The sequence below is a fragment of the Aliiroseovarius subalbicans genome, from assembly GCF_022678625.1.
GTDB lineage: Bacteria > Pseudomonadota > Alphaproteobacteria > Rhodobacterales > Rhodobacteraceae > Aliiroseovarius_A > Aliiroseovarius_A subalbicans.
The window spans coordinates 341,265-397,732 of record NZ_JALBYQ010000004.1; the positions used below are offsets into that span (position 1 = coordinate 341,265).

Genomic DNA, 56,468 nt, shown 5'->3' on the forward strand with positions numbered 1-56,468 from the left:
GGCGACTTCCATAAGCTCATCCAGGTCCTGACTGATCACGATCAGCGCGGCGCCGTGATGGGCCAGATCCAGAAGCGCCTGACGAATGTCGGCGGCGGCGCTGGCGTCAACACCCCAGGTCGGTTGGTTCACCACCAGAACATCGGGGCGCTGCAGCACCTCTCGGCCAATCACGAATTTTTGCAAATTGCCGCCGGACAACGACCGGGCCGCGTTGTCGGGGCCGGGGGTGCGCACGTCGAAATCCTTGATGATCTTGCGCGCGAAATCTTCGGTGGCGTGCCATTTCAGAAACCCGCGCTGGGTCAGATTTTCACGCACGGCACCTGTCAAAAGCGCGTTTTCCGTCAGGCTCATGTCCGGAGCGGCCGAGTGGCCCAGGCGTTCCTCGGGTGCGGTCAGAAGACCGCGTTCGCGCCGCGCGTTCGGGCCCAGATGGCCGACATCCTCGCCTTTCAGCGTAATCGCGCCGGGGGCCAGGGCTTCGCCCGACAGCGCGCCCAAAAGCTCGTCCTGCCCATTCCCGGCGACACCGCCAATGCCCAGAACCTCGCCCGCGCGCACCTCAAGGTGCACCTGTTTCAGATCGGTGCCAAATTCGGTGGCGGATTTCAGGTCCAGCTTGTCGACCACCAGCACGACTTCGCCCGGTTCGACCGTTTCGCGCGACGGCACGTGCAGGGTCGATCCCACCATCATCTCGGCCAGGTCGCGTGCGCTTTCTTCGCGCGGGTCGCAGGTGTCCACCACTTGGCCGTGGCGCAGGATCGTGGCGTGTTCACAAAGCGCGCGAATTTCCTCAAGCTTATGGGAAATATACAGAATTGCGGTGCCTTCCGCGGTCAGCTTGCGTAGGGTATGAAACAGGATCTCGACCTCCTGAGGGGTCAGAACACTGGTCGGTTCGTCCATGATCAACAGCTTGGGGTCTTGCAGCAGGCAGCGAATGATCTCGACCCGCTGGCGTTCGCCAGCCGACAGGTCGCCCACCACCCGGTCGGGGTCCAGCGGCAGTCCATAGGCCTGGCTGACTTCGCGGATGCGGGCGGCCAATTCGCGCGGGTGGGGTGGGTTGTCCATGCCCAGCGAGATGTTTTCGGCAACGTTCAGGGCGTCGAACAAGGAAAAGTGCTGAAACACCATTGCCACGCCCGAGGCGCGTGCGGCGGCGGGATTGGCAGGCGCAAAAGGTTCACCGTTCAGAACCATGCTGCCCTGATCGGGTTTCACCAGGCCATAGATCATCTTAACCAGCGTCGACTTCCCGGCACCATTTTCACCCAGAAGCGCATGCACTTCGCCCGGTTTGATCTCGAATGACACGTTGTCATTCGCGACCACCCCCGGATAGGCTTTTCTCAGCCCGTCAAGCGTCAGCAGAGCGTCGACTGTTGCGGTCTCTGTCATTTGGCGTTCCCCTGTTGGTTTTCTTGTGTTCCGCCACATCCGTGAGTAATGCGGCGGCAACGCCGATCGCAATGGCCTGCGGCGTTTTCCCAAGGCGCGGTGCGCCGATCGGGCAATCTATCTTGTCGATGCGGGCATCCGAGTGCCCCAAAGCACGCAACCGGCTGCGGAAGCGTGCCCATTTCGTTGCCGACCCGATCAGGCCGGCCCCGGCAAAGCCCCGGCCAAGAAGCGCGTGGCACAGCGCCAGGTCGGTGGCGTGGCTGTAGGTCAGCACAAGGTGGCGGGCATCGTCGGGCGCCAGCACCACCGCTCGTTCGGGTTGGGCGGCAGGCAACATCGTAACGCCGTCGGGCAGGTCATCCGGGAACCGTTCGGGCCCGGTGTCGACCCAAGTGATCGCGAACTGCTCCAGCGGGGCAATCACGTCGACCAGGGCCCGGCCAACATGGCCCGCGCCGTAAATCCAAAGCGGGTTCTTCGCCCGGGCAACGGGTTCGATGAACCAGCCCTGAAGCGTCTGCGGGTCAGGCTGGATACCACGATCGCGTGCTTGGGACAGCGCGCGTTTCACCGCCAGGGGCATGTCGCCACCGTCCAGACTGCGGGCAAATAAGCGTTCCCCGTCCAGCGCGGCAAGGCTGCCCTCATCGAAGACTTCGCACAGAAGCGTCACCGCCCCGCCGCAGCATTGGCCAAGCGTTGGGCCCAGCGCGATGCGCTCGACAAAGGCGCCGTCAAGCGCGCGCGCGGCGGCGCGAAATTCCAGCTCTCCGCCGCCGATCGTGCCCGATTGTCCGCCGGACCAAACCAACATCGACGCCCCCACTTCGCGCGGGGCCGAGCCGGCGACATCGGCCACCACGACACGGGCAACCCGTCCGTGGGCGACAATCGCGCGCAACAAGGGGTCGAGATCAAGGCTCATGTCTGGCGCAGCCGCGTCACCGCGGTCAGGATGCGTTCGGGCGTGGCGGGCGCGTCCAGGTCGGGATAGCCCGCGCCACAGGCCGCCACCGCGTCCGACAGCGCCAGGAAGGCCGAGATGCCCAGCATGAACGGCGGTTCCCCCACCGCTTTCGAGCGGAAGATCGTGTCTTCGGGGTTGGGCGCGTCCCAAAGCGCCACGTTGAAGATGTCGGGGCGGTCCGAGCAGGCCGGGATCTTGTAGGTCGACGGCGCATGGGTGCGCAGCCGCCCGGCGTCGTCCCAGATCAGTTCTTCCGTGGTCAGCCAGCCCGCGCCTTGCACATAGCCGCCTTCGACCTGGCCGATGTCCAGCGCCGGGTTCAGGCTGGAGCCCGCATCGTGCACGATGTCGGCGCGCAGGATACGGTTTTCACCGGTCAACGTGTCGATCACCACTTCGGTCATGGATACACCATAGGCGAAATAGAAGAACGGGCGGCCACGACCCTTGAGCCGGTCCCAGGCCACTTTCGGGGTCTTGTAGAACCCGGTGGCGGACAGGCTGATCCGGTTGGTGTATGCCGCCTGAGCGGCCTCGGCGAAGGACAGGGTGTCGTCGCCGACTTGCACGTTTCCGTCCTCGAACGTGATCTTGGCGGTGTCGACCCCACGGCTTTCTGCCAGGAATGCAACAATCCGGCCCTTGATCGTGTCGCAAGCCGCTTTCACCGCCATGCCGTTCAGGTCTGTGCCGGAGGAGGCGGCGGTGGCTGATGTATTGGGCACCTTCGCGGTGTCCGTCGCGGTGATTTTCACGGTTTCAAGCGGCACGCCAAACACTGACGCGGCAACCTGGGCGACCTTCTGGAACAGGCCCTGGCCCATTTCCGTGCCGCCGTGGTTCAGGTGAATTGACCCGTCCTGATAGACATGCACCAAAGCCCCCGCCTGGTTCAGGTGGGTCAGGGTAAAGGAAATGCCGAACTTGACCGGCGACAGCGCCAGACCTTTCTTCAGCACGTCGTTTTGCGCGTTCCAGTCGTCCACGGCCTTGCGGCGCGCGGCATAGGCGGCGCTGGCTTCCAGCGCGGCGACCATGTTGTCCAGGACGAAATCCTCGACCGGCTGGCCATAGTGGGTGACGCCGGGCGTGGCCGATCCCGCGGGGGCATAGAAATTGCGCCGTCGCACGCTGGTCGGGTCCAGGTTCAGCGCGTGCGCGACGTGGTCCATGAGCCGCTCGATCCCCAGCATGCCCTGCGGGCCGCCAAAACCGCGATAGGCCGTGGCGCTGGCGGTGTGGGTCTTCAACCGGTGGCTTTCGATCCGCATCGCCGGGATGTCATAGGCATTGTCGGCATGCAGCATCGCGCGGTCGGCGACCGGCAGCGACAGGTCCTGCGCCCAGCCACAGCGGGCGTATTGCGTGACATCGACGCCCAAAAGCCGACCATCAGGCGCGACGCCCGCGCGATAGGCGATGCGGAAATCGTGCCGTTTGCCGGTGATGACCATGTCGTCATCACGGTCATAGCGCATTTTGCAGGGGCGCCCGGTGTGGCGCGCAGCCACGGCGCAGGACACGGCCAGCGCGTTGCCCTGGCTTTCCTTGCCACCGAAACCGCCGCCCATGCGCCGGGTTTCGACCCGCACCGCGTGCATCGGCACGCCAAGCGCCTCGGCCACCTTGTGCTGGATTTCGGTCGGGTGCTGGGTGGACGAATGCACCAGCATGTCGTCGTTTTCCTGCGGCAAGGCCAGCGCGGCCTGACTTTCAAGATAGAAATGCTCCTGCCCACCCATCTCGAACTGCCCCTCGATGATCCGGGGGGCGGCGGCCAGGGCGGCATCGGTGTCGCCATCGGTCCAGATCACCGGGCCGGCTTCGAAGCGGCTGCCCGCCGCCAGGGCGTCGTCGATGGTCAGGATCGCCGGGCGCGGTTCAATGGTGATGTCGCCCAGCCGCGCGGCTTTGCGCGCCGCCAGGTGGCTGGTGGCGATGACCAGAAAGATCGGTTGGCCGTGGTAAAACACTTCGCCCTTGGCCAGCAGTGGTTCGTCATGGGCTGCGGGCGACACGTCGTTGTCGAACGGCAGATGTGCTGCGGTGATCACGTCGATGACCCCAGGGGCCGCGCGCACCTTGGACAGGTCGGCGCGGGTGATGACACCGCGCGCCTCGTGGCTGAGCCCGAAGGCCAGATGCAGGCAATCGCCCGGCACCGGAATGTCGTCGATATAGCGTGCCGCCCCTGTCACATGCAGGGGGGCCGCGTCATGGATACGGGGACCGCGCGCGCTCATGGGGTCACCTCCAGCACCGATACAGGGGTGCCCTGATCTTCGGCCAGGGCGCGGGTCAACATGTTGCGGGCGGCCTCAAGCCGGTATTCGGCGCTGGCGCGCATGTCGCTCATCGGGGTGAAATCCTGGGCAAAGGCCGGCCCGACAGCGTCGACGCTGGCCTGGGTCCAGGGCTGGCCGGTCAGGGCCTGTTCCACGTGGGTGGCGCGTTTCGGGATACCGGCCATGCCGCCAAAGGCGATGCGGGCGGATTGCACGATGCCGTCCTCGACCACGATGTTGAAGGCACCCAGTACGGCGGAAATGTCCTGATCGAACCGTTTCGACAGCTTGTAGACCTTCAGGTGATCGCTTTGGCGCGGAATGCTGATCGCCTCGACAAACTCACCCGCCACGCGGTCCTGTTTGCCATAGTCGATGAAGAAATCCTGCAACCGGATGTCGCGACGCACGTCGCCCCGGCGCAAATGCAGCGTGGCGCCGAGCGCGATCAGCGCGGGGGGGCTGTCGCCGATGGGCGAGCCGTTGGCAATGTTGCCGCCCAGGGTGGCCGCGCCGCGGACCTGCGTGCTGGCAAACCGGCGGAGCATTTCGGCAAAGCTGGGATGATGGTCGGCCATCACCGGCAGTAGCTGGGCGATGGTGACGCCCGCGCCGATACGAATGTCGCTGTCGGAGACCTCGATCTGTTGCAAATCAGTGGCGCCGCCCAGGAAGATCACGTCACGCAGATCGCGCAGCCCTTTCGTGACCCACAGCCCGACATCGGTTGCACCGGCCACCAGCGTGGCGTGCGGACGTTCCATCAGCGCATGTGCAAGCGCGTCGGAGGAATCCGGCAGGGCCGGGCCCACCTCTGCGCTTGCGGCGGGGCTTTCGCCCGCCCGGAGCGTGCTCAGCCAGTCCGGCACGGGGGCACCGGCGGCGGCATCGGCGGCGCGGATGATTGGCGCATAGCCCGTGCAGCGGCACAGGTTTCCCGCCAACACGTCGTCATGTGCCGTATCGCCGTTCAGCTGTCCCGCCGCCAGCGACACCGCGATGCCGGGGGTGCAAAAGCCGCATTGCGATCCGTGGTGGGTGACAAGCGCCTCTTGCACCGGGTGCAGCGCGCCGTCCGGGCCAGACAGGCCTTCGACCGTGGTCAGGGTTTTGCCGTGCAGCTGGGGCAGGAACAGGATGCAGGCGTTCAGCGCGCTTGTGCCACCCGCATCGGTGACCATCACCGTGCAGGCGCCGCAATCGCCTTCGTTGCATCCCTCTTTTGAGCCCCTCAGCCCGCGTTCTTCGCGCAGCCAATCCAGCGTTGTGCGTGTGGGGTCCACATCGCGCAACGTCACGTTCTCACCGTTCAATAGAAAGGTGATGTCCATGTGATATTACCTGCCGCCTTACCCTGTCATGGCCCCGATTTGCGCGTCTTCGATGCGGCGTAGAAGATGCGCGGGGTTATTTTCTGTGAACGTCAGAAGAACCGAGAATCTTTCATCTGGCAACAAAAAAATTCCGGGGCTGACTTCGGGCTGGGACGGAATGCCCGACAATCTGCGCCGCGCCTGCCCGGCAGTCCGGCCTGAGTGATGCGGGTGTTTTCGTTGCCGTTCTGGTCATTCTTGCATGGAGGGCTGGATTGGGCTGAGGCCCGGACTCTGGAGGATGGCGCCGTGGGAGTCCGTTACGATTACTGCCTTGAAAACGTTTTAAAATTTGCACCTCGCGACCGTAGTGGATCGAGCCATCCCCCCCCCACTGTCACGCGTGGACAAAGCGCCAGGATCCTGCTGTCAAAGGGCACGCCCTGGCAGTCGCGTTCGACCCGGCCAAGGCTCCGCACACCTTGGCCGCGGCGACTGTTCGGCCGAGGTCAGGTTCCCTTTCGCCTGAGAGAAGACCGGGGAAATGTACGGCAAGAAACCACCCCTTCCGTGATGCGGCGGGCACCCGAAGCGCCCGGATGGGCGCGCGCCTTGCCGGGATTCTGACGAGATCGCAGATGCCGGGTTCGGGTGGCTTCGGCGATCGTAAATCCGTTTCCCCCTCTGCCGGCGTGGCCGGATTGTCGGCTTTCGGACCGTCGGAGCCGCTTTCCAATCGCAACCCGGTCGGCTAGCTTTGTCCGATGAGCAGCCAAGTCCGATTCATCCACCTTCGCACCCACACAGAGTATTCGCTTTTGGAGGGCGCCGTGCCGGTGAAGAAGCTGCCAAGCTTGTGCGCCGAGAAGGGTATGCCGGCGGTTGCGGTGACCGACACGAACAACATGTTCGCGGCGCTGGAGTTTTCCGTCACCGCTGCGGACGCCGGAGTGCAGCCGATCATCGGCTGCCAGGTAGATGTCGATTTCGACCCGCCCGCGCCGGGGGAAAAGCCGCGCGATCCGGCGGCGGTTGTTCTGTTGGCCCAGAACGAGCGCGGCTATGAGCACCTGATGAAGCTCAATTCCTGCCTGTATGTGGACAAGCACGGGGCGCTGCCGTCGGTCACATTGGAGGAGCTTGAGGCGCATTGCGAGGGTGTGATCTGCCTGACAGGGGGCGCTGAGGGGCCGGTGGGGCAATTGCTGCAAATGGGCCAGATGCCCAAAGCGCAAGCGCTTATGGACCGGCTTTCGGCGGCCTTTGGCGACCGGCTTTATGTCGAACTGCAGCGCCATCCGGGCGAGGGCGGGCAATGCACCGAAGCAGAGCGCGCGACCGAGCGCGGCTTTGTCGAGATGGCCTATGCGATGAACATTCCGCTGGTCGCGACCAACGACGTCTATTTCCCGAAAACCGAGCTGTATGAGGCGCATGATGCGCTGATCTGCATCAAGGAAGGTGCCTATGTCGATCAGCAGGAGGGCCGCCGCCGCCTGACCGCGCAGCATTATTTCAAAAGCCCACAGGAAATGGTCACGCTGTTTGCGGATCTACCGGAAGCGATTGAAAACACAGTTGAAATCGCGCGTCGATGCGCGTTTCAAGCGTATCGGCGCGACCCGATCCTGCCGAAATTTGCCGATGACGAGGTTGTGGAACTGCGCCGCCAGGCCAATGCCGGGCTGCAGGATCGCCTGGCGGTGATCCCCCATGCGGTCAGTGTCGAGGAATACCAGAAACGGCTCGATTTTGAGCTGGATATCATCGAGGGCATGGGGTTCCCGGGCTACTTCCTGATCGTAGCCGACTTCATCAAATGGGGAAAGGATCAGGGTATTCCGGTAGGGCCGGGACGGGGCTCGGGCGCCGGGTCGTTGGTCGCCTATGCCCTGACCATCACCGACCTGGATCCGCTGCGATACCAGCTGCTGTTCGAACGCTTTTTGAATCCGGAACGTGTGTCGATGCCCGACTTCGACATCGATTTCTGCATGGACCGGCGCGAAGAGGTGATCCGTTATGTGCAGGAGAAGTATGGCCGTGACAAGGTCGGCCAGATCATCACTTTCGGTGCGCTTTTGTCCAAGGCGGCGGTGCGCGATGTGGGTCGGGTGTTGCAGATGCCCTATGGCCAGGTTGACCGCCTGTCCAAGATGATCCCGGTCGAAGGGGTAAAGCCCGTGTCGATCGCCAAGGCATTGATTGATGAGCCACGCCTGCGCGAGGAGGCCAAGAACGAAGAGGTCGTGGAGCGGCTTTTGACCTATGGCCAGCAGGTCGAAGGGTTGCTCAGAAACGCCTCGACCCACGCGGCAGGCGTGGTGATTGGCGACCGGCCGCTGGACGCTTTGGTGCCGCTGTACCAGGACCCGCGCTCGGACATGCCGGCGACCCAGTTCAACATGAAATGGGTGGAACAGGCCGGGCTGGTGAAGTTCGACTTCCTGGGCCTGAAAACCCTGACAGTAATCCAGAACGCGGTGGACCTGATCCGGGGTGAGGGACGCGATATCCATACGGCTCCAGATGGTCACCAATTATACAGCCCGCCGGAAGGCGCCGAGAATGAGATCAACCTGATCCCGCTGGATGACGAAGCGACTTATGAGCTCTATGCCAGCGCCAAGACGGTCGCGGTGTTCCAGGTGGAAAGCTCGGGCATGATGGACGCGCTCAGGCGCATGAAACCCACCTGTATCGAAGACATCGTGGCGCTTGTGGCGCTGTATCGCCCCGGTCCGATGGAGAACATTCCGACCTATTGCGAGGTCAAGAACGGGTTGCGCGAGATTGAATCGGTTCACCCGCTGATCGACCATATTCTTGAGGAAACTCAAGGAATTATCGTTTATCAGGAACAGGTCATGCAGATCGCCCAGGTGATGGCCGGCTATTCGCTGGGTGGCGCGGACCTCTTGCGCCGTGCGATGGGCAAGAAGATCAAAGAGGCGATGGACGCCGAACGCCCGAAGTTTGAGACCGGCGCGGGTGAAAACGGGGTGGATGCCAAGAAGGCGTCCGAGGTCTTCGACCTGCTTGAGAAATTCGCGAACTATGGTTTCAACAAATCGCACGCGGCAGCGTATGCGGTGGTCAGCTACCAAACCGCGTGGCTGAAGGCGAACCACCCGGTGGAGTTCATGGCCGGGGTGATGAATTGCGATATCCACCTGACCGACAAGCTGGCGGTCTATGCCGAGGAAGTGCGTCGGGGGCTGGATATCGAGATCGTGCCGCCCTGCGTGAACCGGTCGATGGAAACCTTCAGCGTCGACAACGGCCGGGTCGTTTATGCGCTGGGCGCGTTGAAGAACGTGGGCGTCGAGGCGATGAAACTGATCGTCGAGGGGCGTGACGACAAACCCTTCGCCACGCTTTACGACCTTGCCCGCCGGGTCGATCTGAAACGGGTCGGCAAACGCCCGATGGAAATGCTGGCGCGTGCAGGTGCGTTTGATGAGCTGGACCCGAACCGCCGCCGGGTGTTCGACAGCCTGGATGGGCTGGTGAATTACTCGGCAGCCATTCACGAACAGCGCGCGTCAAACCAGGTCAGCCTGTTTGGCGAGGCGGGTGATGACTTGCCGGAGCCGCGCCTGTCCCCGGTCGATGACTGGCTGCCCAACGAACGGCTGGCCGAGGAACACAAGGCGATCGGGTTCTACCTGTCCGGCCACCCGCTGGACGATTACCTGCCCGCGCTGAAGCGCAAGAAGGTGATGACCTTGGCCGAGGTCGCCGAGGCCGCCGAACGCGGGCCGCTGGTGGCAAAGCTGGCAGGCTCGGTGTCAGCCAAACAGGAACGCAAGTCCGCCCGCGGCAACCGCTTTGCCTTCGTGTCGCTGTCGGACCCCACCGGGCTTTATGAAGTCACGCTGTTCTCGGACGTGCTGGAGACCTCACGCGAGCATCTGGAAACCGGCGCCAACGTGGTGATCGGGGTCGAGGCGAACCTGGAGGCCGATCAGCTGAAGCTGTTGTGTCGGTCGGTGTCACCAATCGACGCGGTGGTGGCCGATGCGGGTGGCATGGCGTTGAAGGTCTTCGTGAACAAGCCCGACGTGATCGCCTCGGTCGCGGGGCTTCTGGAGCGCGCGGGCGAGCAGGCAAAGGGCGCACGACCGGGCGAGGTCAGCCTGTGCCTGCTGGACCCGACCCTACCGGGGGAGGTCGACATGACCCTTGGCCGGTCTTTTCCGCTGAACCCCCAGATCAAGGGCGCGATCAAGTCGCTGGGCGGTGTTGTGGATGTCGAGGAAGTCTAGGGCCGCGTCAATAATGCGGCGGGCGTTGGTCCGTCATCACGGCTGATCCGCCCGCGTCCAGTTCCCGCTCAGCTTCGCGCTCCATCAGCATTTTGACCCGATGGGCCATTTTCGACAACTCCTGATCCTGGCGGGCGACAACGTCCGACAGCTCCTCAACCATTTTGGTCAGGTGGGCGATCTCTTCTTCAAGCGTGGTGATGCGGGTCTCAGACATGCGCTTGTCATACCGTCATCCTGATCCATGTCATACCCCCGAAATGCGCTGCTTGTTACGATGCGCGCAATCAAGGAGGTCATGATGACACGACCGAGGCTTTTTACCGTGGCGGCTCTTGCTGTCACATTGCTTGCGGGCACCGCCTCTGCCTATGACGGTGAACAATACGTGGTGTGCAATTTGAACCCGAATGGCGACAACTTTCTGGCTCTGCGCACATGTGGCGCCACGAAATGCGATATGAAGATGAAGCTGGGTCCGGGCACGTTCGTGATCACGATGGAGCCCTATTCCGAGAACGGCTGGCGCCCGGTGATCGTGCAGAACGGCATCCAGGACTGGTCCTATGCTGGTCCCTCGGGCTGGGTTTACGACAAATATATCTGCGAAGTGCGCTACTAAGCGTTCCTTGCCCCTTGGCCCCCCATCCGTTAGACCGCCCGCGACAGTGACCTGAACCCGGACGGACTTATGGCCCAGCAGAAGAAAATGCCCCGGCCCAAGGCGGAAACGCCCAAGGGCTTTCGCGACTATTTCGGCGCGGAGGTGGACGAGCGCAAGGTGATGCTCGACCAGATCGCGGGCGTGTATCATCGCTATGGCTTCGACGCGCTGGAAAGCGCGGCGGTCGAAACGGTTGAGGCGCTGGGCAAGTTCCTGCCCGATGTGGACCGCCCGAACGACGGCGTGTTCGCCTGGCAGGACGCTGACGACGACAAGTGGATGGCGCTGCGCTATGACCTGACCGCGCCGCTGGCGCGCGTCTTTGCGCAGCACCGCAACGATCTGCCCACCCCCTATCGCCGCTATACGATGGGACCTGTGTGGCGCAACGAAAAGCCGGGACCGGGGCGGTTTCGTCAATTTTATCAATGTGATGCGGATACGGTTGGCTGCGCCTCGATGGCGGCGGACGCCGAGATTTGCGCCTTGTTGGCCGACACGCTGGAAACCGTGGGCATTCCGCGCGGCGATTACCTGGTCCGGGTCAACAACCGCAAGGTTTTGAACGGTGTGCTTGAGGTCATGGGCCTGGACGAAGGCGCGGCCCGCGATGCGGTTCTGCGGACCATCGACAAGTTCGACAAGGTCGGCGAACGCGGTGTGCGCGAGCTTCTGGGTAAGGGGCGTTTGGATGCGTCTGGTGCCTATATCGACGGCGTTGGACTGACGGACGCACAGGCCGAACCGGTGCTGGCCTTCCTGACCTCAAAGGGTGCCGATGCCACCGCAACTCTGGCCAATCTGCGTGCCGCTGTCGGCGACAGCGTGATTGGTGCCGACGGCGTGAGCGAACTGGAACAGATCGCAGACCTGCTGGCCGCACAGGGCTATGGCCCCGACCGGATCGAGATCGATCCGAGCGTCGTGCGCGGGCTTGGCTATTACACCGGCCCGGTGTTCGAGGCCGAGCTGACTTTCGAGATCACCGACGAAAAAGGCCGCTCGCGCCAGTTCGGGTCTGTGGCCGGGGGCGGGCGCTATGACGACCTGGTGAAGCGCTTTACCGGGCAAGCGGTGCCGGCGACCGGCGTGTCGATCGGGGTTGACCGGCTTTTGGCCGCGCTGCGTGCCAAGGGGCGGATCGGCGGCAAGGCGCAGGGCCCGGTCGTTGTGACCGTGATGGATCGCGCCCGCATGGCCGATTATCAGGCGATGGTGGGCGAACTGCGCGCGGCGGGAATCCGCGCCGAGGTCTATCTGGGAAATCCGAAGAACTTCGGCAACCAGTTGAAATACGCCGACAAACGCAACTCTCCCGTCGCGGTGATTGCGGGCTCGGACGAGTTTGACGCGGGCAAGATCCAGATCAAGGACCTGGTGCTGGGCGCCAAGATTGCCGAAAACGCCACGCTGGAAGAATGGAAGGAACGCCCGTCGCAGTTTGAATGCGCGCGGGGCGATCTGGTCGCCAAGGTGCGTGAGATTCTCGAGGCTGATGATGCCTGAGACCGGTGCTGCCAAGGCTGACGTGCGCGCCGAAGCCGCGCGGCTTTTGTCCGTTTTCGAAGGGCAGGGTGCGCAGGTGGTGGAAGCCGACATTCTGCAACCCGCGGGCGCGTTTCTGGACCTTTACGGTGAAGACATCCGCGCGCGTGCTTACGTGACCCATGATCCGGTTCTGGGCGAGGCGATGCTGCGGCCCGACTTCACGGTGCCGGTGGTAGAAATGCACATGCACGGGGGGGCGGAACCGGCGCGCTATGCCTATATGGGTGAGGTGTTTCGCGCCCAGGAAGAGGCCACACACCGCGCGCGGGAGTTTTTCCAAGTTGGGTACGAATTGTTCGACCGCGCAAACCCGGCGGCGGCAGATGCAGAAGTGTTTTCGCTTGTTTCCCAGGCGCTTGACGGGTTGAACCTGACGCCGGCCACCGGTGATCTGGGCCTGCTTTTGGCGGCTGTGAAGGGATTGAAGACGACCGAACGACGCCGCGCGGCGTTGCTGCGCCATGTCTGGCGCCCGCGTCGGTTCCGTGCACTTTTGGACCGGTTTTCGGGTCGTGCGCTGATGCCTGAGGGACGGTTCGAACTGGTGGCGCAAGCCGACCCGATGGAGTGCGATGCGCCTTTGATTGGCCTGCGGTCGCATGCCGAGATTGCCGCGCGGGTCGAGGCGCTGCGCGAGGATATGGCGAGTGCGCCGATTTCCGGGCAGGAGGTCGCGCTTTTGGAAGACCTGCTGGGCCTGCGCGAAACCGTGACCAATGTGTTGGAACACCTGCGGGACCTGGCCGTTGACATGCCCGCCATCGCGGTTGCCGTCGACCGGATGGAGGCGCGCTGCGACGCGCTGGCCGCACGCGGGGTCGATGTATCGAACCTGGGGTTTGAGGGCAGCTATGGGCGCACCTCGATGGAGTATTACGACGGCTTTGTGTTCGGGTTTTCGTCGCCCGACCGGCCAGACTTGCCGCCGGTGGCCACTGGCGGGCGCTATGATGCGCTGACGCGGGTGCTGGGCCAGGGTCGGGAAATTCCCGCCGTTGGCGGCGTGATCCGCCCGGCGCTGACACTGTATCTGGCCGGGGGGGCATCATGAGCATCAAGCTGGGCGTGCCGTCCAAGGGGCGGCTGATGGAAAAGACCTTCGACTGGTTTGGTGCGCGCGGCGTGACGCTGTCGCGCACCGGGTCCGAGCGTGAATACGCCGCCGCCGTCGAAGGGATCGAGGGGGTCGAGCTGGTGCTGCTGTCCGCCGGGGAAATCCCGCGCGAACTGGCGGCTGGGCGCATTCATCTGGGCGTGACCGGGTCGGACCTTGTGCGCGAAAAGCTGGGGCTTTGGGACGAAAAGGTGCAAGAGCTGGCGCTGATGGGCTTCGGCCATGCTGACCTGATCATCGCGGTACCGCGGGCCTGGGTCGATGTCACAACGCTGGACGATCTGGACGCGGTGGCCGCGGCGTTTCGCGCGCGCCACGGCTTTCGGCTTCGCATTGCCACCAAGTATCATCGCCTGATCCGCGACCATCTGCGCGATCATGGCGTGGCAGATTATCAGCTGGTCGACAGCCAGGGCGCCACCGAGGGCACGATCAAGAACGAAACCGCCGAGGCGATTGCCGATATCACTTCGACCGGGGAAACCCTGCGGGCGAACCATTTGAAGATCCTGGCAGGCGACCCGGTGCACAAAAGCCAAGCCACCCTGTTCAAGAGTCGCAAGGCGGATTGGGGTGGCGACAATCGCGCAGTGTTGACCACTTTGCAATCGCGGTTGGGACTGGACGGCTGATCGCCTTCACCGGCGCAGCGCCAGGAAAGGCTTAGCGTGTGCTCAGCGGATGCCGATATCCGCAAGAGCGGCCGACAATTCGTGGGGCAGGGCGTCTTCGTCCGGTTTGGCACGCGTGAGGTCACCGGGCACATCGCCGTCTTTCAGATAGCGCCAGCCCTGGAACGGGCGGCGTGGCACGCCTTGGGTACGAATCACCTCGGGCTCCATGACGATGCCGCAGCGGCGAATGCCGTCCTCTCCGATGACCTCATCCAGTCGCAGAATCCGTTGCCGGGCCAGGATCATACCCTTGATCACCCAATAGAGCGATCCGCCGTCCAGAAGGGCGGCGTCCTGTTTCGGCCACATGCGGGTGACGTGGCGCGACAGGGGCTCGGTTCCGGCGGCGCGGCGGGCTGCCTGCCAGGTTTCCAGGTCCTCAACCGAATCTGCGCCGACGCAGAGTTTTACAAGATGTATGGGATTTCCCACTTTTGACCCCAATATATTGTGGTATTTGCGACTCAGGCTACGCGGAATTGTCGCAAAGGGCAATTGACCGGTGCGGCCAAGGTGGCCTATTCAGGACGCCCCGTCCACGCCGTACAGGAATCGTATCATGAGCCGTTTCGCCGCCCCCATTGCCGAGCAAATCTGGGACATGAAATACCGTTTCAAGGACGCCGAGGGCGCGCCAATCGACCAGAGCGTTGAAGACAGCTGGCGGCGCATCGCCCGGTCGCTGAGCGCGGCGGAGCCGGAGCAGGAAGATGCGTTTTATGACGCGCTGGATGATTTCAAATTCCTGCCCGCAGGCCGGATCACCGCCGGGGCTGGGACCGAGCGCAACGTGACGCTGTTCAACTGCTTCGTGATGGGCACGATCCCCGACAGCATGGGCGGCATTTTCGACATGTTGAAAGAGGCCGCGCTCACGATGCAGCAGGGCGGTGGCATCGGGTATGATTTTTCGACCATCCGGCCCAAGGGTGCGGATGTGTTAGGGGTTGCCGCAGATGCCTCGGGGCCGCTGAGCTTCATGGATGTCTGGGACGCGATGTGCCGCACGATCATGAGCGCGGGCAGCCGTCGGGGCGCGATGATGGCGACGATGCGCTGCGACCACCCGGATATCGAGGATTTCATTACCGCCAAGCAGGACGCCGCGCGGCTGCGCATGTTCAACCTGTCGGTTCTGATCACCGACGATTTCATGCAGGCGGTGAAGGACGATGCATCGTGGGAGCTGAAGTTCAAGGACCGCGTCTATCACACCGTTGAGGCGCGCGATCTGTGGTACAAAATCATGCGCGCGACCTATGATTTCGCCGAACCCGGTGTGATTTTCATCGACCGTATCAACCAGATGAACAACCTGGCCTATTGCGAGCAGATTGCGGCGACCAACCCTTGTGGCGAGCAGCCGCTGCCGCCCTATGGCGCCTGTCTGCTGGGGTCGATCAACTTGGCGCGACTGGTTGCCGAACCGTTCGAGGCCGCCGCCCACCTGGACATCGACGCGCTGGACAAGCTGGTGCGCACGGCCGTGCGGATGATGGACAACGTGGTCGACGCCAGCCGCTTTCCGTTGGAAGCACAGCGGCAGGAAGCGCAGGCGAAACGGCGTATCGGGCTTGGGGTCACGGGGCTTGCGGACGCGCTGTTGATGTTGGGCCTGCGTTATGGCTCGGACGAGGCTGCGGCCCAGACCGAGGCCTGGATGAAAGCGATCGCGCGGGCGTCCTACCTGGCGTCGGTCGATCTGGCCAAAGAAAAGGGCCCGTTCCCGTTGTTTGACGCCGAGGCCTATCTTGCCTCCGGGTCGCTGACCCATATGGATGACGACGTGCGCGAGGCGATCCGCGAACATGGAATTCGCAACGCTCTGCTGACGTCGATTGCGCCGACCGGCACGATCAGCCTCTATGCAGGCAACGTCAGTTCCGGGATCGAACCGGTGTTTGCCTATGCCTACACCCGCAAGGTGTTGCAAAAGGACGGGTCGCGTACCGAGGAAGAGGTCGTGGATTATGCGGTTCAGATGTGGCGCGACAAGTTCGGCGACCGGGACCTGCCCGCGCATTTCGTGAACGCGCAGACGCTTGCCCCGACCGATCACGTAAAGATGCAGGCGGCGGCGCAGAAATGGATCGACAGCTCGATTTCCAAGACGATCAACTGCCCGGAAGATATCAGCTTTGAAGATTTCCAGGACGTGTACATTCAGGCGTGGGAGAGCGGCTGCAAGGGCTGCACGACCTATCGCCCGAATGATGTGACCGGCAGCGTGCTGGCGGTGTCTGAAAGCAGCGAAACGACCCCCGCCGAGACCCCGGCACAGGTCGATCAGGACGCCGAAGTCATCTACATGTCCGAGCCGCTGGACCGGCCGCAATCGCTTGAGGGGCATACCTATAAGCTGAAGTGGCCCGACAGCGAACATGCGATCTACATCACCGTGAATGACATCCTGCATGGCGGGCATCGGCGCCCGTTTGAGGTGTTCATCAACTCCAAGAACATGGAGCACTACGCCTGGACTCTGGCGTTGACGCGGATGATCTCGGCGGTGTTCCGGCGCGGCGGTGACGTGTCTTTCGTGGTCGAAGAGCTGAAAGCGGTGTTCGATCCGCGGGGCGGCGCCTGGGTGCAGGGGAAATACATCCCCTCCATTCTGGCCGCGATCGGTGGCGTGATCGAACGCCACATGATCGCAACCGGCTTCATCGAAGGCGAAGGCATGGGGTTGAAGTCCGACCCGCAGGCCGAGGTGGTGAACCTGGGCGCCCCACGCGGCCCGGCCTGCCCCAGCTGTGGTCAATACGACATGCGGATGGTCGAAGGCTGCATGACTTGTGCCAGCTGCGGTCATTCGAAATGTGGCTGACGCCATATCTTGGGGTAACACTTTCGTAACCCCATAGGCGCAAGGTGATCCGACCCGCTCCTGTTGCCGTGTTGCACTAGGCCAAGCTCTGGTTATTGCCTAGGGTGGTGCGGCTGGGGGGCATTCAGATTCGGATTATCCATGCGTCCTTTCCTCCTTGCGGTCGTCGCACTTCTCTCTCTCCTTGCTGCACCGGTTAATGCCGGTGACAAAGTCACGCTTGGCTTCGGCGGGATTTTCAACAACGACTTTTTCGGAGACAATCAGGACCGCTGGCGCACCGGCGCCTATGTCGTCAACTGGATGCGCGGCCCCGAGGGCACCACCGCCCGCGGTGGGATCGGTGACGTGTGGGAGATCCGTTTTGGCAGCGCGATCATCGCGCCCGCGAACCTGGTCAACCCGGCGCCAGGGGATCGTCGCTGGGTCGGCATGTTGTCGGTCGGGCTGCACAGCCACGCCGAAATCGGCGGCACGGAATTGAGTGCTGGGATTGACCTGGTCGCAACGGGGCCACAAACCGGGCTGGCTTCCTTCCAAGACACTGCCCACGATATATTGGGCATGACGCCACCATCGCCCGCCGTGATTGCCAACCAGATTCCGAACGCCTTTCACCCCACCGCGCTGATCGAGGCCGGGCGTCCCTTGACGTTGTCGGACAATGTCACCCTGCGACCGTTTCTTGAGGCGCAAGGCGGGGTCGAAACCTTCGTGCGGGCCGGGGGTGATCTGTTGGTCGGATCCGGGTTCACCTCGGGCATTCTGGTGCGGGATGTGACAACTGGGCAACTGTATCAAGGCGCTGGGCGCTCCTCTGACACTGGGCTTTCCCTGTTGCTGGGTGGCGATGTGGCCCATGTTTGGGACAGTGCCTATCTGCCTGCCGCAGATGGATACCAGTTGACCGACGCCCGGGCGCGGGCGCGGGCTGGCCTTTATTGGCAAGGCAAAAAGGCATCGATCTTCTATGGCGTGACCTGGCTTGGACGCGAGTTTCAGGCACAGCCCGAAGGACAAGTTCTTGGCTCGCTCAACCTGCAACTGGATTTCTGAGCGACATTTTGACTCTACGGAAAGGTTAACAAGACTCTTTTCCAGATGAAGGTCACGTGCTAACCTGCGGGTAATAAAAAAACAAAACGAGCAGGCATACAGGTATGAAGACGGGCTTAACAGGCACGTTTGTCATCTCTTGGTCGCAGACAGAAGTGGACGGTTTAACCGGGGCGCCGAGATCGGCGTTAGGCGTTGGCGCAAGCTGGCGCTGGAAGGGTAAGCCCGTGCGGGTGGACGGCCCACCCGAAGTGCTGCTTTTGGAACGGGCCAGCGGAGAGGCAGACCTTCGCAGACGCGCGGCGCGCACGGTGCACAAACTGGTGGGCGCGGCGATCAACCCGACGCGATCCCTTGATCAGGTCGAGGTGGACGAACCCCTTCTGAACGTTGGGTTCGAGGTCACCGACGGGCGGCGCAGCTACACAATTACAGTGATCGATATTTCACCAGATCAACCGCCGCTGTTGATGTTTTTGGGTGATGTTCCGCCCTCGGACACGGATCTTTGGGTGGTGCAGGCGATGATGGAGACCGGTCAGGTGAACCGGATGACCGATCAGCCGACCGGCGTGATCTGCTTCACCCCTGGCACACGTATCCGCACGCCAGATGGTGAGATGCTGGTGGAACACTTGTCCGAAGGGGACCGGATCCAGACCAAGGATGACGGCACGCAAGAGGTCCTTTGGATCGGCCAGCGCCGGATCTCTGGCGCGCGGCTTTACGCGATGCCGGAACTGCGCCCGGTGCGCTTGCGCGGCGGGGCCTTGGGCCATGACCGCCCGGATGGCGATCTGGTCGTATCGCCGCAACATCGCATGTTGGTACGCGGCGCCAAGGCGCGCGCGTTGTTCAACACCGACGAAGTCCTTGTGGCGGCCCAGGATCTGATCGACGACCGCCGCGTGCATCTGGATCATTCGCTTCGTGAGGTGACATACTATCACCTGCTGCTGGAACGGCATGAGGTCGTCTGGGCCAACGGGCTGGAAACCGAAAGCTTCCATCCGGCCAATACGGCGCTGGAGACGGTCGAGCCGGATCAGCGGGCGCGGCTTTTGTCGATGTTCCCCGATCTGGACTATGACCCGTCGGTCTATGGCGACTATGCACGCCGGATGCTGACGGCCCCAGAGGCCGCCATTTTGCAGTCCAAGGTCGCCTAGATCAACGGTTCAGGGTCACGCTGCGCCACGAGTTGAACTCGTGGCCGGATGCGGTGCCGTTCACGTGCATGATCCCGAACATGCTGTCCACACCTGGGATCAGCAGGCGGTAATTGAAAGTCATCTCGACACCATTGACCACGGCAGTCGAGGTGCCAAGAAGCCGTGCCATTTGGTCGTTCGGGCAGCCCATCAGCAGCTCGACATCCGTATCTGTTAGAACGGGATCAGGCACCGCTGCCATGCCCGGCATGTCTGGACGCCCTTCAAAAACCCAGCGCGGCTCATCCGCCCAGAAGGCCATGACGGGTTCCTGCGCTTCAGGGTGGTCGATCTCAAGCACCCCGTCAGGATGTGAGATGATGCTGACCCGTTCGACCGCCCCGTCACCCGGATAAGGGATCACCATCGCTCCCGACTTCACGAAGCCAGACAGGTGTTCGATCGTCCACGATCCCTCCATCTGTTCCGACATTTCGACCCATCGTTCCTCGACCCCCAGCGCGCAGGCCGGGTCCTGTTGCGCCAGGCCAGCGCCTGGCGCGACGCAAGCTGCAGTAGAAAGAAAGAAACGAAGCAGATTGAACATGAGGGGCCTCCTGTGGACCGCGGCTTTCTGAAAGCCCAATGTGGCAGCCAGATGCAGGTTGGTAAAGGGTGGGCATAAGAGCCTTGACTCCCCGTCCTTCACCGCTATAAGCGCGGCTTCATTGGTGTTGGTGGCTCCCGCAAGGGAACGCCTGTCACGTCGGCAAATACCGGCGAGAGGACAACGCCCTTCGAAACCTGAACGAAGGAGATCAGCCGTGACCAAACGCACGTCTGCCAAGTACAAAATTGACCGCCGGATGGGTGAAAACATCTGGGGTCGTCCGAAATCCCCCGTCAACCGTCGTGAATATGGCCCCGGCCAGCACGGTCAGCGCCGCAAGGGCAAGCTGTCGGACTTCGGTCTGCAGCTGCGCGCCAAGCAGAAGCTGAAGGGCTACTACGGCGACCTGACGGAAAAGCAATTCCGCCGCATCTATGGTGAAGCCGAGCGCGTCAAAGGCGACACCGGTGAAAACCTGATCGGTCTGCTGGAGCGTCGCCTGGACGCCGTTGTCTACCGCGCCAAGTTCGTGCCGACCGTGTTCGCTGCGCGTCAGTTCGTGAACCACGGCCACGTGAAAGTGAACGGCAAGCGGGTCAACATCCCCTCCTACCGCGTGAAGGAAGGCGACGTGATCGAAGTTCGTGATCGTTCCAAGCAGCTGGCTGTCGTGATCGAAGCCGTGGCGCTGGCCGAGCGTGATGTGCCGGACTACATCGACGTCGACCACTCGAAAATGACCGCCACCTTCACCCGCACGCCCACCCTGGGCGACGTGCCGTACCCGGTGATGATGGAACCGAACCTGGTCGTCGAATTCTACGCGAAGAACTAAGCGTCTTCGCCTGCGAGATTTGCGAAAGGGCTGCCTTCGGGCGGCCCTTTTTGCGTTTCCCTACCCGGTGCGACCGTAAAAAGTCATCCGGGCCTCTTCCGACAGCGCCACGCCGGGTTGGCCGTTATAGGCCAGAACCGCCAGCATCCGGGTGCGGTCGCCTTCGTTCGGGGCAACTCGGTGCATCGAATTTCGGCCGCGGAAAAAGACCAGGGTGCCCGCGTCCACGTTCAGCTCCTGAACCGGGGTTTGGCCGTCCAGAATGCCTTCGACGGCATCAAAGTTCATCTCGCCCGCGTCCGCGTCGCGCACTCCAGTGACATATTCAAACTGCCCGCCCTGTTCCGGCGGCTGCACCATCAGGGTGATCGAAAAGGACGAATTGTCGAAATGCCAACCCAGCTCTTGCCCCTTTTCGGCGAAATGCAGGTTGATCGACGACAAGGGGTCTGCGTATTCGAAAAGCTCTTCTTCCCCCAGCACCGCACACAGAAAATCGCGAAACTCCGGTGCGTCATACAGCGTTCTGAGCGCCGAGGTTTCTGGCACGCGGTCATCGGTCAGGCAGCCCTTTGAGCTGGTCACCAGCCTGTTGCGCGGGTGATCTTTGGCAAACGCCGGATCGGGGCGGCTGAGGTAGACCGTGTGTTGTTCGGTCTTCGCATAGACATCCGCGCGCCGGGCCAGCCCTTCGTCGCGCACTGAATTGATCGCGGCCTTGGTGGCAAAACCTGGCATGACCAGCACGCCCTCGACATCGAACGCCTTGCGGCAGCTTGTGCGAAAATCCGGGTCGGAAATGGGGAAGTTTGCAAGGTCGACGATCTGGTCAAGGCGCATGGCATCCTCCGGCGGCATTAAGCGTGTCGGGCGAACGAAACCGCATTCCGGGTCGGTCGGCAAGGGGCTAAAGGGGCAGGGGGCGGTTTTCGGCAATCGCTTCCATCGCGAAATAGCTGGTAACGCTGTCCAGTTCGACGCCCTCGATCAGCCGTTGATAGACCCGGTCATAGCTGCCCATGTCCTGCGTCACGACCTTCAACTGGTAGTCATAATCGCCCCCGATCCGGTGGAAATCGACAACCTCGGGAATGGTCAGAACGTGGCGGCGAAAGGTGGTCAGCCATTCGGCCGAATGGTGGCGGGTGCGCAGCATCACGAAGACCACCAGATCCAGCCCCAGTGCCTGACGGTTCACCTGCGCACGCGATCCCTGCAAGATCCCTTGGGCGGTCAGCGCCTGCAACCGGCGCCAGCAGGCGTTTTGCGACAGGCCGACACGGTCCGCCAGTTCGCGCTGTGACAGGCTTGCGTCCTTTTGCAGTTCGGCCAGAAGAGCGCGGTCGATATGATCTGGATTTTTACTCATGCATCGATCGTATGACACAAAAAGAGGCAAAAGTCAGGGTAAAAAGGTGGAATTTTCGCGGGCCGCTTGTGTCACTTTGCAAGAAAGGAGACACCACATGACCCTCGCCGCCTTTCGCACCGCGCTTGCGACCGAAACCGCCCTTGACGACCTAGCCGCCGGGCTGATCGGCGAAGGCGTGATGATCCCCGGCCCTCAAGGTGATGTGCCCTTGGTCTATGCCGACTATGTCGCCTCGGGCCGCGCCCTGCGACAGGTCGAGGGCTTCATCGCCACCGAAGTTCTGCCGTATTACGCCAATTCGCACACCGAGGCATCTTATTGCGGGGCGTTGATTACACAGATGCGGGCCGAGGCACGGGCCGAGATCGCCCGTCTGGTCGGTGCAACCGAGGCGCATGAGGTGATCTTTGCGGGCTCGGGCGCCACTGCAGGGCTGAACCGCCTGGTGCATCTTCTGGGCGTCGAGGGGGCGCGCAAGCCTGTGGTTTTCATCGGGCCGTATGAACATCACTCCAACATCCTACCCTGGCGCGAAAGCCGGGCCGAGGTGATCGAAATCCCCGAAGGCCCCGATGGAGGCCCGGATCTGGCGGTGCTTGAGGCCGCTCTAGTGGCGCATGCGGACGCCGACCTGAAGATCGGAAGCTTTTCGGCCGCGTCGAACGTGACCGGGGTGGTGACCGACCCGGCACCGGTTCTGGCCGTGCTCAAGGCGCATGACGCGGTGTCGGTATGGGATTATGCGGGCGGCGGGCCGTATCTGCCGATCAACATGGCTACCGGTATGGATGCCATCGTCGTGTCACCACACAAGTTTCCCGGCGGGCCGGGGGCGTCGGGCGTGTTCGTTGTGAACCGCGCGGTTGTGCGCCAGACCTGCCCCAGCTGGCCGGGTGGCGGCACGGTCAGCTTCGTGTCGCCGTGGCGGCATGACTATATCGACGACCTGGCGGCACGCGAAGAGGCCGGCACGCCGAACGTGATCGGCGACATCCGCGCCGCATTGGCCTTTTTGGTGAAAGACGCGGTTGGCGACGCCGAGATTGCCCGCCGCGAGGCACGGTTCAACGACATGGCGCTGGCCGCCTGGGGCGCCAACCCGCAGATGACAATTCTGGGCGCGGCGCAGGGGCATCGCCTGCCGATCTTTTCGTTGCTGGTGCGCGACCAGCGTGGTGCGCCGGTGTCGCCGCAACTGTTCACCCGGCTGCTGAGCGACATCTATGGCATCCAGGCGCGGGGCGGCTGTGCCTGCGCGGGCCCCTATGGTCACCGGCTTCTGGGCATCGGGCGTGAGGAGAGCGAGGCCATTCACACCGCTCTAGCCGCCGGTGAGATGGTCGAAAAACCGGGCTGGACCCGGCTCAATTTCAGTTATCTGATGGATGAGGAGCGGGTGCGCTATATCCTCGACAGTGTGACCGCGCTGATCCGCGATCTGGACCGCTGGACGCCACTTTACGACTTCGATCCGGCCACCGGGCAATATGCGCAGGGCAAAACCGCAGCTTGACCTGCGCCCGAAACCCCACAACCCGCATCTATCGCAGCACGAGGGAGTTTCACGCTTTTCCCACGCGGTTCCGGTCTGTATGACGGGCGCCATCAAGGAGCCCTGACGATGACGAAGATCCAGCCACAGCCCGGCATTCTGGACATCGCCCCCTATGTCGGGGGTCAATCCAAGATCGACGGCGTGACCGAGGTGGTCAAGCTCAGCTCGAACGAGAACCCGTTCGGCCCCAGTGACAAGGCGATCGAGGCTTTCCGCCGGGCGGGCCACGACCTGCATCGGTATCCCGGCACCGACCACCGCGCGCTGCGCGAGGCGATTGGTGACGTGCACGCCCTGGACCCGGCGCGCATCATTTGCGGTGTTGGGTCGGATGAGATCATCACCTTCCTGTGTCAAGCCTATGCCGGTCCGGGGGATGAGGTCATCCACACCGAACACGGCTTTTCGATGTATCGGATTTCCACCCTGGCTGCGGGCGCGACCCCGGTTCAGGTGCCGGAAACCGACCGCGTGGTCGATGTCGATGCGATCCTGGCGGGCTGCACGGATCGCACCCGGTTGGTGTTCATCGCCAACCCCGGCAACCCGACCGGCACGATGGTCAGCGAGCGTGAGCTGCGTCGCCTGGCGCGGTCCTTGCCCGAGCGGGCTCTTCTGGTACTGGATGGCGCCTATGCTGAGTTTGTCGACGGGTTCGACGGTGGCGCGGCCCTTGTCAAACCGCGCGGTAACGTGGTGATGACGCGCACCTTTTCCAAGCTATACGGGCTGGGCGGGCTGCGCGTGGGCTGGGGCTATGGCCCGACCGATGTGATCGACGCGCTGAACCGCATTCGCGGACCGTTCAACCTGTCCGAACCACAGCTGGCCACCGCCGAGGCGGCGCTGCGGGATCGCGCTTTCGCACAGAAATGCTTCTCGGAAAACGCCCGCCTGCGCGTTTGGCTGCGTGACGCGCTGATCGAACAGGGGCTGGAGGTGGACGAGAGCCATGCCAATTTCGTACTGGCGCGTTTTGCCGACGCGGCCGAGGCCGAAGCCTGCGACGAGTTTTTGAAAAGTCAGGGCCTTCTGGTGCGCCGGGTGGGCGGCTATGGCTTCCCCAACGCGTTGCGCATCACCGTGGGCGATGAAAGCGGATGCCGCCGGGTCGTGCATGCGATCGGCCAGTTCAAAGGGGTAGGGGGGTGAGCGTGGTCTACAATCGTGTGGCCCTGATCGGGCTGGGTCTGATCGCGGGCTCGATGTCACTGGCGATGCGTCGCACCGGGCTGGCGGGCGAAATCGTCGGCACCGCGCGGTCTGCCGACACCCGCGACGTGGCGCGCGAAATCGGCTTGGTGGACCGCGTGGTCGATACCGCCGCCGAGGCGGTTGTGGGCGCCGATCTGGTCGTGCTTGCCGTTCCTGTGGGCGCGATGGAGGCGGTCAGCAAGGAGATCGCCCCGCACCTTGCGCCGGGCGCCACCGTGACCGACGTGGGGTCGGTCAAACGCGCGGTGATCGACGCGGTTGGCCCGCAAATCCCCGACGGCGTGCATTTCATTCCCGGTCACCCGCTGGCAGGCACGGAGCATTCCGGCCCGCGTTCGGGCTTTGCCGAGCTGTTCGACAACCGCTGGTGCCTTCTGGTGCCGACCCCCGGCACCGATCCCGCCGCAACCGCCCGCCTGCGCGCGCTGTGGGAAGGCATGGGGTCCAATGTCGATGAGATGGACGCCGATCACCACGACCTGGTGCTGGCGGTGACCAGTCACACGCCACACCTGATCGCCTATACGATGGTGGGCGTTGCCGACGATCTGCGCCGGGTGACGGACAGCGAAGTCATCAAGTATTCCGCCGCCGGGTTTCGCGATTTCACCCGGATTGCGGCCAGTGATCCGACGATGTGGCGCGACGTGTTTCTGAACAACAAGGACGCGACCTTGGAAATTCTGGGCCGTTTCACCGAAGAGCTGTTTGCGCTGCAACGCGCGATTCGCACCGGGGATGGCGACGCGTTGCACGATTATTTCACCCACACCCGCGCGATCCGCCGCAGCATTATCGAAGCCGGGCAGGACACGGACGAACCCGATTTCGGCCGGGGGAGTAAGGCGGAGTGACCCGACTTTGGGTCATCGGTCTGGCGCTGGCGCTGGCGATGCCGGCCTTTGCGAACGCGCCGCGCACCTCGCTGCACCCGGTGCCGCGCCCCGGTGCGCAGGCAGCACCTTCGGTGACCACCGCTGCCGCAATCACCACGTCCCGCCGTCCGATCCGGCGCCCCAATGTGGCGCCTGTTGCCACGCCCGTTGCCACCCCCGTGGTCACGCTGGCCGCCGTGGCGAGGTCTCCGCGTCCGATGAAACGCCCGGCAAATATGGCCCGTGCACGCAGCAGTGCCGCGCAACCGGTGCGCGCCTCTGCGCGTGGCTCGATTTGTGGTGTGCGCCAGATCCAGGGGCAGGATATCGCCCGCGTGCCCGGCAAGATTTCGGGCTGCGGCATTGCCAACCCGGTGCGTGTCACCTCGGTCGCAGGCGTGCCCCTGTCACAGGCGGCGGTGATGGATTGCGGCACGGCGAAGGCTTTGAACAGCTGGGTTGAACGCGGGGTGAAACCTGCGGTCGGCCGGCTGGGGGGCGGCGTGGCGCGGGTGAACGTGATCGCGCATTACGCCTGCCGGACCCGCAACAACAAACCCGGTGGAAAGATCAGCGAACACGGCAAAGGCCGCGCGGTGGACATCTCAGGCGTGACGTTGAAGAACGGCGCGACGCTGGGGGTGCTGAAAGGCTGGCGCGACCCGGTGCAAGGCAAGGTTCTGAAGGCGATGCATGCGGCGGCCTGCGGGCCGTTCGGCACCGTGCTGGGGCCGAATGCGGACCGGTATCACCAGGACCATCTGCACCTGGACACCGCACGCTATCGCAGCGGATCCTATTGTCGATAAGGCCCTAGCGAATGACGATGCGGGGTGCTGCCCCCACCGGGAATGGACCCAGATAGACGCGCCCGTTCTTCAGGCTCAGCGGCGCATCCAGCGTTTCGGGGTCGCCCGACAGGCCGGACAGGAAGGTCAGCGCGGAAATCACAGTGCTTTCCATCGCTGCCGGCAACAGCCCCGAGACGCGCGCGATCGCCACCATCTCGCGCCAGTTCTTTGCTTTCACCGTGATCTCTCCGGTCGGCACGCCGTCCGCGTCCACGTCCATCGCGCCAGCCATCCACAGGTCCAGATCGCCCCAGTCGGCTTTCAACAATTGCAGATCCAGCCGGGTGACTTGGGGGCGCGCGCGTTCGATTGCGAACCGGTCCCAGGGCGCGTCGAAACTCACGGTTGCCTCGATGCTCATCCCGTCGATGACCGGTGGCAAAAGCGCGTCCTGCTCAAGGCTTTGCACGAAGGACGACGCGGGGGTGAACCCTGTGGCCGAGAAGTTCAGGTCATACGTATTCACCCCGCCCACAGCCTGCCGTGTCGCCAGCTGGGCCGCCTTGAGCGACGAGGTCCAGCCCTCGCTGGAGGCAAGCTCCATGCGCTCCATCACGATCGAGGAGCGGTTGAGCGGCAGGCTGGTGTCCACGTCCAGAACCACCGATCCGCGCATGTCGGCGGTGGTGATCTTGATCCGCTGGTTCGGCGTGGCCAGGGTTTGGGTATCGGGCCAAACGGCGATCACGTGATGCGGGCTGTAAGACAGTGACAGGATCTGAAACCAGGGTGCGGCCCAGGCCAGGCCGGTGTCCGGGTCGGCCAGTTCCAGCCCTTCGATCGTGGTGTCAAACCGGTTGGGAAACCCGTTGGTGTCCAGCGCGCTGTATTCCGCGACCCAGCCTTCGCCCTGCCGATCTGCGATCCAGGTCTTCAACGCCTTTTCCATCGCACTGGCCCCGATGAGCCAATAGGCACCCCAGATCACGGCCAGAACCGTCGCGATAACCAACAACTTGCGCATGGCGCCTCTTTCCTATCGTGCTTGATCGGTGTTTACAGGGGCGTGTTTAAAGCGGACGGGCAACAAGGACCAGACGGATGAGCCAGCAAGACCTTTGGGTGTTCGGATACGGATCACTGATGTGGCACCCGGGATTTGCCCATGTGGAAACGACGGTCGCGACCCTGCCGGGGTATTGGCGCAGCTTCTGCATGCGCTCGATCCATCATCGCGGTAGCGTCGCGGCACCTGGGTTGGTGCTGGCGCTGGACGAACACGCCGGGGCGCAATGCCAGGGGTTGGCCTTTCGCGTCTGCCCCGACAGTCATGACGAAACCCTCAGCGCGCTGCGCGAACGCGAATTGGTGTCCTCGGCCTATCTGGAAAAAGAGCTGGAGATCACTCTGGCCGATGGGCGCTATGTGCGCGCCGTGACTTACGTGATCGACCCGCATCACGAACAATACTGCACCCTGGAACTGGACGAACAGGCGCGGATCATTTCGACCGCCGTGGGTGGACGGGGGCCGAATGACGAATACCTCTACAACACCGCCGATCACCTGGCCGAACTGGGGATCGAGGATGGCGATCTGACCTGGTTGTCACGCGAAGTGCGCCGGCTGAACGCATAGGGCTTGGCAGGGCGCGCCTCTGCCCTTAACCTCACCCCAACAAGAATTGCGACAGGGGTGTCCGGGATGGACCAGCCGGATCGCAGCCCACAGGGGGCCGAGCCGTTTTTCACAAGACCCAGACGTCAGATCGTTCTGATGCTGTTCGTGCTTGGCCTTGTCGGGGTCGGGGGCTTCTTCGCGCTGCCCAGCGTGATGCCGGTGTTTCTGGCGAACCTCTACCTGAACGCCTTCATCCTGTTTGTCTTCGTTATCGGGCTTCTGGCTTGTTTCTGGCAGGTTTGGCAGATCTTCACCTCGGTCGGCTGGATCGAGGGGTTTGCCGAGGAACGCACCGGGCATGATCTGACCCAGGCGCCACGTCTGCTGGCGCCACTGGCAGCCCTGCTCAGATCGCGGGGCGCACGGATGCAGATCGGCGCGGCCTCATCGCGTTCCATTCTGGATTCGGTCGCCACCCGGATCGACGAAGCCCGCGACATCACGCGATATATCACCAACTTGTTGATATTCTTGGGCCTTCTTGGCACGTTCTTTGGCCTGGCCACGACTGTTCCTGCGGTGGTGGAAACCATCCGATCGCTCGCGCCGTCCGAGGGCGAAGGCGGCGTCGAGGTTTTCAACCGCCTGATGACCGGGCTTGAGGCGCAGCTGGGTGGCATGGGCACGGCGTTCTCGTCCTCGCTTCTGGGGCTCGCGGGTTCACTGGTCGTGGGACTGTTGGAATTGTTCGCTGGCCACGGGCAGAACCGGTTCTACCGCGAGCTTGAGGAATGGCTGTCTACCATCACCAAACTGGGCTTTGCCCCCGGTGATGGCGAAGCCGGAGATGCCGGTATGGCCGGTGCCTTGGCCGCGCATATGTCCGAGCAAATGGACGGGCTTCAAGCGCTACTGGCCCAATCTGAAACGGCGCGTGCCGAGGTCGACGATCGTCTGGGCCGTTTGGCCGCCGGGGTTGAGACTATGGCCAGCCGGATTGTAGATGAAAGCAGCGCCGCACCGATCCTAACCCGCATAGCCGACGGGCAGGAGCGGATGATCGCGCTGATGGAAACCCGCGAGGAAGACGGCGGCACCGGCACGGATGCCGAAAGCCGGATGCGCCTGCGTTCGATCGACGTGCAGCTTTTGCGTATTCTGGAAGAGATGTCGGCAGGGCGACAGGAAAGCCTGGCCGAACTGCGCATGGACATCGCGAAGCTGACCAAGGCGTTGCGCCAGTCCGGAAGGGGTTGAGCCATGGCGCTGACGCGGCGAAGCGTGAACCGCATGGCGGGCTCGATCTGGCCCGGTTTCGTTGATGCGATGACCGCGCTTTTGCTGGTGCTGATGTTCGTGTTGACCATTTTCATGGTGGTGCAATTCGTCCTGCGCGAAACCATTTCCGGCCAGGCGACTGAATTGGATGCACTGTCGGCGCAGGTCGCCGAACTGGCCGACGCGCTGGGCCTGGAACGCAATCGCGCGGCGGCACTGCAGGACGAGGTCGGGCAGCTGGACGCCACGCTGGCAGCCGCGCGCAATGCGGCCGAGGCTCAGGATGCGCTGATCGCGACCCTCTCGGCCACGCTGACAACTCAGGAGGGCGAACTGGCCGAGCGGGCGGCGCGGATTACGTCATTCGAGGCGCAGGTGGCCACACTTCTGGCCGAACGTGATACGGCACGCGACGAAGGCGCGGTTCTGTCGGTCACCTTGGCTGAGCTGGAGGCCGATCAAGCCCGTTTGATCACCGAACAAGAGGCGCTGAACCTGGCGCTGGCGCGGGCGCGTGATGAGATTGACGAAAGCGCCGAGGCCGCGCGTCTGGCCGCTGCCAAACGCGAGGCGTTGGAGGCTTTGGTTGCCGATCTGGAACGCAACGTGGCTGCGCGCGATACCTCGCTTGCCGCCGCCCTTGCACGGCTGGACAACAGCGCGGCCACCCTGGCTGACACCCAAGCGACGTTGGACGAGACAGAGGCGGCGCGGTTGGCGGAATTGGCTGCCGCTGAGGCACTGCGCATCCGGTTGGCCGAGGTCGAAACGACGTTGAGCGACGCGGAGGCCGAGCGGCTGGCGGAACTGGCCGCTGCCGAAGCCCTGCGCGAAAAGTTGAAATCGGCGGATGACGAATTGACGGCAATGACCCTGGCGCTGGAACAACAGCGCAAGCAGGCCGAAGACACGCTGACCCTGCTGGCCGCCGCCCAGGCTTCGCAAGGCGATGTGGACACGCAATTGCAGACGGCGCTGAGCGAGGCCGAGAAGAACGCCGCCCTTTTGGCCGTTGCCAATACGGCGTTGTCTCAGGAACAGGCGACCTCGGCCGAGGCGGCGCGCAAGGTGACCCTGTTGAACGAACAGGTCGCCAGTCTGCGCGCGCAGCTGGGCGCGTTGCAGGCCATTCTGGACGAGTCCGATGCGCGCGACGTGGCTTCTCAGGTGCAGATCGAAGCGCTGGGCGGGCGGTTGAACGCGGCCCTGGCACAGGTCGCCGCCGAGGAGCGCAAACGCGCCGAGCTTGAGGCTGCCGAACGCAAGCGGCTTGAGGCGGAGGCCAAGGAATTGGCCACGTATCGGTCCGAGTTCTTCGGCAAGATGCGGGCAGTTCTGGCGGACCGCGAGGGCGTGCGCATCGTCGGCGACCGCTTCGTGTTTTCCTCCGAAGTTCTATTTGAACCGGGGCAGGCCACGCTCGCCCCGGAAGGTCGCGCGCAAATCGCCAAGGTCGCCACGCTTTTGTCCGAGGTCGCCGATCAGATTCCGCCGGAGGTCGACTGGATCATCCGCGTGGATGGCCACACTGACAACCTGCCGCTGTCGGGCACTGGAGAATTTCGCAACAATTGGGAATTGTCGCAGGGACGGGCCCTGTCGGTGGTGGAATACATGACCAGCGCGTTGGGCTTTCCACCGACGCGCCTGGCCGCGACCGGGTTCGGGGAATACCAGCCGGTCAACGCGGCCGACACCCCCGCCGCGCGGGCGCAGAACCGGCGGATCGAGTTGAAACTGACCGAACGCTAAGGCGCGGCTATCAGCGTTGTGGTGACGGTGATCCGGTCAAGCAAAGCGCCCGCCCGGAAAAGTTCAACATGTCCGGTGTAGTCCCCGGCCATGCGGTTGTCGACATGCAGTTTGCGACCCGTTGCACGCATTGCCTGCGCCTGCGCCTTGTCCAGCGTGATCCTTTTGTCCGAAAAGGTGCCGGCGGGTCCCTCGATCGTCATGTGCAGGACGTCACCTGCGCGACCGCCAAAGAGGTGCCCCCACAGAACCAGGCCCGGGGCATCGGCGGGCAATCGGGGGGCATGCGCCTTGCCGAATTTCACCAGATCATAACCCGGAACGCCGAAGCTGAACCCGGCCTGGATCAACCCACCGGGCACATAGTTGGGCGGGGTTTGCCACAGCTGGTCATCACCCACTTCACCACAAGTGGTAATCGCATCGGTGTTGAACGGGTCGACAACCTGACCCTCGTGACGCACGGACAGGTGCAGGTGCGGAAACTGCGTATTGCCGGACATGCCGGTCAGGCCCAGCTCGGCCCCCATGCCGACGCGCTGGCCTTGCCGGACCGTGACGCTGCCGTTTTTCAGGTGGCAATATTGGGTTTCCCACCCGCCGCCATGGTCGATGACGACACCATTGCCGCAGTCTTGCCCGTCGGGGAAGTCGGCAGTTGTGGAAAACCAGCTGTCCGACACACCGTCGCGCGTGCCTTTCACGACACCGGGGGCGGCGGCCAGCACCGCCACGCCGTCCAACGCGTCCATGTGCGAGGGAAGGGCAAAATCCGTGCCTTTGTGACCGTCATAGGACATCAGGCCGCAGGTGAAATCCGCGGCCCCCGGCCCACCGTCGGCATCGACGAAGTTTTGGATGAAACAAGTGTCACCAAGGGTGCAATCGATCGGCAGCCCCAGCAAAGGGTCGCGCGCCGCCGCGGGGGACGCGGCGGCGGCAAGGATCACAACGGCCCAGAGGGCGCGCATCAATCGGCTGTCAGAAGCGGCGGTTTTTTCTTCGATGCGATCCGGGTCTTTTCGGGCTCTTCAATGCGCAGGTCCAGCTCGCCAGCCTTCACGCCGACCTTGACCACGCCGCCCTTGGCGAGTTTGCCAAACAGCAGCTCCTCGGCCAGCGGTTTCTTGATATGCTCCTGGATCACGCGGCCCAGCGGGCGGGCGCCCATCTTGCTGTCATACCCTCTGTCGGCGATCCATTCCGCCGCCGCGCGGGTCAGTTCGATATGCACGCCACGGTCCAACAACTGGGCCTCAAGCTGCAGCACGAATTTCTCGACGACCTGCAAGATCACCTCTTTGCCAAGCGGTGCAAAGCTGATCACCGCATCCAGACGGTTGCGGAATTCCGGCGTGAAGGTCCGTTCGATCGCGGCCGTGTCTTCGCCCTCGCGCCGATCGCGGCCAAAGCCGATCGCCTCTTTCGCCTGCTCGGCAGCACCTGCGTTCGAGGTCATGATCAGAACCACGTTGCGGAAGCTGACGGTGCGCCCGTTGTGGTCGGTCAACTCGCCGTGGTCCATCACCTGCAACAGGATGTTGAACACATCCGGGTGCGCCTTTTCGATCTCGTCCAGCAGCAGCACGCAATGCGGGTGCTGGTCGACGCCATCGGTCAGCAAACCGCCCTGGTCAAAGCCGACATAGCCGGGGGGCGCGCCGATCAGGCGCGAGACAGCGTGTTTCTCCATGTATTCCGACATGTCAAAGCGCAGAAGCTCGACGCCCAGATTGTCCGACAGCTGCTTGGCGACTTCGGTCTTGCCAACGCCGGTGGGGCCAGCAAACAGGTAGTTGCCGATCGGCTTTTCCGGTTCGCGCAGGCCCGCACGGGCCAGTTTGATGGCCGAGGACAGCGCCTCGATCGCCTTGTCCTGACCGAAGACGACGCGTTTGAGCGCCTTTTCAAGGTCACGCAAGGTTTCGGCATCATCCTTCGACACGGATTTCGGCGGGATGCGGGCGATCTTGGCCACGACAGCCTCGATTTCCTTCTGGCCGATGCTTTTGCGCCGTTTCGACGCGACCACCAGGTGCTGTGCGGCGCCCGCTTCGTCGATCACGTCGATCGCCTTATCGGGCAGCTTGCGGTCGTTGATGTACCGGTCCGACAGCTCCACCGCCGACTTGATCGCGTCGCCGGTGTATTTCACGCCGTGGTGTTCTTCGAAATAGGGTTTCAGCCCCTTCAGGATCTTCACCGCATCATCGACCGAAGGTTCGTTCACGTCGATCTTCTGGAATCGGCGCGACAGGGCGCGGTCCTTTTCGAAATGCTGGCGGAATTCCTTGTAGGTGGTGGAGCCCATGCAGCGCAGCTTGCCGCCCTGAAGCGCAGGCTTCAAAAGGTTGGAAGCATCCATTGCCCCGCCGGACGTGGCGCCGGCGCCGATCACGGTGTGGATTTCGTCGATGAACAGCACCGCGTCGGGGTGTTCTTCAAGCTCGGTCATCACCGCCTTCAGCCGCTCTTCGAAATCGCCGCGATATCGGGTTCCGGCCAGAAGCGCGCCCATGTCGAGCGAATAGATCGTGGTTTCCGACAGGATCTCGGGCGTTTCGCCGCGCACGATCCGGTCAGCCAGGCCTTCGGCAATCGCCGTCTTGCCGACACCGGGGTCGCCGACCAGAAGCGGGTTGTTCTTGCGGCGGCGGCACAGGACCTGGATGCAGCGCTCAACCTCACTGTCGCGACCGATCAGGGGGTCGATATCGCCCTCACGTGCTTTGACGTTCAGGTCAACGCAGTATTTCGCCAACGCGGTTTCTTTCGCCTCTTCCTCGACATCGTCGATGCCGTCGTCGAACTCGGGCGTGCCCGACACCGGGCGTGCATCGCCAAAGGACGGGTCCTTGGCCACGCCGTGGGCGATGTAGTTTACCGCGTCATAGCGGGTCATGTCCTGTTCTTGCAGGAAGAAGGCCGCGTTCGATTCGCGTTCTGCAAAAATGGCGACCAGCACGTTGGCGCCGGTCACTTCGGTGCGGCCTGAGCTTTGCACATGGATCGCAGCGCGTTGGATCACGCGCTGGAACGCGGCGGTCGGCACGCTTTCCGATCCGTCGATGTCGGTGATCAGCGTCGTCAATTCTTCGTCGACGAATTCGACCAAGGTGGCGCGCAAGGCGTCAAGGTCGACCGAGCACGCTTGCATCACGCGGGCGGCGTCGGGTTCGTCGATCAGGGCAAGCAGCAGGTGTTCCAGTGTCGCAAGTTCATGCTTGCGTTCATTGGCCAGCGCGAGCGCCTGGTGGATGGCTGTTTCCAGCGTTGTCGAAAAGGATGGCACTTTTCTCGCTCCTCGTTCATGGGTCGCGCAGGGTGGGTCTGCTGCAACCGTGGCCTCATATGTTTAAGGTTCGGTTTTCCGGGCGGTTCTTCAAGCCCTTTTTGGTCAATTTTCACTCACGTTGCCCGGAGCGGGACTAAAACCGGTCCTTTCTGGCGCGAATTTCGGCAAAGACGGCGGTGTCTGTCGCGTCTGACATGCCCAGGCTTGCCTTCATCTTTGGCAAATGGGCGCGCAGAAACGGGTTGGTGGCCTTTTCCAGCGACAAAAGCGACGGCACCGTGGCCTTGGAGGCGGCGCGGGCCACCTCGATATCGCGTGCGCGCTGTATCAGGGCTGGGTTGTCAGGGTCTACACTCAGGGCAAATCGCGCATTCGCCGCGGTGTATTCGTGTCCGGAACAGACTTGGGTATCGTCGGGCAGGGATGCAAGGGCTGACAGTGAATGCCGCATCTGCGTCGGGGTGCCTTCGAACAGGCGGCCACATCCCAGTGCCATCAGGCTGTCGCCGGTAAACACTGCACGGGCGTCGGGGATGTGAAAGGCGATGTGGCCCACGGTGTGCCCCGACACGTCCAGCACATCCACCTGGTGTCCGGCGAAGTCGAAGCTGTCGCCATCGCCCAGTTCCAGGTCCAGCGGTGGCAGGCGATGCGCGTCCGCGGCGGCCCCGATCACCTTGGCGCCGGTTTCTTTGCGCAGTTCTTCAACCCCATCGATGTGGTCGTCGTGATGGTGGGTGATCAGGATATGCGACAACCGCCAGCCGCGCTCTTCCAGTTCGGCCTGAATCGGCCAGCTTTCGGGGACGTCTGCAACAGCGGTTTCACCGGTGTCGCTGTCATGCAGCAGGAAGGCGTAATTGTCGGCCAGGCAGGGGATGGTGACGAGGGTCAGGGTCATGGGGGCTCCGTTTCTTTCACCCCACTGTTGCCCATTGGCGCGCGAGCCTCAATAGTGGGGCCATGAACAAAGCCGGGGAACAACCGCATTCCAATGCGCAGGCAGGGCAGGACGGGCGCATGTTTGCGCCGTCGGCTGCGCGCAATGTCGCGCCGATCATTGAAGCGATGACGCCTTTCCTGCCCGATACGGGCTATGCCTTGGAACTGGCCAGCGGCACAGGCGAACATGTGATCGCCTTTGCGGACGCTTTTCCCGAGATTGTCTGGCAGCCGACCGATATTCAGGTCGACCGCCTGATCAGCATCGACGCCTGGCGCGCTGTGGCAGGCGCACAGAACATGCGCATGGCGCAGATGCTCAATGCCGCGCGCGACGACTGGCAGGCGGGGGCGTTTGACGTGGTGGTGACGGTGAACCTGCTGCACCTGATCGCAAAGACCGAGGCACAGAACGTGATCCGGGGCGTGGCGCGGGCCTTGCAACCCGGTGGGCGGTGGCTGGTTTACGGCCCGTTTCGCAGTGACGGCGGGTTCCGTAGCGATGGCGACATGGCGTTTGACGCCAGCCTGCGCGGGCATGACAGCGCGATCGGCTATAAGGACATTGAATGGGTTCAGTCTGAACTGGAGGCGGCTGGTCTTGCGCGCGTGGCTCTGGTTGAGATGCCGGCCAACAACCTGATTCTGGTGGCCCAGGCCCCCGTGACATGATGTGACGTGACGGGTGATGGACCTTTTGCCCGGATGCAGTAGTCTTTCCTGAAAAGGGACCCGGAACCACATGCATCTGGACGTGCAGGATCTTCGTAACTTCTATTACCGCAGCACGCTGGGTCGTGCGGCGCAGAAAGCGGTGCGCGATCAGGTGAAACAATTCTGGCCCGAGGCGAAGGGGCAGACCGTCGCCGGTTTCGGGTTTGCCGTGCCGCTGCTGCGCCCCTATCTGGGGCAGGCGCGGCGGGTGATCGGCCTGATGCCGGCACCGCAGGGGGTGATGCCCTGGCCGCCGGGGCGGCCGAATGTTTCGGCCCTGGTCGAAGATACGCTGTGGCCGCTGGATACCGGGATCGTCGACAAGCTGGTGCTGATGCACGGGCTTGAGACGTCCGAGACCCCTTCGATCCTTCTGGACGAATGTTACCGCGTGCTGGGGCCGGGGGGGCGGGCGCTTTTCATCGTGCCGAACCGGGCCGGGCTGTGGTCGCGATCAGATGCGACGCCGTTTGGATACGGGCGGCCCTACAGCTCGGGGCAGTTGGAGCAGCAGCTGAAAGAACATGGTTTCATCACGGAACGTCAGGTCTCGGCGCTGTATCAGCCGCCGTCGTCAAAGCGATTCTGGCTGAAAACCGGCCCAATGTGGGAACGCATCGGCACCCGCACCCCGATCGTGATGGCAGGCGGTGTGATTCTGATTGAGGCGACGAAACAGATTCCCGCCCCGCGCCGCCCCGGTCTGGCGCAGGCGGTGAAACGGCCGCTCAGGGTGTTGGACGGTCTGGGCCAACCGGTGCCAAAACCGGTCGGCGGGTAGGTTCGGCTGGGAGAATGGGTAAATCGGTATGCGATTGCATGCAAAAAGAATCAAAGCGATTCTGTGCCTGGAAAGGGCATTATTTCCCACGGGGAAAGGGGCATACGGTCGCGCCAGCTCAAAGCGCCTGAAAATAAGGGTCCTATGTTGGCGTTAAACCTTGGCTAGCCCGTTGCCACATTAAGAATGCTCTGCTACACCCCACGCGATTTTGATGAAACGCGAACATGCGCGGCATCTATAGGCCGCCCCGATCTGTCGATGGCAGATCACGAAGGGGCTAAAGACATCGGAAGGGTGGACGTGTCCGAACCAGTCTCGATCTCAACGGGTATTGCCCAGCGATATGCCTCGGCCATTTTTGAATTGGCCAAAGAGGGTAAGAAATTGAAAGCGGTCGAGGCGGACGTTGACGCCCTGGACGCCGCTCTCGCCGAGAGCAGCGACTTTGCTGCCCTGATCTCTTCGCCGGTTGTGACCCGCGAAGAGCAGGGGGCCGCGGTCGCCGCGATTGCCAAGAAAATGAAGCTGTCGCCGATGGTGACGAATGCTCTGGCGCTGATGGCCCAGAAGCGTCGCCTGTTCGTGCTTCCGCAACTGACCGCCGCCTTGCGCGACGCGATTGCCGAAGACAAAGGCGAAGTGACCGCTGACGTGACCGCCGCCAAGGCGATGACGAAGGCGCAACAGGACAAACTGGCCAAGGCGCTGAAGGCGTCCATTGGCAAGGATGTGAAGATCAAACTGGCCGTTGATGAAAGCCTCATCGGCGGTCTTGTCGTTAAAGTGGGTTCGAAGATGATCGATAGCTCGATCCGCTCGAAACTCGACTCCCTGCAGAATTCCATGAAAGAGGTCGGATAATGGGTATCCAAGCAGCCGAAATCTCTGCGATCCTTAAGGAGCAGATCAAGAACTTTGGCCAAGACGCCGAAGTGGCCGAGGTCGGCCGCGTGCTTTCCGTCGGTGACGGTATCGCCCGCGTGCACGGTCTGGACAACGTCCAAGCCGGTGAAATGGTCGAATTCCCCGGTGGTATCCGCGGTATGGCCCTGAACCTCGAAGCCGACAACGTCGGTGTCGTGATCTTCGGTTCCGACCGGGACATCAAAGAAGGTGACACGGTCAAGCGCACCAACTCGATCGTGGACGTGCCCTCGGGCGACGCTCTGCTGGGTCGTGTTGTCGACGGTCTGGGCAACCCGATTGACGGCAAGGGTCCGATCAAGACGAAAACCCGCGCCGTGGCAGATGTCAAAGCCCCGGGCATCATCCCGCGTAAGTCGGTTCACGAACCGATGGCGACCGGCCTGAAATCGGTCGACGCGATGATCCCGATCGGCCGTGGCCAGCGTGAGCTGATCATTGGTGACCGTCAGACCGGCAAGACCGCCGTTGCCCTAGACGCGATCCTGAACCAGAAGTCCTATAACGAAGCCGCTGGCGACGACGAGAACAAGAAGCTTTACTGCGTCTATGTTGCTGTTGGCCAGAAGCGGTCGACTGTGGCTCAGCTGGTGAAGAAGCTGGAAGAAAGCGGCGCGATCGAATACTCGATCGTCGTGGCAGCGACCGCCTCCGACCCCGCGCCGATGCAGTTCCTGGCCCCCTATGCCGCGACCGCGATGGCCGAGCACTTCCGCGACAACGGCCGCCACGCGCTGATCATCTATGATGACCTGTCCAAGCAGGCTGTGTCCTATCGTCAGATGTCGCTGCTGCTGCGTCGTCCGCCGGGGCGTGAAGCTTACCCGGGTGACGTGTTCTACCTTCACTCCCGCCTGCTGGAGCGTTCGGCCAAGCTGAACGAAGACTTCGGCTCGGGCTCGCTGACGGCTCTGCCGATCATCGAAACCCAGGGCGGCGACGTGTCGGCCTTTATTCCGACCAACGTGATTTCGATCACCGACGGCCAGGTCTTCCTGGAATCCGAGCTGTTCTACCAGGGTATCCGCCCGGCCGTGAACACCGGTCTGTCGGTGTCGCGTGTTGGCTCCTCGGCCCAGACCAAGGCGATGTCCTCGGTTGCCGGCCCGGTGAAGCTGTCGCTGGCTCAGTACCGCGAAATGGCTGCCTTTGCGCAGTTCGGCTCGGACCTGGACGCCTCCACCCAGCAGCTGCTGGCCCGTGGTGCCCGTCTGACGGAACTGATGAAGCAGCCGCAGTATTCGCCGCTGACCAACGCCGAAATCGTTTGCGTCATTTATGCGGGCACGAACGGGTACCTGGACAAGGTCGACGTGAAAGAAGTCGGTCGCTTCGAGGCTGGCCTGCTGAACCATCTGCGGTCCAACCATGCCGACCTGCTGGCCGACATCACCGACAACGATCGCAAGGTGAAAGGCGAGCTGGAAGACAAGGTTAAAGTCGCCTTGGACGCGTTCGCTGCTGACTTCGCTTAAGGGGGACATAGGCAATGCCTTCTCTCAAGGACCTTAAAAACAGGATCGAAAGTGTCAAATCGACACGGAAGATCACCAAGGCCATGCAGATGGTGGCCGCCGCAAAACTGCGGCGGGCACAGGAAGCTGCCGAGGCATCGCGGCCCTATACCGCACGGTTCAATGCCGTGATGGCGGGGCTGGCGGCGTCGGCCGGGGGCGGTGATGCGCCCAAGCTTCTGGCGGGCACGGGCTCCGATCAGGTTCACCTTCTGGTGGTCATGACGGCGGAACGTGGTCTCTGCGGTGGTTTCAACTCGTCGATCGCCAAGATGGCGCGCGCCAAAGCCCAGGAGCTTCAGGCTCAGGGCAAGACGGTTAAGATCCTGACCGTCGGCAAGAAAGGCCGCGAGCAGCTGAAGCGCGATTTAGAAGATCTGATGATCGACCACGTCGATTTGTCCGAGGTGAAGCGTCTGGGCTACAACCACGCCCAGGGCATCGCCGCGGACCTGATCAACCGCTTCAACGCGGGTGAATTCGATGTGGCGACAATGTTCTTCAGCCGCTTTGAAAGCGTGATCAGCCAAGTGCCGACAGCCACGCAGATCATCCCGGCCTCGTATGAAGCCAGCGATGAAGACGCCGCAGACAGCGCGACGGTCTATGACTATGAGCCCAGCGAAGAAGGCATTCTGGCAACCCTGCTCCCCAGCGGCGTGGCCACCCAGCTCTTCTCGGCACTGCTTGAAAACGGTGCGTCCGAACAGGGTGCGCGGATGTCCGCAATGGACAACGCGACGCGCAACGCGGGCGATATGATCGACAAACTGACCATCGAATTCAACCGTTCGCGTCAGGCGGTCATCACCAACGAACTTATCGAAATCATTTCGGGCGCCGAGGCGCTCTAAAGGAACCGGAGAAACGATATGGCAAACGCAAAAGGCAAGATCACCCAGGTGATTGGCGCCGTTGTGGACGTTCAGTTCGAGGATGCACTCCCCGAAATTCTGAACGCCCTGGAAACCGACAACAATGGCAACCGTCTGGTTCTGGAAGTCGCCCAGCACCTTGGTGAGAACACGGTCCGCACCGTCGCAATGGACTCCTCTGAGGGTCTGGTGCGTGGTCAGGTCGTGACCGACCTGGGGGAACCGATTTCGGTCCCGGTTGGCACTGGCACCCTGGGTCGCATCATGAACGTGATCGGCGAACCGGTTGACGAAAAAGGCCCCGTGAAGGCGAAAACCCGTCGCGCCATCCACCAGGATGCGCCGGACTTTGCCGAGCAGGCAACGGAATCGGAAGTTCTGACCACGGGCATCAAGGTCATCGACCTGCTGGCCCCCTACGCCAAAGGCGGCAAGATCGGCCTGTTCGGCGGTGCCGGCGTGGGCAAGACGGTTCTGATCATGGAACTGATCAACAACATCGCAAAGGTGCACTCGGGTGTGTCCGTGTTCGCGGGTGTTGGTGAGCGGACCCGTGAAGGCAACGACCTGTATCACGAAATGATCGAATCCGGCGTTATCGTCCCCGATAACCTGGAAGAGTCGAAAATTGCCTTGGTCTACGGCCAGATGAACGAACCTCCCGGTGCGCGTATGCGTGTTGCCCTGTCGGGTCTGACCCTGGCCGAGCAGTTCCGCGACGAAACCGGTGCTGACGTTCTGTTCTTCGTCGACAACATCTTCCGCTTCACGCAGGCTGGTTCCGAGGTGTCCGCACTTCTGGGTCGTATCCCCTCTGCTGTGGGCTACCAGCCGACACTGGCCACCGACATGGGCGCGATGCAGGAGCGCATCACCTCGACCAAGTCCGGCTCGATCACCTCGGTGCAGGCCGTGTACGTCCCGGCCGATGACCTTACCGACCCGGCGCCGGCCACCTCGTTCGCGCACCTTGATGCGACGACCGTTCTGGACCGTGCGATTTCCGAACTTGGCATCTACCCGGCCGTTGACCCGCTTGGCTCGACCTCGCGTCTGCTGGACCCGGCTGTTGTTGGGGAAGAGCACTACACGGTTGCCACGGACGTTCAGGAAATTCTCCAGCGCTACAAGTCGCTGCAGGACATCATCGCCATTCTGGGCATGGACGAATTGTCGGAAGAAGACAAACTGACCGTGGCCCGTGCGCGTAAGATCCAGCGCTTCCTGTCGCAGCCCTTCGACGTGGCGAAAGTGTTCACCGGCTCGGACGGTGTGCAGGTTCCGCTGGACGACACGATCGCGTCGTTCAAGGCTGTTGTGGCTGGCGAATACGATCACCTGCCCGAAGGCGCCTTCTACATGGTTGGCGGCATCGACGAAGTGATCGCCAAAGCCGAGAAAATGGCCGCTGACGCTGCCTAAAGGAGGCCCTCATGGCTGACACGATGCAATTCGACCTGGTCTCGCCCGAGCGGAGCCTTGCTTCGCTTCAGGCGAGCGCAGTGCAGCTGCCCGGGGCCGAAGGCGACATGACGGCAATGCCGGATCACGCGCCGACCATCACCACACTGCGGCCGGGCGTTGTGCGCGTCCAGTCGTCGGAAGGGGATGCGGAATTCGTGGTCACCGGTGGCTTTGCCGAAATCACCGCAACCGGTACTTCGGTTCTGGCCGAGCGTGCGGTTCCGGTGGCTGAGTTTACGCAAGATATGCTGAACGACTTCATGTCCGACGCCATCGATGCGCGTGACAACGCGACCCCCGAGATGCTGGACGACCTGGCAAAACGGGCGACCGAGCTGGCCAGCGTGGCTGCGGATCTGGGACTTTCGGCTAACGCCTGAGCCTGACCGCGCAAGACAATTGAGAAAGCCTCGCCCAAACGGCGGGGCTTTTTCGTTTGCAGCGGTCGCGCGTTCGGGCCACTTAGGGCACGTAACGACGTGGAACGCGACATGGAAAACCGATCAGCTTTGTGGTTCATCCTGGCGACCATCCTTCTGGATGCGATCGGCGTGGGCATCGTGTTTCCCATCATGCCGGACTTGATGGAACGGGTCGGGGCAAGCTCGACCGCCAACGGGGCGGTCTGGGGGGGTGTCCTGATGGCGTCTTATGCCGCCATGCAGTTCCTGTTCTCTCCGATTATTGGTGGTATCTCGGACGCGGTCGGGCGTCGGCCAGTGCTGTTGCTTGCGCTTGTGACCCTGACCGTGGACTACGTGATCATGGCGCTAGCCACGACGTTTTGGATGCTTCTGGTCGGACGGTTGCTGGCGGGGGTCGCAGGCGCGACCTATATCACCGCGACGGCCTATCTCGCAGACATCTCGACGCCTGAGAAACGCGCGGCGAATTTCGGGCTGATCGGGGCGACCTTCGGGATCGGGTTCGTCATGGGGCCGGTGATTGGAGGGGTCGCAGCGGGCTGGCATATCACCGCTCCGTTCTGGTTGGCCGCTGTGTTGGCCGGGCTGAACGTGGTCTTTGGCTTGTTTGTCCTGCCCGAAAGCCTGCCATCGGCCAAACGCCGGCCATTCCGCCGCCGCGATCTGAACCCGTTTTCCTCGATATCAGACGCGTTCCGGCTGCCTGGCTTGGCGCTGCCGCTGACCCTGTTGTTTCTGTTCGAGTTTGCCAACATGGTCTATCCTACGCTGTGGGCGTTCTGGACCCGCGAAGTGTTTGGCTGGAGCGCGGCGATGATCGGCCTGACCCTTGCGGCCTATGGCATTGCGATCACCTTCACCCAAGGCGTGGTTCTGCAACGCATGCTGCCGCGGCTGGGGGAATGGCGCACGTTGATCTTCGCCATGTTGTGTTCGGTGGTCGCCCTGATTGCCTTCGGCTTTCTCGCCTCGGTTCTGGCGATGGTCGTGTTCATCTTCGTGGCAGCCCTGGCCGACATGGCGCCGCCGACGATGACTGCGATGATGTCGAACCAGGTTCCTGAGGATCGTCAGGGTCTATTGCAAGGTGTGATTGCCTCACTTGGGTCGATTGCAGCAGTGATTGCGCCAATGATCCTGACCTTTACGTTCAACCTATTTGCCGCGCCAGAGGCATCGCTATACCTGCCCGGTGCACCGTTCCTGTTGAGTGGCTTGATGATCGCCATCACCCTGCCGCTTTACTGGCGCCTGAAACCCACCTGAACGCTTGCACGCTTTGCGGGATTCAGGCCATTCTGAAACCGGGATGGAAAACAAGGAACCTTCGGAATGCGACGGTTGAGAACGCATAGGCTTGGGGTCGATCAGGGCAGTCAGGTGCTGTTTTCGGACTTCGAACATGATGGTGAGATGTGGACCGGTGAAGGCCCACGCGAATTTCGCCATGCGGTGATGTTCGCCGACGGGGGCTTTGCTGACACACCGTTGGTGCAGGTTGGCATGTCAATGTGGGACATCGATCAAAAAACCAACCAGCGCGTTGATATTTCAGCGGAAAACGTATCTCGGCTTGGGTTTGAAATCGTGTTCCGCACCTGGGGGGATACCCGGGTTGCACGTGTCCGCGCGGACTGGATCGCGATGGGCGAGGTCGAGGATGAGGACGACTGGGCGCTTTACTAAACGCCCGATTCCACGCCTGTCAGCTCAGGAATACATGCCTTCGTAGAGCGGCTCCAACGTGCCGTGATCGAAGAGCGAGGACACGCTTGTGCCACCCCAGATGTTCAGGATCGCCTGGGCGAACATTGGCGCGGTGGGCACGATGCGGATGTTCGGCGCAGCCTTGACCTCGTCCGTCGGCTGGATCGAATCCGTGATGACCAGGCTTTTCATGACCGAGTTCTTGACCCGCTCGACTGCCGGACCGGACATGACACCGTGGGTGATATAGGAATGCACTTCGGTGGCGCCGTGTTCCATCAGGACTTCGGCGGCTTTGCACAGGGTGCCAGCGGTGTCGCAGATGTCGTCGACGATGATGCAGCGTTTGCCGGTCACGTCGCCGATCACGATCATCTCCGCAATTTCGCCGGGCTTCTCACGGCGCTTGTCGACGATCGCCAGGGGCGCGTTGATGCGCTTGGCCAGCTCGCGCGCCCGCGCCACGCCGCCCACGTCGGGCGAGATGACCATCACGTCATCCATATTGTCCTTGAAATGGTGTTTGATATCCAGCGCGAAGATCGGGCTGGCATAAAGGTTGTCGACCGGGATGTCGAAGAACCCCTGAATCTGGGCTGCATGGAGGTCCATCGTTAGCACGCGTTCGATGCCCGACTTACCGATCATGTTGGCGACCAGCTTGGCGGAAATCGGTGTGCGGGCCTTGGTGCGCCGATCCTGACGGGCATAGCCGAAATAGGGGATCACGGCGGTCATGCGTGCGGCGGACGACCGGCGCAGCGTGTCCGAGATGATCAGAAGCTCCATCAAGTTGTCGTTGGCCGGGTTTGAGGTCGGCTGGATGATGAACATGTCCTCGCCGCGCACGTTCTCATAGACTTCGACGAAGATCTCGCCGTCGTTGAAACGTTCAACCCGCGCATCGACCAGACCCATGGCGGTTCCGCGGTGCATCGACATGCGTTTGGCGACCCCTTCCGCAAGCGGGCGGTTGGCATTGCCGGAAATCAGTTTCGGTTCGGTGATGGAAGGCATGGCAGCAGGTCCCCGGGGCAGTTCTGAGTGACAGAATCGTGACGTTGACACCCAATACCACCCAGATAGATTCCTTGAAACAGCCCGCACGCAAACGGAGACCGAATATGGCCCATATTGACTACTTTTTCACCACGTTGTCCCCCTGGGCCTTTCTCGCCGGTCAAGAGCTTGAGGAAATCGCCGCGCGACACGGTGCGACGATCACCTACAAGCCACTGGATATTGCCGGGCTGTTTGCCCGGACCGGGGGCACGATGCCGGCAGACCGGCACCCTTCGCGGTTGGACTACCGCCTTCAGGAATTGCGGCGGCAGGCAAAGAAACGCGGGGTCGACTTGAACCCTAAACCACCTTTTTGGCCCACCAACGCGGCGCCTTCATCCTATGCCATAATTGCGGCGCAGGCGGCGGGCGGGGGCGATTTGGGCGCGCTGGTGCATGGCATCATGCGGGCCTGCTGGATTGAGGGGCGAGATATTGCCCAAGACGACGTAATCCGCGACTGCTTGACGGCAGCGGGGTTCGACCCGGCACTTGCCGACAGCGGGCTTCTTGCCGGGGCCGAAACCTACGGCCGCAACCTGGAAGAGGCGGTGGCGGCTGGCGTGTTCGGCGCACCGTTCTATATCACCGATGGGGATGAACGGTTCTGGGGACAGGACCGCTTGGGCGATCTGGATGCGCATCTGTCCGGCGCGCTCTGATGCCGCTTGAAACCGTGGCCGGTGCGACCACCTTTGTGTCGCGCAGCGGTTCGGGTGTGCGTCGTACCTTGTTCGTTCATTGCTCGCTGGCCCATTCCGGTGCTTGGCGCGGAGTAGAACGCCTGCTGACCCGCCAACTGGCCATGACCGCGCTTGATCTGCCCGGACACGGGCGCAGCGCAGATTGGGACGGGCAGGGCGATTACCAGGGGCAAGCCGCGCGCATCGTCGAGGCGTTGATCGACAGGCCGCTGGACCTTGTGGGCCACAGCTATGGTGCCACTATTGCGCTGCGGATCGCGCAACGCCACCCGGGCAAGGTGCGAAGCTTAACCCTGATCGAACCAGTGCTGTTCCACGCAGCCCGCGCGGCGCCGGAATACGCGGCATACATGGATGGGATGAAGGATTTTGAGGCAGCCATTGAGGTTGGGGACCGCCCATTGGCCGCGCGTCTGTTCAACCGGGTCTGGGGTACCGGTCAGCCCTGGGATGCGATCCCCGAGCTGCAGCGTCAGGCGATGATCGACCGCATCCACCTGATCCCCGCCGGGGCGCCGGTGACAAACCACGATGTGAATGGACAGGCCGCTCCCGGCGCGCTTGAGGCTGTCGCCCTGCCGGTGCTGTTGATCGAAGGGTCGAAATCTCCGCCGATCATTTCCGCCGTGCACCGCGTGCTTGATGCGCGTCTGCCCGACACCCGTCGCGTCGTGGTTGCCGGGGCCGGGCACATGGTGCCAATCACGCATCCGAAGGCGGTTGCGGGAGAGCTGAAAGCGTTCCTGAAGCTGTGAGTTTTGCGGATCAGCCGCGCGCAAGTTCCAGAAAACGATCAACATTCTCATTTGTGGTGGACCAGTCACAGACCATGCGCGCGGTCAGCACTTCATTGGGGTCGTCGCCCTCAAGCGACCCCTCCCAGACATAGTATTTCGCGCCGGCCTCGTGCAGTTTTTTGTGCCCGGCCCGCGACCAACCGGCAAAGCCCATGTTGGCCTGCGGGTCATACAGATAGGCCGCGCCGTCGATCAGATTCAGGCCAGCGACCAGCCGGGCGTTGGCGGCGTTGGCCCTGCGGGCAAGGTCCATCCACAGCCCGTCATTGAGATAGCCCAGCATCTGCGCAGACAGGAACCGGTGTTTTGAGAACAGATGCGCCCCCCGTTTGCGGCGCAATTCAAATTCCCAGGCGCGTTTCGGATCGAACATCACGACCGCCTCGACCCCCATGCAGCCGTTCTTGGTGCCGCCCAGGCTGACCACGTCGACACCGGCCTGCCAGGTCATCTCGGCGGGGCTGGCGTTGGTGGCGACCAGGGCGTTGGCGAACCGTGCGCCGTCCATATAAACCGGCAGGTCATAGTCTTTCGCAACCCGGGTCAGGGCTTGGATTTCAGCGACCGAATAGACCGTGCCGCGTTCGGTCACATTGGTCAGCGACACCGGTCCACGCTGCGGGCCATGCACACCGCGGCTTTCCTCGGCCTGGATAGATTTGCGCAGGGCGTCGGGGGACATCTTAGCATTGTCGGCCGGGACCAGGGTCAACTTGGCGCCGCCCATGTAGAATTCGGGCGCATTGCATTCATCTTCGTGGATATGCGCCTCGGGGGTGCAGAACACCGTTTCCCAAGGGTTGGTCAGACTGGCCAGCGACAAGACATTGGCCGCGGTGCCGGTGGCGACCAGGTAGACGGCCGCTTCTGGCGCCTCGAACACATCGCGCACCTGGTCGCGCACCTGCGTCATCAGGTCGTCGTCGCCATAGGGCGTCGCGTATCCGGTGTTGGCATCGGCAACCGCCTGCATGATCTGCGGGTGCACCGGGCCGGTATTGTCAGAGGCGAAAAACATCAGTGTGGCTCCTCGATCAGGTGATCTTCCCATTCGTCTTCGGGGATTTCGAATTCGGGTATGGTCCAGCCCTGCACGCTGTGCCCACCCGCATGCATGCGGTCCGGGGATCCGGTCAGAAGCGGATGCCAGTCGGGCAGCGGCTTGCCCTCATGGCGCAAGCGATAGGCACAGGAGGCGGGCATGAAATAGGACGACGTTTCGATGTTCTCCGGTGTGAACACGATGCATTCGGGCACGATGTTCAGGCGGATATCATACTGGGAACATTGGCAGGTTTCGTCATCCAGCAATTTGCAGGCAATGCGGGTGAAGACCACGCGACCGGTGTCCTCGTCCTCAAGCTTGTTCAGACAACACTTGCCGCAGCCATCGCAAAGCGCCTCCCATTCCGGGCGGGTCAATTTGGCAAGCGGCAGCTGCCAGAACTTGGGGCGAAGGGTGTTGGTCATCGACGCACTTTACGCAAGGATGACGGAAAGGGAAGGGTCACAATGCAGCAAGGATGTCGCGTGCGCGGGTGCAATCTGCGTCCATCTGGGCGATCAGGGCGTCCAGGCTGTCGAACACGGCTTCCGGGCGCAGGTAGTCCACCAAGGCGACCGAGATATGCTCCCCATAAATGTCGCCTTTGAAATCGAAGATGAAGCTTTCCAGGTTGGGCAGGTTTTCCCCAAACATCGGGCGCGTGCCCATGCTGGCCGCCCCGCCGTATTCACCTGCGTGGGGTCCGGTCAGAACTTCGACTTTCACCACGTAGACGCCGAACTTTGGCGGGTGCAGCCCTGCGATGGACAGGTTCGCGGTTGGATACCCCAGGTCGCGGCCCCGTTGGTCGCCGCGAATGACCTCTCCGTCGATCCGGTGCCAGTGGCCCAGCATGCGAGCCGCATCCCGCGGCAGGCCTTCCGTCAAGGCTGTGCGGATCGCGGTTGAGCTGACCTCGCCCACTTCGTCGGACATTAACGGCGCGATGGTGACGCCAAAGCCCAGGTTCCGACCCAATGCTTTGAGCCCATCGGGCGTGCCGGCGCGGTCCTTGCCAAAATGGAAATCCTCGCCTACGACCACGTGGGTCAGCCCCAGCCCCTCGGCGATCACGTCCTGCGCGAACTGGCGCGGGGTCAAGGCCGACAGGGTGTCGTTGAAGCTGAGCTCATAAAGGCGCGCAACCCCCAGTTTCTCCAACCGGTGTGCCCGTGTTTCGGCGTTCATCAGGCGAAAGGCGGGGGATGTCGGCGCGAAGTATTGGCGCGGATGCGGCTCAAACGTCATGACACCCAGCGGGGCACCGCTGTCGCGCGCCACCTTGCGCGCGATGTCGATCACATACTGGTGGCCCAGGTGGACGCCATCGAAATTGCCGATTGCGGCCGAGGCGCCGCGATCATCGGCCGTGGTGAATTGGTGGTCCCGGATGATGCGCATGGGATCGCCTTAGCCTTCTGTGAAAGACGGTGCAAACAAACTTTTCTAGAAAAGTTTGGCGGTGCTGAATTTTCTTGAAAATTCAGAGGGGAATCAGTCAAATTTGCGCGAAGGTGCCAAAACTTTCGCTTCACCCTTCAGAACCGGTTTGCCCTTGATTTTGCATTCGGTCTTCAGCGTCACGCGGCGTTTGGAATGGTCAATGTCCATGACCGTGACCTCGGCCGTCACCACGTCACCAGGGCGCACCGGTGCCAGGAAAGTCAGGCTTTGGCCCATGTATACGGTGCCGTGGCCTGGCAGTTGTTCGCCGATCACCGCCGAGATCAGACCAGCGGTCAGCATGCCGTGGGCGATGCGGCCCTCAAAGATCGTTTCCTGGGCATAGTCTTCGTCCAGGTGAACCGGATTCCGGTCGGTCGAGACCTCGGCAAACAGCTCAATGTCGCGGTCTGTGACCTCTTTGGTCAGATACCGCATCATGCCGATTTCCAAGTCTTCGATGCAGATTGTGCCACGTGGCAGATTATCCAACATCCGATCCTCCGGGTAATTAAAAGACGCCCATGCGCCCGATTAGGAAAGAATATTACTTTGCAGGCGCAGAAAATCAAGCCCCTTTTTCGTCATCTCAGAAAGCCGATAGAGAAGGTCGGGTTGACCATTTCCTTTTCTATAAAGTCACTTAGCGCCTCTGCGTCGGGCTGTCGCAGGGTTTTTGTTTCATCCGCGGCCAGACCGCCGGTTATAAACAGAGAATCGATGTCCTCGCCCTGCGCTCCGGCGATGTCGGTTTGGATGCCATCTCCTACGGCCAAGATTCGGCTTGCTTCGACATCCTTGCCCAAAGCCGCAAGTCTGCGCCGCGACAAGTCGTAGATCGGCGGATGCGGTTTGCCGAAATACAGGCTCACGCCACCCATTTCCGTGTAAAGCCGCGCAACACTCCCGGCGCACCATTCGCGGGACTCGCCTCGGTCCACCACGATGTCGGGATTGGCGCAGAGCAGTTTCAAGCCCTTTTGCTTGGCATACAGGAGCTGCGAACGCAGGTCGGACGGGTCGGCATGGGGATCAAACGGGCCGCAGCAGACGATGCCCTCGGCGTCCTCCAGCGCGACCTCCTGAATGCCCGCGGGGGTGTCGACCAGAGACAAAGGGTCGAAAAAGCTGCGGTCGTGTTGTTCCCCCATGAACCAGACCTTTTCACCCACAGCACCGGTGAACATTGCGACACGTGCCGAATCGCCCGAGGTCGCAATCGTGTCCCAGCAATCTTCGGGCAGGCCCATCTTTTCCAGCTGTCTTTGCACGCTGGCTCGGTGACGCGGCGCGTTTGTGACCAGTACAACGGTGCCGCCCTTGGCGCGAAATGCACGCAGTGCCTCGACCGCGTCGGGCAGGGGGCGCACACCGTCATGCACACAGCCCCAGAGGTCGCAAAACAGGGCGTCATAGGGGGCAGAGATCTCGGCAAGCGATTGGACGATCTTGGTCATGGGGGCCTCGTGAACACGGGAATACACTGCCGCCTTTATCGCAGCATGACCCCGGCTGCGACAACAAAGACAATCGCCGGGGCGTGAAAACCGCATTACCGATTGCAGCGATACAGTCCGAATACAAGCCGGAGGTCGCCATGCAAGGTCTGACGAAACGCGAATTATTATTGATGGGGGGCGCGGCTACGCTTGGCCTTGCGGGTCTGCGCCCGGCGTTGGCCGAGGGTCAGGCCGGGCCGCGCTATGCCCATGCTTTCGTAACGGTAGAGCAGATGAAAGCTGCGAATGCACTGATCGTCGACATTCGTCGACCAGAGGAATGGCAACAGACCGGCGTAATTGACGGCGCGCGCCTGGTTACCTTCAAGGACCCCGCAAGCTTCCTGTCTGAGGTGGGACCAGAGCTGACAGACGGTCGTCCGCTGGTTCTGATCTGTCGGACCGGCAACCGCACCCAAGCCGCCGCAAGCGCGCTTCTGGGTCGGATCCCCAACGCGATCGTGTCCGCCGAGGGCGGCATGTTCAAGTTGATGGCGCTGGGATACCAGACCGTGCGCCCGGGCTGATTGGCCGCAATCGCAACCACAAAAAAATCAAAAGGCCCCGCCGGATCGCTCTGGCGGGGCCTTCTTTATTAGTCGAACCGGATTACAGTTTCAGGTTCGGGATGATTTGTTTTTTGCGGCTGACAACGCCCGGCAAAACGACGGTGTCACCGGTTGCCTCGGCGGCGAAGGACGTCTTGGCCAAGCCCTTCACCAGGTCGTTCGGCACCAGAAGGGTGGCTTCTTCGTTCAGGATGTCGACCACGAACAGGATCACCTGATCCACGCCGTCCTCTTCCGCCACCTTGGGCATGGTGTCCATCAGGCTGGCCTTGCGGTCCAGAACCGTCGCGGGTGCGGTGGTTTCAAGCACCGACACGCGGAACTTGGTGCCTTCGACTTCGTATTCCTTCGAGTCCATACGCAGAAGCTCGGCGTCCGAGAAGGACGACACGTCGGATTTCGCCGCGAACATCTCACCGGCGTAATCCGGGATCGAGATGCCCAGCTCGATCGCCAGGAGGGTGGCAACTTCGCGGTCACGCTCGGTCGTGGTGGGCGAGCGGAATTCCAACGTGTCCGACAGGATGCACGTCAGCATCGCGCATTTGATGTTGTCGGGCATCTTGGCCGCATCATCGCCCATCATGTCGAACATGATAGTTGCTGTGCAAGCGACCGGGCGGATGGTGATGTCGATCGGGCCTTTGGTCTCCAACCCGCCGACCAGCTTGTGGTGGTCGATGATCTGCTGCACGTCGGCGCCATTGATGTTGGCGGGCAGTTCGGCGGGGTTGTTGGTGTCAACCACGACGCAGGCCTGGTCGTCGGCCACGTCTTCGATGATGTCGAGCATGTCGAAGCCCCAGCGGTTCAGCATGAACATGGCTTCGGTGTTGGGCTGGCCCAGCAGAACGGGTTTGGCGTCGTCGCCTTTCACTTCGTTCAGGTACCAGGCCCAGATCAGGGGCGAACCGGTGGAGTCGGTGTCGGGGGATTTGTGGCCGAAAACAAGCGTGGTCATGATGTGCGTCCGTCTGTGTGTGTATTTCGCGCGACTTATAGGCCCGTGTGGGCGTCTTGTCACGGGGGTGTTCGCAGGTGCGGCATTCGGGTAACAAGGGGCATGGCAGGCGTACAGGAAACCGATCTTTATCCCCCCGTGAAAGCGTGGCTTGAGGCGCTGGGCTATGACGTGAAGTCCGAGGTCGGACCGGCGGACGTCGTGGGGCTGCGTGACGGCGCCGCACCTGTGGTGGTGGAGCTCAAACTGGGCTTTTCCCTGACCCTGTTGCAACAGGCCGTGGCGCGTCAGGCGATCAGCGATAGCGTTTACGTCGCCGTGCCGCGTTGGAAGGGCAAGCCGGGATGGCGGGCCTTCAAAGGCAACGTGGGTCTGTGCAAGCGTCTGGGGCTGGGCGTGTTGTCGGTGCAGCTTGAGGATGGGTTCGTGCAAGTGCATGCCGATCCGGTGCCCTTCGTGCCGCGCAAGTCAAACATCAAAAAATCCCGCCTGCTGGGCGAGTTTTCCAAGCGCTCGGGCGATCCAAACCTGGGCGGCACGCGCGGCAAGGTGGTGACCGCCTATCGGCAGGAGGCTGAGCGCTGCCTGGCCTTCTTGCGCGAACACGGGGCGTCGAAGGGCGCTGTGGTGGCCAAAGGGGCTGATGCGCCGCGTGCGACCACGATCATGCGTGACAATCATTATGGATGGTTCGAAAAGGTGGCGCTGGGTGTCTACGCGGCGGTGGAGGATGAGACATGAGAGCGGTTTTGTTTTGGTTTGCCCTGGTCAGCCCGGCGGCAGCTTTTGATACGTTGGAGGAGTTGGGCGGCGGGTTGTTCTTTGACACCAACCTGTCGCTGAACCGTACCCAGAATTGCGCCAGTTGCCATGACCCGGCGAACGGGTTTGTGGACAGCTCCGGTCCGGTTTCCGTCGGCGATGATGGCGTGTCATTGGGCACGCGCAACGCTCCGACGATCACCTATGCCGCCGAAGCCCCGCCGTTTGAGCAACTGGACGAGCATGTCTGGCGCGGCGGGCAATTCTGGGACGGGCGCGCCGCCGATCTGGCCGCTCAGGCGGGCGGGCCGCCCTTGAACCCGGTGGAGATGGCCATGCCGGACAAGGCCAGCGTGGTGGCGCGGTTGCGCGAAAACCTCGATTATGTCGACGCGTTCGACCTGTTGTTCGCCCCGGGTGTGCTGGACGATCCCGAGGCAGGTTTTGCCGCCATGACCCAGGCGATTGCCGCCTTTGAAAGTACGCCCGAGTTTGCCCCTTACGACAGCAAATACGACCTGTTTCTGCGGGGTGAGGCCGAGTTGAGCGAGCTTGAGGAGATCGGCCGCCAGATCTTTCTGTCACCCGAACGCTCGAATTGTGCGCTGTGCCACATGCGGCACATGAACCCGATGGCGCCGGGCGAAACCTTCACGAATTATGAATACCACAACATTGGCGTGCCGCGGGTGGGCGACGGCGCGCCGGACTGGGGGCTTTTGTCGCGTGATGACTTGAAAGACCCGGCGCTGGGCGGGCAGTTCAAGGTGCCGACCTTACGCAACGTGGCGGTGACGGGGCCGTATATGCACAACGGCGTTTTCACCGATCTGCGCAGTGTTGTTCAGTTTTACAACCGCTACCAATGTCCCGGCCCGCCCTGTCAGATCAATCCCGAAACGGGTCGGTACTGGGGCGATCCGCCGATCCCGATGACTCTGTCGGTCAGTGAGCTGACCGAAGGGCGCATGCTGGGTCGGTTCGAGGTCGACGCACTGGTGGCATTTCTGAAGACGCTGACCGACGCGCGCTACGAGCATTTGCTGGTGGACTAGGTCGCGCTGCTTGCCGATGCTGCACTGCGGCGGAAAAAGTCCTTGGTCCGCCCGTTGACTCCCTCAAAAACGAACCCTAACTATGCGCCGTTAGCACTCGCCCATGGTGAGTGCCAAGTGAAGCAAAACTAGAGCTAGGGAGCCTTAAAAATGGCATTTACTCCGCTGCATGACCGCGTGCTGGTCCGCCGTGTTGAAAGCGACGAGAAAACCGCGGGTGGGCTTTACATCCCCGAGAGCGCGAAAGAAAAACCGGCTGAAGGCCTGGTTGTGGCCGTTGGCGCTGGCGCCAAGGACGACGATGGCGATCGCATCGCGATGGACGTCAAGGAAGGCGACAAGATCCTGTTCGGCAAATGGTCCGGCACCGAGATCACGATCGAAGGCGAAGAGCTGCTGATCATGAAAGAGAGCGACATCATGGGCATCATTGCCTGATCGTTTCTCTGATCTGACTTTTCCCTGACAACAACAGAATTTACTAGGAGACAGCAATATGGCTGCTAAGGACGTGAAGTTCGACACCGATGCCCGCAATGCAATGCTGCGTGGCGTCAACATTCTGGCCGACGCCGTCAAGGTCACGCTGGGCCCCAAAGGCCGCAACGTGGTTCTGGACAAAAGCTTCGGCGCCCCCCGCATCACCAAGGATGGTGTGTCGGTTGCCAAAGAGATCGAGCTGGAAGACAAGTTCGAGAACATGGGCGCGCAGATGGTGAAAGAAGTCGCCAGCCGCACCAATGACGAAGCCGGCGACGGCACCACCACTGCGACCGTGCTGGCCCAGGCCATCGTGCGCGAAGGTCTGAAGCAGGTTGCTGCTGGCCTGAACCCGATGGACTTGAAGCGCGGTATCGACCTGGCGACCGCCAAGGTTGTCGAAGGCATCAAGGCTGCGGCCCGCGAAGTGAAGGACTCGGCCGAAGTGGCCCAGGTCGGCACCATTTCGGCCAACGGCGAAAGCGACATCGGTCAGCAGATCGCAGACGCGATGCAGAAGGTCGGTAACGAAGGTGTCATCACCGTCGAAGAGAACAAAGGTCTGGAAACCGAGACCGTTGTCGTCGAAGGCATGCAGTTCGACCGTGGCTTCCTGAGCCCCTATTTCGTGACCAACCCGGACAAGATGATCGCCGATCTGGACGATTGCCTGGTTCTGCTGCACGAAAAGAAACTGTCGTCGCTTCAGCCGATGGTTCCGCTGCTCGAAGCCGTGATCCAGTCGCAAAAGCCGCTGCTGATCATCGCCGAGGACGTTGAGGGCGAAGCCCTGGCAACCTTGGTTGTGAACAAGCTGCGTGGCGGTCTGAAAATCGCTGCCGTCAAGGCACCGGGCTTCGGCGATCGCCGCAAGGCCATGCTGCAGGACATCGCCATTCTGACCGGTGGTCAGGTGATCAGCGAAGACCTGGGCATGAAGCTTGAGTCGGTCACGATGGACATGCTTGGCACTGCCAAGAAGATCGAAATCACCAAGGACGAAACCACTATCGTCGACGGTGCCGGTGAAAAAGCCGAGATCGAAGCACGTGTTGCCCAGATCCGCACTCAGGCCGAAGAAACCACCTCGGACTATGACCGTGAGAAACTGCAAGAGCGCGTGGCCAAACTGGCCGGTGGTGTTGCCGTGATCCGCGTCGGTGGCATGACCGAAGTTGAAGTCAAGGAACGCAAAGACCGCGTTGATGACGCCCTGAACGCGACCCGTGCGGCCGTGCAGGAAGGCGTGATCGTCGGTGGCGGCGTTGCTCTGGTTCAGGCTGGCAAGGCACTGGAAGGTCTGGAAGGCGAGAACTCGGATCAGAACGCCGGGATCGTCATCGTGCAGAAAGCCATCGAAGCGCCGCTGCGCCAGATTGCTGAAAACGCCGGTGTCGACGGCGCCGTGGTTGCTGGCAAAGTTCGCGAAAGCGACGACCTGGCCTTCGGCTTCAACGCACAGACCGAAGAATATGGCGACATGTTCAACTTTGGTGTGATCGACCCGGCCAAAGTGGCCCGGACCGCTCTTGAAGACGCGGCTTCGATTGCTGGTCTGTTGATCACCACCGAAGCCATGGTCGCCGACAAGCCGTCGAAAGACGGCGGTGCGCCCGGTGGCGGCATGCCCGACATGGGCGGCATGGGCGGCATGATGTAATCACGCCTCCCACTGGGATGTGTGAGCAACAGGCTGTTGTTTGAGAAATGGAAAGGGCCTCCCGCGATGGGGGCCCTTTTCGGTTCAGTCGGAAATCTATTTGCGCCGACGTCTTCCATTTGACATGCTGAACGCCAATGTTAAGTGTGTGAACATTTCGCACATAGGGGGACTTCCTGTGCTCAGATCCGTATTCCTTGTCATTCTCATGCTGATCGCCGCACCTGCGTCGGCGGTGCAAAGCTCGGGTTTCGCGTTCGGCGATGACCGGTTTGCGGCGGGCAACAATGTCAGCCACCGCGAAGAGGGCATCGATGATGTCTTCCTGGCGGGCAATTCCGTGACTCTGCGGGCGCCAGTCGCGGGCTCGGCCCATGTGGCCGGGCGGTTCGTGACCGTTTCGGCGCCGGTGGCAGATGCGCTTTATATTGCAGGTGTTGACTTGGACATCGCCGCGCCGATTGGTGGCGACGTCCTGGCGATGGGCGACAAGATCGACATCAGCGCCGCAATCACCGGCGATCTGCGTGCGATGGGCAGCCGCGTCGCGATCAATGCCGCCGTTGCCGAGGCCGCCCTTCTGGCCGGCGAAACCGTTCTGATCGAC

General features: G+C 62.3%; 53 protein-coding genes (2 of these 53 cut by a window edge). 33 read left to right on the forward strand and 20 right to left on the reverse strand.

Going from position 1 to position 56,468, the window contains the following annotated elements; translation table 11 throughout:
* The 4 genes in view from MN188_RS14405 to xdhA are tightly spaced (each overlapping or abutting the next) and all read right to left on the reverse strand, a layout consistent with a single transcriptional unit that may run on beyond the window.
* Positions 1–1,407, reverse strand: the 5' portion of a protein-coding gene (locus MN188_RS14405) for an ABC transporter ATP-binding protein (protein WP_242109898.1). Its footprint begins 114 nt before the window's first position; the window shows 1,407 of its 1,521 coding nt (coding positions 1–1,407); its start codon is at positions 1,405–1,407; its stop codon lies off the left edge, out of view.
* Complete coding sequence (gene xdhC / locus MN188_RS14410; RefSeq protein WP_242109899.1) at positions 1,367–2,335, reverse strand: xanthine dehydrogenase accessory protein XdhC; 969 nt, start codon at positions 2,333–2,335, stop codon at positions 1,367–1,369. Before xdhC ends, MN188_RS14405 begins: the two co-directional genes overlap by 41 nt.
* Positions 2,332–4,620 carry a xanthine dehydrogenase molybdopterin binding subunit gene (xdhB, locus tag MN188_RS14415; RefSeq protein ID WP_242109900.1) on the reverse strand — a complete coding sequence of 763 codons (2,289 nt, stop codon included), beginning with the start codon at positions 4,618–4,620 and terminating at the stop codon, positions 2,332–2,334. Before xdhB ends, xdhC begins: the two co-directional genes overlap by 4 nt.
* A complete protein-coding gene (xdhA, locus tag MN188_RS14420) occupies positions 4,617–5,993 on the reverse strand; it encodes a xanthine dehydrogenase small subunit (RefSeq protein WP_242109901.1) in 1,377 nt (458 codons plus the stop codon). The genes xdhB and xdhA overlap by 4 nt, the downstream gene beginning before the upstream one ends.
* Before the next feature lie 746 nt (positions 5,994–6,739).
* On the opposite strand from xdhA, the gene dnaE reads away from it, so the two are divergent.
* The gene (dnaE, locus tag MN188_RS14425) at positions 6,740–10,243 is read left to right on the forward strand and encodes a DNA polymerase III subunit alpha (RefSeq protein WP_242109903.1); all 3,504 of its coding nucleotides are present in this window, start codon (positions 6,740–6,742) and stop codon (positions 10,241–10,243) included.
* A 7-nt stretch (positions 10,244–10,250) separates the two neighbouring features.
* Here dnaE and MN188_RS14430 read toward each other — a convergent pair whose 3' ends face one another.
* Positions 10,251–10,460, reverse strand: a complete 210-nt coding sequence (locus MN188_RS14430) for a SlyX family protein (RefSeq protein ID WP_242109904.1) — start codon at positions 10,458–10,460, stop codon at positions 10,251–10,253.
* An 84-nt stretch (positions 10,461–10,544) separates the two neighbouring features.
* Here MN188_RS14430 and MN188_RS14435 point away from each other — a divergent pair, with 84 nt between their 5' ends.
* The 4 genes from MN188_RS14435 to hisG all read left to right on the forward strand — a co-directional run bounded on the left by MN188_RS14435 (position 10,545) and on the right by hisG (position 14,201).
* Positions 10,545–10,865, forward strand: coding sequence for a hypothetical protein (locus MN188_RS14435; RefSeq protein ID WP_242109905.1), 321 nt, complete (start codon positions 10,545–10,547; stop codon positions 10,863–10,865).
* A gap of 69 nt (positions 10,866–10,934) precedes the next feature.
* Positions 10,935–12,413 (forward strand): histidine--tRNA ligase, encoded by a 1,479-nt coding sequence (gene hisS / locus MN188_RS14440; RefSeq protein WP_242109906.1) that lies wholly within the window; start codon positions 10,935–10,937, stop codon positions 12,411–12,413.
* Positions 12,406–13,506 carry an ATP phosphoribosyltransferase regulatory subunit gene (locus MN188_RS14445; protein WP_242110007.1) on the forward strand — a complete coding sequence of 367 codons (1,101 nt, stop codon included), beginning with the start codon at positions 12,406–12,408 and terminating at the stop codon, positions 13,504–13,506. The genes hisS and MN188_RS14445 overlap by 8 nt, the downstream gene beginning before the upstream one ends.
* Positions 13,503–14,201: an ATP phosphoribosyltransferase gene (gene hisG, locus MN188_RS14450; RefSeq protein WP_242109907.1), complete on the forward strand. Its 699-nt coding sequence runs from the start codon at positions 13,503–13,505 to the stop codon at positions 14,199–14,201. The genes MN188_RS14445 and hisG overlap by 4 nt, the downstream gene beginning before the upstream one ends.
* 42 nt (positions 14,202–14,243) lie before the next feature.
* On the opposite strand, the gene MN188_RS14455 is transcribed toward hisG, so the two are convergent.
* Complete coding sequence (locus tag MN188_RS14455) at positions 14,244–14,675, reverse strand: DUF1489 family protein (RefSeq protein ID WP_242109908.1); 432 nt, start codon at positions 14,673–14,675, stop codon at positions 14,244–14,246.
* Between the two features lie 127 nt (positions 14,676–14,802).
* On the opposite strand from MN188_RS14455, the gene MN188_RS14460 reads away from it, so the two are divergent.
* From MN188_RS14460 to MN188_RS14470, 3 genes are all read left to right on the forward strand, one after another.
* Positions 14,803–17,070: an adenosylcobalamin-dependent ribonucleoside-diphosphate reductase gene (locus MN188_RS14460; protein WP_242109909.1), complete on the forward strand. Its 2,268-nt coding sequence runs from the start codon at positions 14,803–14,805 to the stop codon at positions 17,068–17,070.
* A 141-nt stretch (positions 17,071–17,211) separates the two neighbouring features.
* Positions 17,212–18,126 carry a lipid A-modifier LpxR family protein gene (locus MN188_RS14465; RefSeq protein ID WP_242109910.1) on the forward strand — a complete coding sequence of 305 codons (915 nt, stop codon included), beginning with the start codon at positions 17,212–17,214 and terminating at the stop codon, positions 18,124–18,126.
* A 104-nt stretch (positions 18,127–18,230) separates the two neighbouring features.
* Complete coding sequence (locus MN188_RS14470) at positions 18,231–19,295, forward strand: Hint domain-containing protein (protein WP_242109912.1); 1,065 nt, start codon at positions 18,231–18,233, stop codon at positions 19,293–19,295.
* A 1-nt stretch (position 19,296) separates the two neighbouring features.
* On the opposite strand, the gene MN188_RS14475 is transcribed toward MN188_RS14470, so the two are convergent.
* The gene (locus MN188_RS14475; RefSeq protein ID WP_242109913.1) at positions 19,297–19,884 is read right to left on the reverse strand and encodes a hypothetical protein; all 588 of its coding nucleotides are present in this window, start codon (positions 19,882–19,884) and stop codon (positions 19,297–19,299) included.
* Positions 19,885–20,101: 217 nt separating this feature from the next.
* Between MN188_RS14475 and rpsD the strand changes: the two genes are divergently transcribed.
* Positions 20,102–20,722, forward strand: coding sequence for a 30S ribosomal protein S4 (gene rpsD / locus MN188_RS14480; RefSeq protein ID WP_242109914.1), 621 nt, complete (start codon positions 20,102–20,104; stop codon positions 20,720–20,722).
* Between the two features lie 60 nt (positions 20,723–20,782).
* On the opposite strand, the gene MN188_RS14485 is transcribed toward rpsD, so the two are convergent.
* Positions 20,783–21,562, reverse strand: a complete 780-nt coding sequence (locus MN188_RS14485; protein WP_242109915.1) for a 2OG-Fe(II) oxygenase — start codon at positions 21,560–21,562, stop codon at positions 20,783–20,785.
* A 67-nt stretch (positions 21,563–21,629) separates the two neighbouring features.
* Positions 21,630–22,091 carry an Lrp/AsnC family transcriptional regulator gene (locus MN188_RS14490; protein WP_242109916.1) on the reverse strand — a complete coding sequence of 154 codons (462 nt, stop codon included), beginning with the start codon at positions 22,089–22,091 and terminating at the stop codon, positions 21,630–21,632.
* Positions 22,092–22,188: 97 nt separating this feature from the next.
* Here MN188_RS14490 and MN188_RS14495 point away from each other — a divergent pair, with 97 nt between their 5' ends.
* The 4 genes from MN188_RS14495 to MN188_RS14510 all read left to right on the forward strand — a co-directional run bounded on the left by MN188_RS14495 (position 22,189) and on the right by MN188_RS14510 (position 26,548).
* Positions 22,189–23,607: an aminotransferase class V-fold PLP-dependent enzyme gene (locus MN188_RS14495; protein WP_242109917.1), complete on the forward strand. Its 1,419-nt coding sequence runs from the start codon at positions 22,189–22,191 to the stop codon at positions 23,605–23,607.
* A gap of 108 nt (positions 23,608–23,715) precedes the next feature.
* Entirely contained in the window at positions 23,716–24,801 is a 1,086-nt protein-coding gene (hisC, locus tag MN188_RS14500; RefSeq protein ID WP_242109918.1) for a histidinol-phosphate transaminase, read from the forward strand.
* Positions 24,750–25,718 carry a prephenate/arogenate dehydrogenase family protein gene (locus MN188_RS14505; protein WP_275116216.1) on the forward strand — a complete coding sequence of 323 codons (969 nt, stop codon included), beginning with the start codon at positions 24,750–24,752 and terminating at the stop codon, positions 25,716–25,718. Before hisC ends, MN188_RS14505 begins: the two co-directional genes overlap by 52 nt.
* A complete protein-coding gene (locus MN188_RS14510) occupies positions 25,715–26,548 on the forward strand; it encodes an extensin-like domain-containing protein (RefSeq protein WP_242109920.1) in 834 nt (277 codons plus the stop codon). The genes MN188_RS14505 and MN188_RS14510 overlap by 4 nt, the downstream gene beginning before the upstream one ends.
* A gap of 4 nt (positions 26,549–26,552) precedes the next feature.
* On the opposite strand, the gene MN188_RS14515 is transcribed toward MN188_RS14510, so the two are convergent.
* A complete protein-coding gene (locus MN188_RS14515) occupies positions 26,553–27,554 on the reverse strand; it encodes a DUF2125 domain-containing protein (protein ID WP_242109922.1) in 1,002 nt (333 codons plus the stop codon).
* A gap of 77 nt (positions 27,555–27,631) precedes the next feature.
* On the opposite strand from MN188_RS14515, the gene MN188_RS14520 reads away from it, so the two are divergent.
* The 3 genes from MN188_RS14520 to MN188_RS14530 all read left to right on the forward strand — a co-directional run bounded on the left by MN188_RS14520 (position 27,632) and on the right by MN188_RS14530 (position 31,180).
* Positions 27,632–28,168 carry a gamma-glutamylcyclotransferase gene (locus MN188_RS14520; protein ID WP_242109923.1) on the forward strand — a complete coding sequence of 179 codons (537 nt, stop codon included), beginning with the start codon at positions 27,632–27,634 and terminating at the stop codon, positions 28,166–28,168.
* A gap of 66 nt (positions 28,169–28,234) precedes the next feature.
* A complete protein-coding gene (locus MN188_RS14525) occupies positions 28,235–29,407 on the forward strand; it encodes a biopolymer transporter ExbB (RefSeq protein WP_242109924.1) in 1,173 nt (390 codons plus the stop codon).
* Between the two features lie 3 nt (positions 29,408–29,410).
* A complete protein-coding gene (locus tag MN188_RS14530; protein WP_242109925.1) occupies positions 29,411–31,180 on the forward strand; it encodes a peptidoglycan -binding protein in 1,770 nt (589 codons plus the stop codon).
* On the opposite strand, the gene MN188_RS14535 is transcribed toward MN188_RS14530, so the two are convergent.
* The 3 genes from MN188_RS14535 to gloB all read right to left on the reverse strand — a co-directional run bounded on the left by MN188_RS14535 (position 31,177) and on the right by gloB (position 35,376).
* On the reverse strand, positions 31,177–32,151 hold the full coding sequence (locus tag MN188_RS14535) for a M23 family metallopeptidase (RefSeq protein ID WP_242109926.1): 975 nt from the start codon (positions 32,149–32,151) through the stop codon (positions 31,177–31,179). The genes MN188_RS14530 and MN188_RS14535 overlap by 4 nt on opposite strands.
* Positions 32,151–34,472, reverse strand: a complete 2,322-nt coding sequence (clpA, locus tag MN188_RS14540) for an ATP-dependent Clp protease ATP-binding subunit ClpA (protein WP_242109927.1) — start codon at positions 34,470–34,472, stop codon at positions 32,151–32,153. Before clpA ends, MN188_RS14535 begins: the two co-directional genes overlap by 1 nt.
* A 136-nt stretch (positions 34,473–34,608) precedes the next feature.
* On the reverse strand, positions 34,609–35,376 hold the full coding sequence (gene gloB / locus MN188_RS14545) for a hydroxyacylglutathione hydrolase (RefSeq protein ID WP_242109928.1): 768 nt from the start codon (positions 35,374–35,376) through the stop codon (positions 34,609–34,611).
* A gap of 62 nt (positions 35,377–35,438) precedes the next feature.
* Between gloB and MN188_RS14550 the strand changes: the two genes are divergently transcribed.
* From MN188_RS14550 to MN188_RS14590, 9 genes are all read left to right on the forward strand, one after another.
* Positions 35,439–36,089, forward strand: a complete 651-nt coding sequence (locus tag MN188_RS14550) for a DUF938 domain-containing protein (protein ID WP_242109929.1) — start codon at positions 35,439–35,441, stop codon at positions 36,087–36,089.
* 70 nt (positions 36,090–36,159) lie between these two features.
* The gene (locus MN188_RS14555) at positions 36,160–36,912 is read left to right on the forward strand and encodes a class I SAM-dependent methyltransferase (RefSeq protein WP_242109931.1); all 753 of its coding nucleotides are present in this window, start codon (positions 36,160–36,162) and stop codon (positions 36,910–36,912) included.
* A gap of 303 nt (positions 36,913–37,215) precedes the next feature.
* A complete protein-coding gene (locus tag MN188_RS14560) occupies positions 37,216–37,776 on the forward strand; it encodes a F0F1 ATP synthase subunit delta (protein WP_242110008.1) in 561 nt (186 codons plus the stop codon).
* A complete protein-coding gene (gene atpA, locus MN188_RS14565) occupies positions 37,776–39,314 on the forward strand; it encodes a F0F1 ATP synthase subunit alpha (RefSeq protein ID WP_242109932.1) in 1,539 nt (512 codons plus the stop codon). Before MN188_RS14560 ends, atpA begins: the two co-directional genes overlap by 1 nt.
* A 14-nt stretch (positions 39,315–39,328) precedes the next feature.
* Complete coding sequence (locus MN188_RS14570; RefSeq protein WP_242109933.1) at positions 39,329–40,207, forward strand: F0F1 ATP synthase subunit gamma; 879 nt, start codon at positions 39,329–39,331, stop codon at positions 40,205–40,207.
* Between the two features lie 18 nt (positions 40,208–40,225).
* Positions 40,226–41,650: a F0F1 ATP synthase subunit beta gene (atpD, locus tag MN188_RS14575; RefSeq protein WP_242109934.1), complete on the forward strand. Its 1,425-nt coding sequence runs from the start codon at positions 40,226–40,228 to the stop codon at positions 41,648–41,650.
* Between the two features lie 11 nt (positions 41,651–41,661).
* Positions 41,662–42,072: a F0F1 ATP synthase subunit epsilon gene (locus tag MN188_RS14580; RefSeq protein ID WP_242109935.1), complete on the forward strand. Its 411-nt coding sequence runs from the start codon at positions 41,662–41,664 to the stop codon at positions 42,070–42,072.
* 111 nt (positions 42,073–42,183) lie between these two features.
* Positions 42,184–43,383 carry a TCR/Tet family MFS transporter gene (locus MN188_RS14585; protein WP_242109936.1) on the forward strand — a complete coding sequence of 400 codons (1,200 nt, stop codon included), beginning with the start codon at positions 42,184–42,186 and terminating at the stop codon, positions 43,381–43,383.
* Positions 43,384–43,449: 66 nt separating this feature from the next.
* Positions 43,450–43,803: an H-type lectin domain-containing protein gene (locus tag MN188_RS14590; RefSeq protein ID WP_242109937.1), complete on the forward strand. Its 354-nt coding sequence runs from the start codon at positions 43,450–43,452 to the stop codon at positions 43,801–43,803.
* A 24-nt stretch (positions 43,804–43,827) separates the two neighbouring features.
* Here MN188_RS14590 and MN188_RS14595 read toward each other — a convergent pair whose 3' ends face one another.
* Positions 43,828–44,841, reverse strand: coding sequence for a ribose-phosphate pyrophosphokinase (locus MN188_RS14595; protein WP_242109938.1), 1,014 nt, complete (start codon positions 44,839–44,841; stop codon positions 43,828–43,830).
* Positions 44,842–44,948: 107 nt separating this feature from the next.
* On the opposite strand from MN188_RS14595, the gene MN188_RS14600 reads away from it, so the two are divergent.
* Both MN188_RS14600 and MN188_RS14605 read left to right on the forward strand, forming a co-directional pair.
* On the forward strand, positions 44,949–45,548 hold the full coding sequence (locus tag MN188_RS14600) for a 2-hydroxychromene-2-carboxylate isomerase (protein WP_242109939.1): 600 nt from the start codon (positions 44,949–44,951) through the stop codon (positions 45,546–45,548).
* Positions 45,548–46,345, forward strand: coding sequence for an alpha/beta fold hydrolase (locus MN188_RS14605; protein ID WP_242109941.1), 798 nt, complete (start codon positions 45,548–45,550; stop codon positions 46,343–46,345). The genes MN188_RS14600 and MN188_RS14605 overlap by 1 nt, the downstream gene beginning before the upstream one ends.
* A gap of 10 nt (positions 46,346–46,355) precedes the next feature.
* Here MN188_RS14605 and MN188_RS14610 read toward each other — a convergent pair whose 3' ends face one another.
* From MN188_RS14610 to MN188_RS14630, 5 genes are all read right to left on the reverse strand, one after another.
* Entirely contained in the window at positions 46,356–47,405 is a 1,050-nt protein-coding gene (locus tag MN188_RS14610; RefSeq protein ID WP_242109943.1) for a threonine aldolase family protein, read from the reverse strand.
* The gene (locus tag MN188_RS14615) at positions 47,405–47,857 is read right to left on the reverse strand and encodes a YcgN family cysteine cluster protein (RefSeq protein ID WP_242109944.1); all 453 of its coding nucleotides are present in this window, start codon (positions 47,855–47,857) and stop codon (positions 47,405–47,407) included. The genes MN188_RS14610 and MN188_RS14615 overlap by 1 nt, the downstream gene beginning before the upstream one ends.
* Positions 47,858–47,894: 37 nt before the next feature.
* Positions 47,895–48,833 (reverse strand): bifunctional riboflavin kinase/FAD synthetase, encoded by a 939-nt coding sequence (locus MN188_RS14620; RefSeq protein ID WP_242109945.1) that lies wholly within the window; start codon positions 48,831–48,833, stop codon positions 47,895–47,897.
* 93 nt (positions 48,834–48,926) lie between these two features.
* Positions 48,927–49,370: a MaoC family dehydratase gene (locus MN188_RS14625; protein WP_242109946.1), complete on the reverse strand. Its 444-nt coding sequence runs from the start codon at positions 49,368–49,370 to the stop codon at positions 48,927–48,929.
* An 89-nt stretch (positions 49,371–49,459) separates the two neighbouring features.
* Positions 49,460–50,332 (reverse strand): TIGR01459 family HAD-type hydrolase, encoded by an 873-nt coding sequence (locus MN188_RS14630; RefSeq protein ID WP_242109947.1) that lies wholly within the window; start codon positions 50,330–50,332, stop codon positions 49,460–49,462.
* Positions 50,333–50,472: 140 nt separating this feature from the next.
* Between MN188_RS14630 and MN188_RS14635 the strand changes: the two genes are divergently transcribed.
* On the forward strand, positions 50,473–50,901 hold the full coding sequence (locus MN188_RS14635) for a rhodanese-like domain-containing protein (protein ID WP_242109948.1): 429 nt from the start codon (positions 50,473–50,475) through the stop codon (positions 50,899–50,901).
* Positions 50,902–50,983: 82 nt separating this feature from the next.
* Here MN188_RS14635 and MN188_RS14640 read toward each other — a convergent pair whose 3' ends face one another.
* Positions 50,984–51,904: a manganese-dependent inorganic pyrophosphatase gene (locus MN188_RS14640; RefSeq protein WP_242109949.1), complete on the reverse strand. Its 921-nt coding sequence runs from the start codon at positions 51,902–51,904 to the stop codon at positions 50,984–50,986.
* Between the two features lie 102 nt (positions 51,905–52,006).
* On the opposite strand from MN188_RS14640, the gene MN188_RS14645 reads away from it, so the two are divergent.
* The 5 genes from MN188_RS14645 to MN188_RS14665 all read left to right on the forward strand — a co-directional run.
* Positions 52,007–52,645, forward strand: coding sequence for a DUF2161 domain-containing phosphodiesterase (locus tag MN188_RS14645; RefSeq protein WP_242109950.1), 639 nt, complete (start codon positions 52,007–52,009; stop codon positions 52,643–52,645).
* Positions 52,642–53,721 carry a cytochrome-c peroxidase gene (locus MN188_RS14650; RefSeq protein ID WP_242109951.1) on the forward strand — a complete coding sequence of 360 codons (1,080 nt, stop codon included), beginning with the start codon at positions 52,642–52,644 and terminating at the stop codon, positions 53,719–53,721. The genes MN188_RS14645 and MN188_RS14650 overlap by 4 nt, the downstream gene beginning before the upstream one ends.
* Before the next feature lie 150 nt (positions 53,722–53,871).
* Complete coding sequence (locus MN188_RS14655; protein ID WP_242109952.1) at positions 53,872–54,159, forward strand: co-chaperone GroES; 288 nt, start codon at positions 53,872–53,874, stop codon at positions 54,157–54,159.
* A 58-nt stretch (positions 54,160–54,217) separates the two neighbouring features.
* Positions 54,218–55,861: a chaperonin GroEL gene (gene groL, locus MN188_RS14660; protein WP_242109953.1), complete on the forward strand. Its 1,644-nt coding sequence runs from the start codon at positions 54,218–54,220 to the stop codon at positions 55,859–55,861.
* Between the two features lie 178 nt (positions 55,862–56,039).
* Positions 56,040–56,468 carry the start of a DUF8173 domain-containing protein gene (locus tag MN188_RS14665; protein WP_242109955.1) on the forward strand. The gene runs 702 nt beyond the window's last position, so the window shows 429 of its 1,131 coding nt (coding positions 1–429); the start codon lies at positions 56,040–56,042; the stop codon falls past the right edge of the window.

Bases quoted from the DNA above. Each gene is read 5' to 3' on its own strand.
- xdhC (WP_242109899.1), bottom strand. From the start codon at position 2,335: ATGAGCCTTGATCTCGACCCCTTGTTGCGCGCGATTGTCGCCCACGGA.
- xdhB (WP_242109900.1), bottom strand. From the start codon at position 4,620: ATGAGCGCGCGCGGTCCCCGTATCCATGACGCGGCCCCCCTGCATGTG.
- xdhA (WP_242109901.1), bottom strand. From the start codon at position 5,993: ATGGACATCACCTTTCTATTGAACGGTGAGAACGTGACGTTGCGCGAT.
- dnaE (WP_242109903.1), top strand. From the start codon at position 6,740: ATGAGCAGCCAAGTCCGATTCATCCACCTTCGCACCCACACAGAGTAT.
- MN188_RS14430 (WP_242109904.1), bottom strand. From the start codon at position 10,460: ATGTCTGAGACCCGCATCACCACGCTTGAAGAAGAGATCGCCCACCTG.
- MN188_RS14435 (WP_242109905.1), top strand. From the start codon at position 10,545: ATGACACGACCGAGGCTTTTTACCGTGGCGGCTCTTGCTGTCACATTG.
- hisS (WP_242109906.1), top strand. From the start codon at position 10,935: ATGGCCCAGCAGAAGAAAATGCCCCGGCCCAAGGCGGAAACGCCCAAG.
- MN188_RS14445 (WP_242110007.1), top strand. From the start codon at position 12,406: ATGCCTGAGACCGGTGCTGCCAAGGCTGACGTGCGCGCCGAAGCCGCG.
- hisG (WP_242109907.1), top strand. From the start codon at position 13,503: ATGAGCATCAAGCTGGGCGTGCCGTCCAAGGGGCGGCTGATGGAAAAG.
- MN188_RS14460 (WP_242109909.1), top strand. From the start codon at position 14,803: ATGAGCCGTTTCGCCGCCCCCATTGCCGAGCAAATCTGGGACATGAAA.
- MN188_RS14465 (WP_242109910.1), top strand. From the start codon at position 17,212: ATGCGTCCTTTCCTCCTTGCGGTCGTCGCACTTCTCTCTCTCCTTGCT.
- MN188_RS14470 (WP_242109912.1), top strand. From the start codon at position 18,231: ATGAAGACGGGCTTAACAGGCACGTTTGTCATCTCTTGGTCGCAGACA.
- MN188_RS14475 (WP_242109913.1), bottom strand. From the start codon at position 19,884: ATGTTCAATCTGCTTCGTTTCTTTCTTTCTACTGCAGCTTGCGTCGCG.
- MN188_RS14485 (WP_242109915.1), bottom strand. From the start codon at position 21,562: ATGCGCCTTGACCAGATCGTCGACCTTGCAAACTTCCCCATTTCCGAC.
- MN188_RS14490 (WP_242109916.1), bottom strand. From the start codon at position 22,091: ATGAGTAAAAATCCAGATCATATCGACCGCGCTCTTCTGGCCGAACTG.
- MN188_RS14495 (WP_242109917.1), top strand. From the start codon at position 22,189: ATGACCCTCGCCGCCTTTCGCACCGCGCTTGCGACCGAAACCGCCCTT.
- hisC (WP_242109918.1), top strand. From the start codon at position 23,716: ATGACGAAGATCCAGCCACAGCCCGGCATTCTGGACATCGCCCCCTAT.
- MN188_RS14505 (WP_275116216.1), top strand. From the start codon at position 24,750: ATGCCGCCGGGTCGTGCATGCGATCGGCCAGTTCAAAGGGGTAGGGGG.
- MN188_RS14515 (WP_242109922.1), bottom strand. From the start codon at position 27,554: ATGCGCAAGTTGTTGGTTATCGCGACGGTTCTGGCCGTGATCTGGGGT.
- MN188_RS14520 (WP_242109923.1), top strand. From the start codon at position 27,632: ATGAGCCAGCAAGACCTTTGGGTGTTCGGATACGGATCACTGATGTGG.
- MN188_RS14525 (WP_242109924.1), top strand. From the start codon at position 28,235: ATGGACCAGCCGGATCGCAGCCCACAGGGGGCCGAGCCGTTTTTCACA.
- MN188_RS14530 (WP_242109925.1), top strand. From the start codon at position 29,411: ATGGCGCTGACGCGGCGAAGCGTGAACCGCATGGCGGGCTCGATCTGG.
- MN188_RS14535 (WP_242109926.1), bottom strand. From the start codon at position 32,151: ATGCGCGCCCTCTGGGCCGTTGTGATCCTTGCCGCCGCCGCGTCCCCC.
- gloB (WP_242109928.1), bottom strand. From the start codon at position 35,376: ATGACCCTGACCCTCGTCACCATCCCCTGCCTGGCCGACAATTACGCC.
- MN188_RS14550 (WP_242109929.1), top strand. From the start codon at position 35,439: ATGAACAAAGCCGGGGAACAACCGCATTCCAATGCGCAGGCAGGGCAG.
- MN188_RS14555 (WP_242109931.1), top strand. From the start codon at position 36,160: ATGCATCTGGACGTGCAGGATCTTCGTAACTTCTATTACCGCAGCACG.
- atpA (WP_242109932.1), top strand. From the start codon at position 37,776: ATGGGTATCCAAGCAGCCGAAATCTCTGCGATCCTTAAGGAGCAGATC.
- MN188_RS14570 (WP_242109933.1), top strand. From the start codon at position 39,329: ATGCCTTCTCTCAAGGACCTTAAAAACAGGATCGAAAGTGTCAAATCG.
- atpD (WP_242109934.1), top strand. From the start codon at position 40,226: ATGGCAAACGCAAAAGGCAAGATCACCCAGGTGATTGGCGCCGTTGTG.
- MN188_RS14580 (WP_242109935.1), top strand. From the start codon at position 41,662: ATGGCTGACACGATGCAATTCGACCTGGTCTCGCCCGAGCGGAGCCTT.
- MN188_RS14585 (WP_242109936.1), top strand. From the start codon at position 42,184: ATGGAAAACCGATCAGCTTTGTGGTTCATCCTGGCGACCATCCTTCTG.
- MN188_RS14590 (WP_242109937.1), top strand. From the start codon at position 43,450: ATGCGACGGTTGAGAACGCATAGGCTTGGGGTCGATCAGGGCAGTCAG.
- MN188_RS14595 (WP_242109938.1), bottom strand. From the start codon at position 44,841: ATGCCTTCCATCACCGAACCGAAACTGATTTCCGGCAATGCCAACCGC.
- MN188_RS14600 (WP_242109939.1), top strand. From the start codon at position 44,949: ATGGCCCATATTGACTACTTTTTCACCACGTTGTCCCCCTGGGCCTTT.
- MN188_RS14605 (WP_242109941.1), top strand. From the start codon at position 45,548: ATGCCGCTTGAAACCGTGGCCGGTGCGACCACCTTTGTGTCGCGCAGC.
- MN188_RS14610 (WP_242109943.1), bottom strand. From the start codon at position 47,405: ATGTTTTTCGCCTCTGACAATACCGGCCCGGTGCACCCGCAGATCATG.
- MN188_RS14615 (WP_242109944.1), bottom strand. From the start codon at position 47,857: ATGACCAACACCCTTCGCCCCAAGTTCTGGCAGCTGCCGCTTGCCAAA.
- MN188_RS14620 (WP_242109945.1), bottom strand. From the start codon at position 48,833: ATGCGCATCATCCGGGACCACCAATTCACCACGGCCGATGATCGCGGC.
- MN188_RS14625 (WP_242109946.1), bottom strand. From the start codon at position 49,370: ATGTTGGATAATCTGCCACGTGGCACAATCTGCATCGAAGACTTGGAA.
- MN188_RS14630 (WP_242109947.1), bottom strand. From the start codon at position 50,332: ATGACCAAGATCGTCCAATCGCTTGCCGAGATCTCTGCCCCCTATGAC.
- MN188_RS14635 (WP_242109948.1), top strand. From the start codon at position 50,473: ATGCAAGGTCTGACGAAACGCGAATTATTATTGATGGGGGGCGCGGCT.
- MN188_RS14640 (WP_242109949.1), bottom strand. From the start codon at position 51,904: ATGACCACGCTTGTTTTCGGCCACAAATCCCCCGACACCGACTCCACC.
- MN188_RS14645 (WP_242109950.1), top strand. From the start codon at position 52,007: ATGGCAGGCGTACAGGAAACCGATCTTTATCCCCCCGTGAAAGCGTGG.
- MN188_RS14650 (WP_242109951.1), top strand. From the start codon at position 52,642: ATGAGAGCGGTTTTGTTTTGGTTTGCCCTGGTCAGCCCGGCGGCAGCT.
- MN188_RS14655 (WP_242109952.1), top strand. From the start codon at position 53,872: ATGGCATTTACTCCGCTGCATGACCGCGTGCTGGTCCGCCGTGTTGAA.
- groL (WP_242109953.1), top strand. From the start codon at position 54,218: ATGGCTGCTAAGGACGTGAAGTTCGACACCGATGCCCGCAATGCAATG.